This is a genomic window from Leucobacter sp. USCH14 (assembly GCF_037619215.1).
In the GTDB taxonomy this organism is placed as follows: domain Bacteria; phylum Actinomycetota; class Actinomycetes; order Actinomycetales; family Microbacteriaceae; genus Leucobacter.
The window spans coordinates 1-55,355 of sequence record NZ_JAQPZP010000012.1 but is presented as its reverse complement, the minus strand read 5'-3'; the positions used below and the strand labels follow the sequence as shown (position 1 = coordinate 55,355).

Below are 55,355 nucleotides of genomic sequence, written 5' to 3'. Positions count from 1 at the left end.
AAGACTCTGCTCATGAACTCCGGCGCCGAAGCCGTCGAGAACGGGGTGAAGATCGCCCGCAAGTTCACCGGCCGACCCGGCGTCGCCGTGCTCGAGCACGCTTACCACGGCCGCACGCTCCTCACGAGCAGCATGAATCACAAGGCCGCACCATACGCGCTCGGGTACGGCCCGCGCGTCGGCGACATCTACAAGGCGCCGAACTCCTACCCGCTGCACGATGGTCTCTCGGGCCCGGAGGCGGCTGCGCGCACGATCGCGTACCTCGAGAAGCAGGCCGGCGCGGCGGACCTCGCCTGCCTCGTCGTCGAACCCATTCAGGGCGAAGGCGGGTTCATCGTGCCCGCCGACGGCTTCCTCCCCGCGCTCGCCGAGTGGTGCCGCGCGAACGGAGTGGTATTCATCGCCGACGAGGTGCAGGCGGGCATGGCCCGCACCGGTACCGTCTTCTCGATCGAGCAGTTCGGCGTCGTTCCCGACATCGTGCTCTCCGCCAAGGGGATCGCGGGAGGCCTGCCGCTCGCCGGCATCACCGGCCGGGCCGACATCATGGACCAGTCGCAGCCCGGTGGCCTCGGAGGCACCTTCGGCGGCAATCCCGTCTCGTGCGCCGCCGCGGTCGCCGTGTTCGAGCAGATCGACGCACTCGGGCTGCTCGACGAGGCACGACGGATCGAAGCCTCGTTCGGGAGCGGCCTGCGTGCGCTGCAGGAGCGCTTCCCCGCGATCGCCGAGGTCCGCGGCCGAGGGGCGATGCTCGCCATCGAGATCACGAAGCCGGGCACTCTCGAACCGGATGCCGACCTCGTCGCCCGCGTGATCGATGCAGCGGCGCAGCGCGGCGTGCTGCTCCTGAGCAGCGGCGTGCACAATCAGGCGATCCGCTTCCTGCCGTCGCTGAAGATGAGCGACGAGATGATCGCCGATGTGATGAGCGTGCTCGACGAGTCGTTCGCCGCGGCCGGAGAGTAGGCTGAGGGGGCTTCGGCGCCGCCGAGGCCCCCTCAGCCGCGCTCGGGGCGCGACGTGCTGGGTGCGTCGGGCAGGATCACGGGCTCGATGCCGCCGAAGTCGGTTTCGCCGAACGATTGCTCGCCGTCGCTTCCCGCCAAATCCTGATCGACCGACGGGTTGAGGCCCTCCCGCGACTCCGCGGAGCGCGGCGGTGCCGTCGTTACGACGGACGGCGTTCGACTCCGATCGGCCTCCGAGCACGAGCTCCCCGGAACCTCGCCGAGATCGATGCCGGATCCCTCGAGACTGCCGGTGTCGACGACGTCTCCGACCGCGTGCACGTCGATCACCACGACGGTGACATTGTCACGACCGGCATTCTCGAGCGCGTGATGCACGAGGGAGCGCGCGGCGGACTCGGCAGTGGCCTCCGTTGCCAGGAAGTGCTGGATTCCCACATCGGTGAGCTCCTTGGTGAGGCCATCGGAGCAGATCAGGATGCGCTGGCCCGGGATGAGCGCGAGCGACGTGTAATCCGGAATGGGCGCCTCGTTGAATCCGACCGCTCGCGTGATCACGTTCGCGTGCGGATGCACTTCCGCTTCTTCCTCGGTGATCGCACCCGTGTCGATGAGGTGCTGCACGACCGAGTGATCGACGGTGATCTGACTCAGTGCGCCCTTGAAGTACTGATAGACGCGGGAGTCTCCGATGTTGAAGACCTTCCACGTCGGCTCCGCATCCGTGCCGAGCACGACTCCGGTGACCGTCGTCCCGGCGCCGAGCTCCGTATCCCCGGCATCGAGCTCGATATCGTCGACGGCGTCGCTCAACGTGCCGTCGATGTCCTGCTCGCTGACGAGATCCTTGCCGCCGAGTTCGGCGAGGCGCCGCACCACCGCAGCGGACGCGATCTCCCCGGCCGAGTGGCCGCCCATGCCGTCCGCGATCGCGAACACGGGCGGGATCGTCACGTAACTGTCCTGGTTGCTGTCACGGCGTCGTCCTACGTCCGTCACCGCGAACCACGAGAGCTCGAGCTCCAGCTCGCCCCCGGCACGGTAGTTCAGGCGTCGCCGAACTCCGTTCTCTCCGCGAGCCGTCACAGCTTCCCTCTCATCGACACCCGAGCCATATTACCCTGCATCCGTCTCGCGCGATGTCGCCCGTCCCGGAGCCCCGAGGTCGGTGACGAGCGTGAGCAGGCGATCGTCCGGGTCGGCATGCAGCTCGAGCCCAGCACCCTCACCCCACTGCAGCAGCGCGTCGACATCATCGATCGCGGCCTGCGATTGCGCCAGGCGACGTACCAGGTCTCCCTTCGCCGCCTTGTTGAAGTGGTTGAGCGCACGCACCTCGCCGTCGTCACTGCGCTGCGCGACGTGCACGAACCAGCCGGCTCCGGCGGGGAGCGGGGCCAGAGCGCCGTAATCCTGTGAGCGGAGATCGAGCACGATTCCCGGAGCGTCCGACCAGGCGACGTCGGAGTGGGCGCCCGCCCAGAGGCGCTTCAACGGCACTCCGAGCGCGGGCAGGCGGGAGCTCGCCGAGAGGCGATAGGCCGGGATCTCGTCGCCTGCGCCGATGATCCCGAAGAGCGCCGATTGCACGGCGACGTGGTCATCGAGCCAGGCGCGAGAACGCTCATCGAGCGTGGCGACGTCGAGCGCGTCGTACAGCACGCCCGTGTATCGCTCGATCGCCGGGAGCACGCCGCTGTCGCCGAGACGCAGATTGTGCCCGAGCTCACCCCGATTCTTGACGCCGAGCTTGAGCGCCTTCGCAGCGGACTCCTCGTCCGCGCTGAGCGCCTCCAGCGCACTGCGCACGCGGCTTCTGCTCTCGTCGAGTTCGTCTGCGAAACGCAGACGCGAGGGATCGAAGACGCCGGTGCCGCCCGAGCGCTTGGTCTCCGAGGGTGGGAGCAGGAGGAGCATGCGTGCCTTTCGTGCTGGGCAGACGAAAGGCCGATCGCCGCTCCCGAAGGAGCGCGACCGGCCTGTCGTCGGTGCTGCGGATTACGCTACGGTTGCGCGACCCGCGACGATGGTAATGGTGTCGTGGTCGACGGACAGGAACCCGTCCTCCGCCTCGACGGCGACCTTCTCGCCGCCCGCCGTCGTGACGCGGACCTCGCCCTTCGCAAGAAGCGCGAGCAGGGGCTCGTGACCGCTGAGAATGCCGATCTCGCCCTCGACCGTCTTGGCGATGACCTGGGCGGCTTCACCCGACCAGACCTGCCGCTCGGCCGAGACGACGCTCACGTTCAGCGCCATCGCTTAGGCCAGATCCTTCTGCATCTTCGCCCAGTTCTCCTCGACGTCGCTGATGCCGCCGACGTTGAAGAACGCCTGCTCTGCGACGTGGTCGAACTCGCCCTTGGTGATCGCGTCGAACGACTCGATCGTCTCCTTGAGCGGAACCGTCGATCCCTCGACACCCGTGAACTTCTTCGCCATGTAGGTATTCTGCGAGAGGAACTGCTGGATGCGACGTGCGCGCGACACGGTGATCTTGTCCTCTTCGGAGAGCTCGTCGACACCGAGGATCGCGATGATCTCCTGGAGCTCCTTGTTCTTCTGCAGAATCGCCTTGACCGTGGTCGCCACGCGGTAGTGGTCCTCGCCCAAGTAGCGCGGATCGAGGATGCGCGAGGTCGACGTCAGCGGATCGATCGCGGGGTACAGACCCTTCGAAGCGATCTCGCGCGACAGCTCGGTCGTCGCGTCGAGGTGCGCGAACGTCGTGGCCGGTGCGGGGTCGGTGTAGTCGTCCGCGGGGACGTAGATCGCCTGGAGCGAGGTGATCGAGTGGCCGCGCGTCGAGGTGATGCGCTCCTGGAGCACGCCCATCTCATCGGCGAGGTTCGGCTGGTAGCCCACGGCGGAGGGCATGCGGCCGAGCAGCGTCGACACCTCGGACCCCGCCTGCGTGAAGCGGAAGATGTTGTCGATGAAGAGCAGCACGTCCTGCTTCTGCACATCGCGGAAGTACTCCGCCATGGTCAGTGCCGAGAGCGCGACGCGGAGACGGGTTCCCGGCGGCTCGTCCATCTGGCCGAAGACGAGTGCGGTCTTGTCGAAGACGCCCGCCTCCTCCATCTCGTGGATGAGGTCGTTGCCCTCACGGGTGCGCTCACCGACGCCCGCGAATACGGACACGCCGCCGTGATCCTGCGCGACTCGCTGGATCATCTCCTGGATCAGCACGGTCTTGCCCACGCCGGCGCCGCCGAACAGACCGATCTTGCCGCCCTGAACGTACGGCGTCAGGAGGTCGATCGACTTGATGCCGGTTTCGAAGAGCTCGGTCTTCGACTCGAGCTGATCGAACGACGGGGGCGTGCGGTGGATTCCCCAGCGCTCGGCGACCTCGATGGTCTCGCCCTCGGGGAGGTTGAGCACGTTGCCCGCGACGTCGAAGACCTTGCCCTTGGTGATGTCGCCGACGGGAACGCTGATCGGCCCGTTGGTGTCGAACACTTCCTGGCCGCGGACGAGACCGTCGGTCGGCTTCAGGGCGATGGCGCGGACGAGGTTGTCGCCGAGGTGCTGCGCAACCTCGAGGACGAGCTTCGAAGACTCGGTGCCATCGCCGAAGTCGACGCTCGTCTCGAGCGCGTTGTAGACGTCGGGAATCGCATCGTGGGGGAACTCGATGTCGACGACGGGGCCGGTGACTCGAGCGATCCGCCCGACAACCTTGGTGGCCTCAGTCGCCACTGCGGCGGTTTCGGTCATGATTCTCTCTCTTCGTGCTGAATTAACCGGACAGCGCGTCAGCGCCGCCCACGATCTCGGAAATCTGCTGGGTGATCTCCGCCTGGCGCGCGTTGTTCGCGAGGCGGGTGTAATCCCGGATCAGCGAATCGGCGTTGTCGCTTGCGGACTTCATCGCCTTCTGCGTCGCGGCGTGCTTCGCCGCTGCCGACTCGAGCATCGCGTTGTACACGCGGGACTCGATGTACGCCGGAAGCAGTCGGTCGAGCACGGTATCGGCGTCCGGCTCGAACTCGTACAGCGACTCCGGCGCGTCGGTCGCCTCGGCGACGCCCTCGACGATCTGCAGAGGAAGCAGACGATGCACCTGCGGCAGCTGGCTGACCATGCTGATCAGCCGGTTGTAGACGAGGTGGATCTCCTGCGCGCCGCCCTCAGCAGCGGGACGCCCGAAGATCTCGAGCAGAGCCTCTGCGACTTCGCTGCCGGTCTCGAACGTCGGGTTCTCGGTGTCGCCCGTCCAGACGCGCTCGGAGGCGCGGCGTCGGAACGAGAAGTACCCCTGCGCCTTGCGGCCGATGAGGTAGTACACCACGTCCTTGCCCTCGCTGCGGAGCAGCTCGGTGAGCTCCTCGGCTTCGCGGAGCACCTGCGAGTTGAAGGCGCCGGCGAGGCCGCGGTCCGACGTGAAGATGACGACGGCAGCGCGCTCCACCTTCTCGGCCTCGGTGAGCAGCGGGTGATCGGAATTCGAGTGCGTGGCGACGGCCGAAACCGCGCGGGTGATCGCGGTCGTGTACGGCGTCGAGGCTTCGACGCGCGCCTTCGCCTTCTGGATGCGAGATGCCGCGATCAGCTCCATCGCACGGGTGATCTTCTTGGTCGTCTGGGCAGAACGAATCTTCTGCCGGTAGACCCGAAGTTGCGCTCCCATGTCTCTCCTGTAGTGGTTGGGGCTGGCTCGTGATCAAGGTTCGGGGTGAGCGGGGGCGGCGCCCCCGCTCACTGATCCCTACTTCTTGTTGACGACCAGCTGCTCCTGCTGAATCTCGGCTTCGTCGATCGCGTCGAACTGCTCGCTCAGCGACTGGCCGCTGGACGTGCGGAACTCGCCGGTGAACTTGCCGATCTGGCTCTCGAGCTCGGAGATGATCGCGTCATCGAGGACGTTGGTCTCGCGGAGCGTGCTCAGCACCGCCGAGTTGCGCCCGAGGTAGTCGAGGAACTCGCGCTCGAAGCGGAGGATGTCCTCGACGGGCACGTCGTCCATGAAGCCCTTGGTGCCGGCCCAGATCGATACCGTCTGCTCCTCCACCGGGTACGGCGTGTACTGCGGCTGCTTGAGCAACTCGGTGAGGCGCGCACCGCGAGCGAGCTGCTTGCGGCTGGTGGCATCGAGATCCGAGGCGAACATCGCGAAGGCTTCGAGCGCGCGGTACTGGGCGAGCTCCAGCTTCAACGTGCCCGAGACCTTCTTGATCGACTTCACCTGCGCATCGCCGCCGACGCGGGACACCGAGATGCCCACGTCGACCGCAGGGCGCTGGTTGGAGTTGAAGAGGTCCGACTGCAGGAAGATCTGGCCGTCGGTGATGGAGATCACGTTGGTCGGGATGTACGCCGACACGTCGTTCGCCTTGGTCTCGATGATCGGGAGACCGGTCATCGAACCCGCACCGAGCTCATCCGAGAGCTTCGCGCACCGCTCGAGCAGACGGGAGTGCAGGTAGAAGACATCGCCCGGGTACGCCTCGCGCCCCGGCGGGCGGCGCAGCAGCAGCGACACGGCGCGGTACGCCTCGGCCTGCTTCGACAGATCGTCGAAGATCACGAGCACGTGCTTGCCCGCGTACATCCAGTGCTGGCCGATGGCCGAGCCGGTGTAGGGGGCGAGGTACTTGTAGCCCGCGGGATCCGATGCCGGCGAGGCGACGATGGTCGTGTACTCCATCGCACCCGCGTCCTCGAGCGCGCCCTTCACGGAAGCGATGGTCGAGCCCTTCTGACCGATGGCCACGTAGATGCAGCGCACCTGCTTCGTGACGTCGCCCGACTCCCAGTTCGCCTTCTGGTTGATGATCGTATCGATCGCGATCGCGGTCTTGCCCGTCTGGCGGTCGCCGATGATGAGCTGGCGCTGGCCGCGGCCGACGGGGATCATGGCGTCGATCGCCTTGATACCGGTCTGCAGGGGCTCGTGCACCGACTTGCGCTGCATCACGCCGGGAGCCTGGAGCTCGAGGGCGCGGCGGCCTTCGACCGCCGTGATCTCGCCGAGGCCGTCGATCGGCTTGCCGAGGGGGTCGACCACGCGGCCGAGGTAGCCCTCGCCGACGGGGACCGAGAGGACCTCGCCGGTGCGGGTGACCTGCTGGCCCTCTTCGATACCGGTGAACTCGCCGAGCACGACGACACCGATCTCGTTCTCCTCGAGGTTCTGCGCGAGGCCCAGGGTGCCGTCTTCGAAGCGAATCAGTTCGTTCGCCATGACGCCCGGGAGCCCCTCGACGTGCGCGATGCCGTCAGCGGCGTCGACCACCGTGCCGACCTCGGTCTTGCCAGCCTCGGTGGGTTCGTACGACGCTGCGAAGTCCTTCAGCGCGTTACGGATCTCGTCCGGGCTGATTGAGAGTTCTGCCATTTCGTTTCCTCTGTCTGTTCCGGAAGCGCCGCCCCCGGGGGTGAAAAGTTGTCGCTATGCAGCGAGCTGCTGTCGGAGATCGTCGAGCCGCGCGCGAACGCTGCCGTCGATGACGTCATCGGCGATCTGCACCCGGATCCCGCCGACGAGGGCCGGATCGACGACGGTCGTGATGCGCACGGGGCGCCCCGCCGACCGCTCGAGTGCGCGTGCCAGACGCTGCTGCTGCTCCGCCGTGAGCGGTGCCGCAACGGTGACCGTTGCGAGTTCGCTTCCGGCCTCATCCGCCGCGAGGCATGCCGCCAGACGCAGCGTGGCGTCGAGACGCCGGCCGCGCGGGCTTGCGACGAGATGCGAGAGGACTGTCAGGGCCGAAGCCGAGGTCTTCCCCTGGAAGAGGCGCTGCACGAGGGCGAGCTTGCCGGCAGGGTCTGCCAGCTTGCTGCCGAGACTGAGTTGCAGTTCATGGTTGCGGTCGATCACATCGACCACGGCGAGGAGCTCGTCGGAGAGCGCCGGGTTCGCGGCGCCTTCCGCGCGAATGCCGAGCTCTTCGACTCCCGAGACGAACTCGGCGACATTCGACCACCGCGCCTGCACGGCCGCGGTGAGTACGGAGCGCGCGCCAGCGGAGAGACCGCTGAAGAGTCGCTCGACCAGCTGCGACTTCGCCTCGGCCGGGGCCGATGCGTCGCCGAGCGCCGCTGCGAGCGCGGGGCTCTCAGCAACCCGGCTCGCCGCCTGCAGCAGCTCACCGCCGACGTTCGTGTCGAGACCCGACCCCAGCGCGGTGCGCGCCTGGGCCAGTGCTTCGCGTGACGCGCTTCCCATTACTGAGCCGCCTTCTCGGATGCTTCGAGGTCGGCCAGGAAGCGGTCGACGAGCGCCGAGGCCTTCTGGTCGTCGGTGAGCGATTCGCCGACGACGCTCGAGGCGAGGTCGACGGCGAGGGAACCCACGTCCTTGCGGAGCGACACGACGGCGCTCTGACGCTCGGCCTCGATCTGCGCCTGCGCGGCCTGGGTGATGCGCGCCTGCTCGGTCACCGCATCCTCCTTGGCCTTCGCGACGATCTTGTTCGCGTCCAGACGAGCCGACTCGCGGATCTCACCGGCTTCCTGACGGGCGCTGGCGAGCTGAGCGGTGTACTCCTGAAGTGCGGCCTCGGCCTTCGCCTGAGCCTCGTCGGCCTTGGCGATGTTGCCCTCGATCGCCTCTGCACGCGCATCGAGCATCGTCTGCATCTTGGGAAGGAAGACCTTCCAGAACGCGACGAGGATGATGGCGAAGACGACCGCAGACCACACGATGTCGTACGTTGCGGGGAGAAGCGGATTGAGGTTCGCGCCCTCCTCCGCTGCAACGAAGACTGCGTTATTCATCGAGCCTCCCTTTCGAGACTAGGGAAAGGTGAAAGCGGCTTACGCAGCGAAGATGAACGGCGTCGCGATTGCGATGAACGCGAGCGCCTCGGTGAATGCGATACCGATCCACATGAGGACCTGGAGGCGGCCGGCGAGCTCGGGCTGGCGGGCGACACCCTCGATGGTCTTGCCGACGACGATACCCACGCCGATGGCGGGTCCGATGGCGGCGAGGCCGTAACCGACGGTTGCGATGTTGCCCGAGATTTCAGCGAGAACAGACACGGTATGTGTTTCCTTCCGTATGTGAGCGCGGCGGTTGCCGAACCCGATTGGTTAGTGCTCTTCAGCCAGCGCGAGCTGGATGTAGACGGCGGTGAGAAGTGCGAAGACGTAGGCCTGCAGAATGGCGACGAGGATCTCGAAGAGCGTGAACGCCGCACCGAACGCGAACGTGCCGACGCCGAACAGCTTGAAGAAGCCCTCGCCCGAGAACAGGAAGAACTGCGTCGCTGCGAAGAGGAGCACGAGCAGGAGGTGCCCCACCAGCATGTTCATCAGCAGACGGAGGGTGAGCGTCACGGGGCGGATCACGAACGTCGACACGAACTCGATCGGCGTCACGATGATGTAGATCGCCTTCGGCACACCCGACGGGAAGAGCGCGTTCTTGAAGAAGTTGCCCGGGCTCTTCTTGATTCCGGCGTAGATGAAGGTGACGTACGAGACGACCGCGAGCGTCAGCGGGAAGCCGATCACCGAGCTCGCCGCGATGTTGAGGCCCGGAATGATACCCGTGATGTTGAAGGCCAGCACCGTGAAGAAGATCGCGGTGAGGATGGGGAGGAAGCGGCGTCCGTCCTTCTTCCCGAGCAGATCCTCCGCGATGTTGACGCGCACGAAGTCGAGCGCCATCTCGGCCAGGGACTGCCCGCGCGTCGGGATGACCCGCATCCGGCGCGTGCCGAGCCAGAAGAGGAGCAGCAGCACGACCATCATGAGAACACGGATCAGCATGATCCGGTTCATCGCGAACGGCGTACCTTCGAAGAGCACGATGTCGGGGAAGAACTCGGCCATCGTCGGCGCGTGGAATTCACCCTCTTCGGCCGCGAAAAGAACGGGGGCCACGAGGTGCATAGCGTTAGCGAACAGCGCCATTCTCCTGACTTCGGTGCGGCATCAGCCTGCACGGTGTCGAACGGTGGTCGTGCCCCCGGGGCGGCGGTGGCACAGCGCAACCAGCCCAGCAGGGAACATATTTGAGTGTATCAACCTTTCCGCCCCAGAAGAAACTCGGAGCGGCGTGATCACAGGTTCAGGAACGCGGTGAATCCGAGAGGATCGGAATGCGGGAACGGGAGATCACGATCACGTCGAGCACGAGGGAGGCGAACACGCTCGCGATGACTCCGAAGAACATGACCCGTGTGTCGAGCCAGTCGGCGTCTCGGAGCAGTACGACGGCGACGATGAAGACGATGAACTTGAGGACCCAGCTTCCGAGCACGATGCCGAAGAACGCCGTGATGTAGAAGTCGCGCTCGATGAAGCGATTCGCGAACGCGATGCTTCCGACGGTCATCATGAGGAAGAGCCCGCCCAGAGCCGTGCCCAGCATGCCGCCCCACAGGCCCGGCTGACCCGAGACGAGGTATCCGATCACCGCGAAGATCGCGATCAGGGCCGCGGTGACGATGAGGCCCCACTTCAGCGCGCGCAGAAGCACGGGCTGGGATGCGGGCATCGGTCGAGGGTCGGTCTCGTTCGACTGCGCGAGATCACTCACTCTGGGGTCCTTTCGGCGGCGCGGACTGGGCCAGCGGATCGACGCCGGCGGCGTCGGCTCGGGTGCGCCGTCGCGTCAACGGTACCAAGCCCCGCCGTGCCGCGGCTGCACGCACCCGCCGGGCCGGGAGCATGAGGAGCGCGAACGTCGCCGCTCCCCCGAGCACCAGCACCACGATGGGAAGCACGAAGCTCTGCGTCGTGAAGACGAGCAGCACCGCGACCGAGAGGACCGCGGTGCCCGCGTAGAAGATGCAGACCGCCTGAAGCGGCGAATGCCCCATGTCGAGGAGGCGATGATGCAGGTGGAGTCGGTCCGCGGTGAACGGGCTCTTCCCGGCGCGCAATCGGCGGGCGACCGCGAGCGAGAAATCCGCGAGCGGCAGCGCCATGACCGCGATCGGCAGGATGATCGGAATATAGCTCGCGAGCACGAGCTTCTGATCCAGGGCGGCCGGGTTCAGCTGCCCGGTGACCGATACCGTCGACGTGGCCATCAGCAACCCGACGAGCAGCGCGCCCGTGTCGCCCATGAACATGCGCGCGCGGTGCCAGTTGAACGGCAGGAACCCCGCGCAGATGGCGACGATGACGCTGGCGATGAGACTCGCGAGGACGACGGAGTCGACCCGTCCGATCTGATCGGTGAGCAGACGCGTGTAGATGAAGAACAGCGAGTTCGCGATGATCGCGACTCCCGCGACGAGCCCGTCGAGTCCGTCGACGAAGTTGACGGCGTTCATCACGAGCGTCATCAGGAAGACGGTGAGGACGAAGTTCACGATCGGGGATCCGATGACGAGCGTGTCTCCGAACGGCAGGGAGACGATCTGAATGCCGCTCCACGCGAGTACTCCCGAGGCGACGAGCTGGGCGGCGAGCTTGATCATCCAGTCGAGGTCCAGCAGGTCGTCGAGCACTCCCACCACGGCGATGATGCCGCAGGCGGCGAGCAATGCCCATATCTGGCCCCGCTGCGCGAAGAGGGACGCGAACTCGTCCTGCGTTGCCGCCGCTGCGAACGCCGCGAGGATCCCGATGCACATGGCGACCCCGCCGAGCCGCGGCGTCGGCGCACTGTGCACGTCCCGTGCGCGCACCTCGGGCGCCCACCGGTAGCGCCGACTGAGACGCAGCACTCCCCAGGAGGCGACCGCAGTGACGAGAGCCGCGACCGCGACCACCGTCACGTAGGCGAGCACGCTACTCCCCGAACACGACCTGAGGGAGGAGCTCCGCGATGAGTTCCCGCGAAACGCCGCCCTCGCGTAGGATACGGATCTCTCCGCCCTCCTCCGTCAGGCGGGTGGCGTCGACGATGGTCGATGCCACCCCGTCACCGGCAGCGGGGCCCGCCTCGAGGTACACCGCGACGGAGTCGCCGAGCATCTCCTGCGCTTCAGCCGCGGTGCGCGCCGCCGGCCTGCCCGTGAGGTTCGCCGAGGAGACGGCGAGCGGACCGGTCTCGCGCAGCAGTTCGAGCGCCAGCGGCTGGTGCGGGATCCGGAGCGCCACGGTGCCCCCCGTCTCGCCGAGGTCCCAGCTGAGCAGCGGGTTGGACTGGGTGATGATGGTCAACGCGCCGGGCCAGAACGCGTCGGCGAGTGCGCGCACCGGGGCGACGACCTCCGCTGCGAGAGCGCCGAGCGTGTCGGTGTTCGGAATCAGCACGGGCGGAGGCGACTGGCGACCGCGCCCCTTCGCGTCGAGCAGACGCTGCACCGCTTCGGGGGTGAACGCATCCGCCGCGACGCCGTACACGGTGTCCGTCGGAAGGACGACGAGTTCGCCGCGGCCGATCGCCTGCCTCGCGGTGCGCGTGCCGGCGAGCAGTTGCGAACTGTCGGAGCAATCGAAGAACTCGGCCATAGCTCGCCAGTCTACCCCTGTCGGGGTGCTCACCGACGGGATCAGACCGATCCGGTCATCAGCTCAGCGCGGTCGTCGCCCGATCGCGGCCGGTGAGGTCCGGATGGGTGGCGGCCGCCCGCCATCCGTCCGCGAGCAGCAGTTCCCTGATCGCACGCCCCTGCGTCTCCGCGTGCTCGATCACCAGTGTGCCGCCGGGAACGAGGAGCCCGCGCGCTGATCGGCTGATGCTCCGCACGACGTCGAGGCCGTCCGCTCCCCCGTAGAGGGCGAGCTGCGGGTCGTGATCGCGCACTTCGGGATCGCGCGGCACCATTCCGCTCGGCACGTACGGCGGATTTGTCACCAGCACGTGCACGCGACCGGTGAGCGGAGCGAGCTCCGCAATCGTCGGGAGCGCGGTCGCGTCCCCCCGAACCAGCGTCACTCGACCGTCGCCCCACTCGGCGACGTTCCGCTCCGCCCACGCGTGCGCCTCGGGGCTCAGCTCCACGGCCCAGACGCGCGCCCCCGGCACCTCGTGCGCCAGCGCGAGCGCGAGGGCTCCGCTCCCGGTGCAGAGATCCACGGCGATGGGCTCGGGATCCGGAATCGATTGCAGCGCATCAATCGCGAACTGAGCGACGATCTCGGTCTCCGGCCTGGGCACGAACACCCCCGGACCGACCGCGAGCTCGATCGAACGGAACGGTGCGCGGCCCGTGAGGTGCTGCAACGGGATCCGCCGCGCGCGCTCCTCGGCGAGGTCTTGCGCCGCAGTCGCGGCGCCGGGGGCGATCTCCGCGCGCATCACAGCGAGCGCCTGCACGCGGCCGCGCGTCTCGCCGAGCACATGGGCGAGGATGAGCTCGGCATCGGCTGAGGGATCCTCGATCCCACCCGCGCGCATCCCCTGCTGCATCGTCGCCAGCAGCACATCGGCCCGCGCGGCTCCCGTCGGCGCAGCGCCGTGTTCGTCATGCATGCCTCAACCTTTCCACACCTGTCGCACCGCGTCTTACTGCATAACGTCTGCGAACGCGACAGATAACTGATCGATATAGTTGAGGAGGCCTCGACTACCCGCGGGCGCGCAACGATTCGATCCCAGGAGGATGCAGCACCATGGCACGGACCTACGACAACATCACCCAGGCATTCGGCAACACCCCCCTCGTCCGGCTCAACCGCGTCACCGAGAACGCGGAAGCCGAGGTGCTCGCGAAGCTCGAGTTCTACAACCCGGCCGGCTCCGTGAAGGATCGCATCGGCATCGCCATCATCGACGCCGCTGAGCAGTCGGGCGATCTGCAGCCCGGCGGAACGATCGTCGAAGGCACGAGCGGCAACACCGGCATCGCCCTCGCGTTCGTCGGAGCCGCACGCGGATACCGCGTGATCCTGACCATGCCCGAGACGATGAGCATCGAGCGCCGCAAGATGCTGCGCGCGTACGGCGCGGAGATCGTGCTCACCGAGGGCCCGCTCGGCATGAAGGGCGCGGTCGCGAAGGCCGAGGAGATCGCGGCGAGCACTCCCGGAGCCGTGCTCGCCAAGCAGTTCGCGAACCCGGCGAACCCGGCGATCCACCGCGCCACCACCGGCCCCGAGGTCTGGAACGATACGGACGGCGCGATCGACATCTTCGTCGCGGGCATCGGCACCGGAGGCACCATCACCGGCGCCGGCGGCTACCTCAAGGAGCAGAACCCGGACATCCAGGTGATCGCGGTCGAGCCCATCGACTCGCCGCTGCTCACCGAGGGCAACGCGGGGCCGCACAAGATCCAGGGACTCGGCGCGAACTTCGTCCCCCCGATCCTCGACCGCGAGGTGTACGACGAGGTCATCGACGTCACCCTCGCCGATTCCATCGCGAAGGCGCGCGCGCTCGCGACGGATGAGGGAATCCTCGCCGGCATCTCGGGCGGCTCCGCCGTGTGGGCGGCGACGCAGGTGGCCAAGCGCCCCGAGAACGCCGGCAAGAAGATCGTCGTCGTGGTGCCCGATTTCGGCGAGCGCTACTTCTCGACCGTGCTCTTCGAAGACCTCGCCTCCTGAGGTCGCGCGGTTTCGAGGTCGCCGATCCCGCTTCGAGATGAGTCTGCTCTCCCGCATCCGCGAAGACATCTCCGCCGCACGCGCGCATGATCCTGCAGCGCGCAGTGCCGCGGAGGTGTTCTTCGTGTATTCAGGCCTCCACGCGGTGTGGTGGCATCGCCTCTCCCACGCGCTGTGGAAGCGCGGTCTGCGATTCCTGCCGCGCGCCGTCTCGCAGATCTCGCGCTTCTGCTCGGGCATCGAGATCCATCCCGGTGCCACCATCGGACGGCGCCTGTTCATCGATCACGGCATGGGGGTCGTCATCGGCGAGACCGCCGTCGTCGGCGACGACGTGCTCATCTACCACGGGGTCACGCTCGGCGGCACGGGTCACGATCGCGGAAAGCGGCACCCCACCGTGGGTAACCGCGTGATCATCGGGGCCGGCGCCCAGTTGCTCGGCAGCATCGAGATCGGGCACGACAGCGCGATCGGCGCGAACGCCGTCGTCGTGCGATCCGCTCCGCCGTGGACCACGCTCACCGGAATCCCCGCGCAGGGCCGGCCGCGGCGAGGAGCCCCGATCGAGCAGCCCGACATGGCCGACTTCTACGTGATCTGACCGGCTCCGCCTCAGCGCAGCGTGCGCCCGTTGTCCTCCATCCAGCGCTTCGTGCGGCGCTGCTCGACGATGATCATCACGATGCCGAGCACCCAGAACGGGATCTGCACCGCGAACGCCACCTGGAATGCGTGCAGCGAGTAGTCCTCCGGTGATCCGGCCCCCTGCAGGTCGAGCACCAGGCCGATCAGCAGGATCACCAGCAGGGACGCCGTGAAGCCGCCCGTGTTGACGAGACCCGTGCCGAACCCCGCGTAACTGCGCGGAGTGTGCGAGCGCGCCACCTCGAACGCGATCATCGATGCCGGGCCTCCGAGCGGCAGGATCAGCAGCAGCACCAGCACCAGAGCGAGCGGCGGCTCACCCGGCCAGACGATGACCGACGTCCACACCACCGCGATCGCGATGGTGATGCCGAGATTGAACCAGACGCGTCGCTCGATGAAGCGGGAGCTCAGCGGACCGAGCACGACGCTCGCGACCATCGACGAGATCACGGTGAGGCTCAGGAGCCCGCGCGCCGCAGGCTCGTCGAGCCCCAGCCCGCCGACGAGGAACGGCGTGCCCCAGAGCAGCAGGAAGACGTTCGCGGCGAACGGCGACGCGAAGTGCACCCAATAGGCGAGGCGCACACCGGGCAATCGGAGCAACCGGCGCGCGCGGTTCCAGAATCCCAGACCGCGCACGCGCACTTCCGAGATCACCGGAATCATCTCGGTGGCCGGAGGCTGTACGGCGGCCATCGCGGCGGTGCGCGTATCGGCGAAGGATCGAGCGTTCTCCGTGATGCGGCCGCGCCTGCCGAGCACGCGTTCGAGCAGCGTTCCCTCCCCCGGTGCGTCGCGCAGCACCACCACTCCGAGGATCACCACCAGCAGCCCGACGGCGGCGAGACCGAGGAAGCCGCCCGTCCATCCCGCAACGCCGACGAGCACTGCGAGCGGCACGACCGACACGAGTTGGCCGGACTGCCCGATCAGGCCGGTGACCTGGCTGATCGTCGGCAACTGCCGCAGCGAGAACCACTCGGGGAGCATCCGCATCACGCTGATGAAGGTGCAGGCATCCCCGGCCCCCACGAGCACGCGAGCCACGATCGCGAGCGACACCTCGGGCACTGTCGCCATGGCCGCCTGCCCGATGATCATCAGGGCGCCGCCGATGAGGATCATCGCGCGCGAGCCGATCCGGTCGAGCAGCACTCCCACCGGGATCTGCAGCCCGGCGTACACGACGAGCTGGATCACCGGGAACGCCGCGAGCGTGGTGGCGTCGATCGCGAAGTGCTCCTGCGCAGCGGGGCCGAGGGCCGACAGCGATGAGCGATTGATGATGGCGATCGCGTACGAGAGGGCCGCGATCCCCCAGACCACCCAGGGAAGGACTGGACGGGCGGCGCGCATGAAGCCATGCTACCGCCGCGGCCGAACCTCAGCCGCGCCCGCGCCTCAGTCGCGCGGAGGCAGCGGCGGGCCGTCGGGGAAGTCGGAGCGGGTCAGATCGAGGAACACGGCGTCCTCGAGTGCGCCGCCGGGGCGCACCTGATAGTCGCGAAGCACGCCGATGCGCTTGAAGCCCAGGCGCTCGTAACTGCGGATCGCACCATCGTTGTTGGCGTTCGGGTCGAGCGTCACGCGCGTGATCCCCGCCGCGAACTCCGAGCGGATCGCGAGCGCCAGCGCCTCCTCGCCGATGCGGCGTCCCCGGAACGCGGTACCGATGAAGAGGTGCATCACCGTCGTCGGGTATTCGGGGTCCTCCCCGCGCAGCACGAACATGGCGCCCGCCACGCGGCCCTCGACCTCGATGATCCGTGCCGTCTCGGGGGCGTCCAGGAACTCCGCCTGCACGCGCTGCGGGCTGTACCCCACCCACCAGAGGGACACCTCGGGCTCATCGAAAATGGCGACGAGCGGATCGAGGTCCTCGGGCGCCGGAGCGCGGAGGGTGACGAGGGGGCCCACGAGCGGCAGTGCGGCATCAGACATGGACTCAGCGTAGCGGGTCCGCACCCGCCTGCGCCCTACTGCCCGAGCTCGGCCAGGCGAGCCTCCTCGTCGGCCCGGATGCACGACTCGATGACGGCGTCGAGCGATCCGTTCATCACCTGATCGAGGTTGTACGCCTTGTACCCGGTGCGGTGATCGGCGATCCGGTTCTCCGGGAAGTTGTAGGTGCGAATGCGCTCGGAGCGATCCATCGTACGGATCTGGCTCGACCGGTGCGCGCTCGCCTCGGCCGCGGCCTCCTCCTGCTGCCGCGCGAGGAGCCGCGCACGCAGCACGCGCATCGCCGCCTCGCGGTTCTGCAGCTGGCTCTTCTCGTTCTGCATCGCGACGACGATGCCCGTCGGGAGGTGGGTGATGCGCACCGCCGAGTCGGTCGTGTTGACGGACTGGCCGCCGGGACCCGAGGAGCGGTACACGTCGATCTTCAAGTCGTTCTGATTGATGCCGACCTCTTCGGGCTCGTCGACCTCCGGGTACACCAGCACGCCGGTCGTCGACGTGTGGATGCGCCCCTGCGACTCGGTCACGGGGACGCGCTGCACGCGATGCACGCCGCCCTCGTACTTGAGGTGCGCCCATGCGCCCTGCGACGGGTCGGAGGCGTTCGCCTTGATGGCGATCTGCACATTCTTGTAGCCGCCGAGATCACTCTCGTCGGCTTCGATCATCTCGGTCTTCCAGCCCTTGGACTCCGCGTAGTGCATGTACATCCGCAGCAGATCGGCACCGAAGAGGGCCGACTCGGCGCCGCCCTCACCGCCCTTGATCTCGAGGATCACGTCGCGGGCGTCGTCGGGGTCGCGCGGGATGAGCAATCGCCGCACGCGCTCCTGCGCTTCGGCGAGACCGGCCTCGAGCACGGGTACCTCTTCGGCGAACGCCTCATCCTCCTTCGCGAGCTCGCGCGCAGCCTCGAGATCGTCGCCGATCTGCTGCCAGTGCTCGTGCGCCGACTTGATCTTGCTGAGTTCCGCGTAGCGTCGGTTGACCTTCTTCGCACGCGAGGCATCGGCATGCAGTGCAGGATCCGCGAGCTCGTTCTGCAGCTGCGCGTGCTCCGCGATCAGCCCTTCGACCTGTTCGAACATGTATCTTCCTTACGTCTCGCGGCCGCACCGGTGTCGCCGCTCCCCAATCTACCGCCGTGCGCGGCGACGACTGAGCCCGCCCCGGAACACCGGGGCGGGCTCGTACGCGCTAGGACAGACCGCCGGAGCGCTGCACCTCTGCGAGAAGCGCGACGTTCGTCGCCGTCGAGCGCAGTCGTTCGCGCAGCCGCTCGTCGGCGTCGTCCTCGTGCAGCGCCGCGCGGAGCGTTGCCAGCGCTGCGGTCTCATCTGCCCCGAGCATGGACTCCGGATTGCGCGTGCGAGATGCCACGAGGTCGACGCTCGCGCGCAGGCCCGGCGCCGACTTCTCGAAGCGCACTTCGCTGTTGACCACGGCGAGCACCTCGCGCAGCAGCAGCTTGTCGGCCGCGAGACCGGTCTTCGACTGCACCGTCGCGAGCACGGTCAGCGAGCCGCCGTTCTCGACGTTGCGGGCCGACGCCAGCAGACGCTTGATCTGCGCGAGCGCGAGCTCGTCGATCTCATCGAGCGCGGGCCGGCTCTGCGCGTGCTGAGCCTGCGCGTATGCCCGGGCGAACCGGTTCAGCGAGTCGACGAGCACGACGACGTCGTGTCCGAGCTCGACGAGGCGCTTCGCACGGTCGATGGCGAGCTCGGCGATGATCGCCTGATCCTCAGCGGCTCGATCGAAGCTCGCGGCGACGACCTCGCCGCGCACGGAGCGCTGCAGGCGGGTGATCTCCTCGGGCTGCGCGTTCGCGAGCAGCAGCACGAGATGCGCATCGGGCCGGTTCGCACTGATCGCCTCGGCGAGTTCGCCGAGCACTGCGGTGCCGGCGATGTGAGCGGGAAGCACGAGGGCCGTGCGCTGGCCGAGGCCCGCCGGAGCGACGAGGTCGATCGCCCGTCCCAGCACGCCCTGCTGGTCGGTCTCGAAGCGCAGCCGCTCCTCGGGGTAGATCGCGGTGAGGTCGGCGATGTCGACGCGGGCTTCCGACTGCTCGTCCACCGGCCGGCCGTTCACGGTGTCGATCTTGACGATCGCGTTGTACTTCTGACGGCTCGCACCGTCGTTCTCGCGCGGCTGCCGGATCGCCCCGACGATCGCGTCCCCGCGTCTCAGGCCGTACTTCTTGACCTGCCCCAGCGACACGTAGACATCGCTCGTGCCGGGAAGGTAGCCGCTCGTACGCACGAACGCGTAGTTGTCGAGCACGTCGAGGATGCCGGCGATGGGCAGCAGCACATCGTCCTCGGTGATCTCGGGCTCGATGTCGTCGCCCTGGCCGCGGCGCTTGCGGTCGCGCTGACGCGTGCGGCTGGAGCGATTCGAGTTCTCCCCGTTCTTCGCCTCGCCGCTCTTCTGGCCGTTCTGCGACCCGTTCCCGTTCTGCCCGCGCTGCTTGCCCTCGTCCTCCGCGGATGCGGCTGCGGCGGCGTCTGTCTGCTCGGTCGACTCCGAGTTCTCGTTCTTCTGACCGCGGCCGCGACCGCGGCGATTGCGGCCCGAACGCTCCCCTTCGGCGTTCTCCGTCTTATCCGACTTCTCGGGACGCTCCGACTTCTCGGCCTTGTCGGACTTCTCGGAGCTGTCCGACTTCTGCGCGTCGCCCTGCGCGGCGTCCTCACCGGATGCGGTTGCATCGGTCTGCGCAGCGTCCGCTGCGCCATCGGCGGCGTCGGTCTGCGGCGCTGCCGCAGCCGCGGATGCCCGACGGCTGCGGGTGCGCTTCGCCGGCGCTTCCTGCGCGGGCGCATCGGTGGCGGGCGCTTCGGCGGCTGGCTCGCCCGACTGCGCCGGGGCGGCATCGGTCTCGGCTGCGACGGTGTCGCTCGAGCCCTCGGTCTCCTCTGCCGATGCGGCGGCGGGCTCGGCCGGAGCCTCGGCCTTCTTCCGGCTCCGCGTGGCGCGCTTCTTCGGCGCAGCGGGCTTCTCGTCGGCCGCTGCATCCGCGCCCGTGGCCGACTCCGCAGCCGGCGCTTCGCCCGTCGCTTCCTCAGCAGCGGGCGCGTCGGCCTTCTTGCGGCTGCGGGTCGCGCGCTTCTTCGGCGCAGCAGCAGCGGGCTCCTCCCCCGCAGATGCCTCCGATGCCGGGGCCTCCGATGCCGGAGCTTCAGGCGCCGGGGCCTCAGCGGCCGGAGCCGCCGCTCCTGCGGCCGCGCTCACGCGACGCGAGGCGCGGCGACGCGGCGGCGCGGCGGCTTCCTCTGCGACGGGAGTGGTGTTGTCTTCAACGTTGGATTCCACGTTCTTCCTCTCGGAACGCCGTCAGGCCTGCGCGCGCAGATGGGCGCGCATTCCCGCGGTCATGCACGTTCGTGCTTCGGGATCACCGTGCGATGTGTTCACGGTGCGAAAACGACCCACGGTCCCGCATGAGCGGACATCGACGGGCGAGACTAGAGCGTCGCACCCGCAGGGGTCGTCTCCACTGTAGCACCCTTGGTATCGACTGCCAGGGTGAGCACGCGCCACTCCGGATGATCGGCGGCGACGAAGTCGGCCGCCTGCATGCGATCCAGGGGTCCGTTCGAGAGCACGAGCACCGACGGCCCTGCACCGGAGACCACCGCGGCGTGCCCGGCGGATCGCAGCTCCTCGATCAGATCGCGCGTCGCAGGCATTGCGGCGCCCCGGTAGTTCTGGTGCAGACGATCCTCGGTCGCTTCGAGCAGCAGTTCGGGGCTCTGCGTGAGGGCGGCGACGAGCAGCGCCGAGCGCGAGACGTTGAACACCGCGTCCTCGTGCGGAACCTGCTTCGGCTGCAGGCTGCGGGCGAGTTCGGTCGACATGGTGAAGCTCGGGACGAGCACGAGCGGCGCGACGCCGCGGTGCACCATGAGCCGTTTGAATCGCGGCCCCTGCGCGGTCGTCCACGCGATGGTCAGCCCCCCGAAGAGCGCGGGCGCCACATTGTCGGGGTGGCCCTCGAGCTCCGTTGCGAACGCGAGCAGCTGCTCCTCGGTCAGGTCGATGGGCGCCTCGGGGTCGCTCTGCAGCAGACCGGCCGCGATCATCACGCCGGCGACGATGGCGGACCCCGAGGACCCCATGCCGCGCCCGTGGGGAATGCGGTTCGTCGCGTCGACGTCGATGCCGGGCATCTCGCGCCCCAGCTGCGCGAACACGTGGGCGGCGGAGCGCACGACGAGGTTCGTCTCATCGGTGGGCACCTCGCCCGCGCCGACGCCGGTGACGTTCACCGTCGCGCCCGGCGCGTCGCGGACGACGACCGTCAGTTCGTCTCCGTACGCGAGGGCGATTCCGAGCGTGTCGAAGCCCGGCCCCAGGTTCGCACTGGTCGCGGGCACGCGCACCTTGACGGTGCGGCCGACGCCGCTTCCGACCGCGCTCACGCCTGGCCCTCGAGCCGCAGCACGCTCGTCACGGCCGTGACGACCTCGGCCTCGCGCAGGGCCTCGACCGTGGCCGCCAGGTCGGCCTCACGGGCGCGATGGGTGCCGATGACGAGCGCTGCGCGCGGCTCCTCGCCCGCGGCTCCGCCGGCGACCGTCTGCTCGACGCTGGCCGCCGACACGCCGCGCTCCGCGAGGATGCCCGCGATACTCGCGAGCACTCCCGGCTGGTCCCGCACCTCGAGCATGATCTGGTAGGCCGTGGTCACCTCGCCCACGGGCAGGATCGGCAGTTCTGCGTGGAGGGATCCGGGAATGCCCGGGCCGCCCGCAACATGCCTGCGGGCCGCGGAGACGAGATCGCCGAGCACCGCGGAAGCGGTTTCCGCACCACCTGCGCCGGCGCCGTAGAACATCAGCTCGCCGGCGGCCTCCGCCTCGACGAACACGGCGTTCTTCCCCTCGTGCACCGCGGCGAGGGGGTGGTCGCGGCGGATCAGCGCGGGGTACACGCGGGCCGACACGCCATCGGTGCCGTCGGCGGCCTGCAGGCGTTCCGCGATCGCGAGCAGCTTGATGACGTACCCGGCGCTCTTCGCCGCGTCGATCTGCTCGGCGGTGATCTGCGTGATGCCCTCGCGATGCACGGCGTCGACGGGCACCTCGGTGTGGAAGGCGATGCTCGCGAGAATCGTCGCCTTCTGCGCGGCGTCGTACCCCTCGACGTCGAGCGTCGGGTCGGCTTCGAGGAACCCGAGCTCGCTCGCCACGCGCGACGCGTCTTCGGCGCTGTCGCCGAAGCGGTCCATGCGATCCAGGATGTAGTTGGTCGACCCGTTCACGATGCCGAGCACGCGGGTGATGTGGTCGCCGGCGAGGCTCTCGCGGAGCGGACGGAGAATCGGGATGGCCGCCGCCACGGCGGCCTCGTACGAGAGCTGCGCACCGACCTGCTCCGCGGCCTCGGAGAGCTCCGGGCCGTGCGCCGCGATGAGCGCCTTGTTAGCGGTGACGACGTCGGCGCCGCCCTGCAGCGCCTGTGTGATCAGGGTACGCGCGGGCTCGATGCCGCCCATGAGCTCGATGACGATGTCCGAGCCCTGCACGAGGCGCTCCGCGTCGGCGGTGAACAGCTCGCGCGGCAGCTCGACGTCGCGCGGCGCGTCGACATCGCGAACGGCGATGCCGGCGAGCGTAAGGCGCGCTCCGATGCGCGCGGCGAGCTCGTCTCCGTGTTCCAGGATCAGCCGTGCCACCTGTGCACCGACCGAGCCGCAGCCCAGCAGCCCGATGCGGAGGTCGCGGTATCCATTCATGTTCGTCTCCTTGATCATGCGTCGTGTTCGATTCGCCGAGAACGGCGAGAAGTTCAGGGGCCGGCGATCCTCAGCCCTCGTGCGCCGGGGCCACCGGCGCCGGAATCACGGACTTCGCGAGCAGCTCGTCCTCCGACTCGCCCCGAACGATCACACGGGACGACCCGTTCGACACGGCGACGACCGGCGGCCTGGGCACGTAGTTGTAGTTGCTCGAGAGCGACCAGCAGTAGGCTCCGGTGACGGCGACGGCGAGCGTGTCTCCCGGCCGCACATCGCTCGGAAGCACATCGCGCTGCACCACGATGTCCCCTGATTCGCAGTGCTTGCCCACCACGCGCACCAGGGCGGGATCGGCATCGCTCTCGCGGTTGGCGATGCGCACCTGATAGTCCGCACCGTACAGCGCCGGCCTCGCGTTGTCGCTCATCCCGCCGTCGACGCTCACGTACAGGCGTTCTGCGAAGCCGAGATCGGCGGGGTCGGCCGCCGCATCCGAGCCCGCGAGCTGCACCGGCTTCGTCGTGCCCACGGTGTACAGCGTCACGCCCGCCTGACCGATGACGGCGCGCCCCGGCTCGAAGGCGAGCTGCGGCACGGCGACATCGGCTTCGGCGCAGGTGTCGGCGACGATGTCGGCGAGCTCGCGCGCGATGACAGCGACGTCGGGCGCATCGTCCGCCTGCGCCGACGTGTAGGCGATGCCGAAGCCGCCGCCGAGGTTCAGCTCGGGGATCGGCCTGCCCGCGATCCGCTCGAGCTCGGAGTACACGCCCAGCAGGCGCCGAGCGGACTCCCGGAAGCCGTCGGTCGCGAAGATCTGCGACCCGATGTGGCAGTGCAGGCCGACGAAGTCGAGGCTGTCGTGCGCGAGGATCGCCGCGACGAGACGCGGCGATTCGTTCAGCGGCTGGCCGAACTTCTGATCCTCGTGCGAGGTCGCGAGGAAGTCGTGCGTCGAGGCGTGCACGCCGCTGTTGACGCGCAGACGCACGCGCTGGCGACGACCGGCGGCCGACGCGGCCCGGGCGATGCGCTCCGTCTCGAGCTCGCTGTCGATGATGATCGTGCCGACTCCGGCCTCGACCGCACGGGTGATCTCGCGTTCCGACTTGTTGTTGCCGTGGAAGCCGATGCGCGACGGCTCCACGCCGGCGGCGAGCGCCACCGCGAGCTCTCCCCCGCTCGCGACGTCGATGGCGAGCCCCTCCTCGGCCATCCACTGAGCCACCTCGACGCACAGGAACGCCTTCCCGGCGTAGTACACGGTGGCGCTCGACCCGATGCGGGCGGCCTCCGACTCGAGGGCTGCACGGACCTCCCGCGCCCGACCGCGTGCAGCCTGCTCGTCGACCACGTACAGCGGCGAACCGTACTGCTCGACCAGGTCCGTCGCACGCACGCCGCCGAGCTTCAGCTCCCCGCATCGACTGCCGCGCCGGGCCGACGGGGGGAAGACGCGGGGGTCGATCTCGTTCGGGTCGGCCGCGGGGGTCGCCTGTGCCATCATCGCTCCTGGGATCGGTCTGCCTGGTGTCCGTCGTGCCCGCAGGCCGCGAACGGGCGACCGATGGCGAGCGGACCCGGATTGGCCCCTGAAGCCGTGCGAACGGAGATGCGCTCTCTGAACGAACCCGACCAGCTTACCGGGTGGCCCGCCTAGCCGACGCCCTCGAGCATGTCGGTGTGCGTATTGCCGATCCGCTGCAGCACGTCGGGGCGCTTCGCGCGCAACCACCAGAAGCGGATGAAGGCGAGCAGCATCGTCGCGGCGAACAGGTAGGGCAGGATGTTGATCGGGAACGCCGGCACGGGCCACACGTTCGCGAGGAACACGTACGCCATCGCGATCACGGCGACCACCGCGGTCGCGGTGATCATGCCGCTCTTCATTCCGCGTCGGCGGGTGTAGACGATGCCGGCGACGGCGACGAGCGCGTAGGCGACCATGTACCCGTACGTCGCATAGGTGTCGACCCACACCACGATGTCCATCGGGTGCGTTCCCGCGATGATCAGGATCACGTCGAGCACGATCGCGGCGGGGCCTGCGACGAGCAGCACGCGGTGCGGGGTGAGGTGGGTGTCGTGCGTGCGCCCGAAGCGCTCGGGCACGACGCCCTCCTTGCCCATGACGTACACGATGCGTCCGACCACGTTCAACGGCGCGACGACCACCGCGAAGAACGATGCCGCGACGCCGAACACCAGCACGGGGGCGAACCACGCCGGCATGCCGATGCGCTCATCGATGGCCTGCAGCGGGCTCGCCACCTCGCCGAGCTCATCGCCGAGCACGGCGATCTGCGTGTAGGCGGCGAAAACGTAGAGAACGCCGACCGCGACGGCGCTCCACATGATCGCGCGCGGAATGGCCGTGTGCGGGTTCCGGGCCTCGCGCCCGAGCGCATCCGCCGATGAGAACCCGACGAAGCCGAGAATGCCGAGCACCATGCCCGCGGCGACGCCCTGGAACGGAACGCCCTCGAAGGAGAACTGCGCAGGATCCCACGCCGCCGGCCCGAGCCAGACGAGTGCGGCGACCAGCAGCACGAGGATGATGAAGACGGACACGAGCTCGAGCACGAGCGACACCCGTGCCGAGATGCGGATGCCGCGGATCGTGAAGAACGTGGCGAGCCCGCCGATGACGACGGCCAGCACCACGAGCCACACCGTACCGGTCGCGGGAACGCCGAAGATCTGCAGCAGGTCAGACGTGTACGAAACGGCGCCGCCGAGGGAACCGGCCGCGATTCCCCAGGAGCCGATGAGCAGCGCGACGCCTGCGGCGAAGGCGCCGGTCGGGCCGAGCCCCTTCGCCACGTAGGTGTAGAGGGATCCCGCCGAGGCGTGCTGGCGCGCGAACATCGAGACGATGTACCCGACGCACAGGATGACGATGGTGGCGAGCACGAAGGCGAAGACCGTGCCGTTGCCGGCCCCGAGGTAGATGGAGGCCGCCGTGAAGGCGATGACGGCGCTCGGGGCGATGCTGGCGATGGCCTGAGCGGCGAGCTCGGGCCCCGACATCACTCCTTCTCTGAGGCCGGCGTCGGCCGTGCGTGTTGCTGTCTGAGTCATGATTGCTTTCCTGGGGAGATGCGGCGCGGGCGCTTACGGGATGAGGAGGGTGCGGAGCACGCCGCCGGTCTCGAGATCGTCGAGCGCTTCCGCCGCCTCGGCGAGCGGGCGGCGGCCCGAGATCAGCGGGTCCAGCTTCAGCTGACCGTCCATGTACCGGTCGACGAGGGCCGGGATGTCGATGGAGGGCCGCACCGAGCCGTAGTTGGAGCCGAGGATGCGCTGATCGGCTTCTGCGAGCACGAGCGGCTCGAAGGAGGCCCGGGCACCGGTCGGGGGCAGCCCCACGATGACTGCGGCGCCGCCGAGGCCGAGCATGCGGATCGCCTGCTCCGTCGTCGAGGTGCGCCCGATGGCATCGAAGACGTAGTCGGCTCCGTCGGGGATGAGTTCGAAGAGCTGCTCGACCGCGTCGCGCTCGGACGCGTCGATGCGATCCGTCGCGCCGAACTGGAGCGCCATCGCGGTCTTGTCGGCGACGACGTCGATCGCGACGATGCGTTCTGCGCCCGCCAGCTTCGCGCCCTGCACCACGTTCAGCCCGACGCCCCCGCAGCCGATGACCGCGACCGTCGCGCCGGGCTCGACGCCGGCCGTGTTGAGCACCGCGCCGACGCCCGTGGCCACCGCGCACCCGACGACGGCGATGACATCCAGCGGCGCATCGTCGCGCACCTTGATCGCGCCCGAGACCGGGACGACGACTTCTTCGGCGAACGAGGAGACGCTCAGGTAGTGGCGCAGCGGCTCCCCGTCTGCCGTGCGGCTGAGGCGGGAGGTGCCGTCGAACAGCGAGCCGTGCGCGTTGTTCACCTCGACCACCTTCTGGCACCGAGCTTCGTGCCCCTGCAGGCAGTAGCGGCACTCGCCGCACGGAGGCACCCAGCTCAGCACGACGTGATCCCCCACCGCGAGCGAGGTGACCCCCTCGCCGAGCTCGACGACCGTGCCGGCACCCTCGTGCCCCATCACCATCGGGGCGGGGGCGTCCCACTCCCCGCGCTTCACGTGGAGATCGGAGTGGCACACTCCGGCAGCGGCGATCTTCACACGCACCTCGCCCGCCCGCGGCTTCGCGAGGGTCACGTCCATGACCTCTGCGCGGGTATCGGGGTTTCGGAACACGACAGCCTGCATGCTGCACTCCTTCGTTCGTTCGCTTCGTCGGACCGCCAGCACGCAGTGGCGCGTACGACCACACTGGCGACGTCAGAATGCTACGGATTCCTCCCCCGCCCTGTCTCTGCGCAGCAGGTCGAAACTGATCGTTCGAGATCGACACTTGGTACACTTCGGCCGTGGCCCTCGATCTCTCAGCAGTGGCGCGCGCAGTCGGCGGCGTCTGCAGCGTCTCACGGCTTCCCGAGCGCACGCCCGTCGACGGAGTCGCCGCGGTCGCGGAATTCGTCGTGATCGGCAACCCGGAGTACGCGACGCTCGTAACGGGCCCTGCCGATGACCTGCTCGACGCGCTCTCGACACCGGGCACGACGGGCGATGCGCTGCTCGGGGCCGTGTTCGTCTCCGCTGAGGACGGGCCGCTGCTGCGCTCGCGGCTGGCGCACCACGGCATGACCGCGATCCTCGGCGCGCGCCTGACCGGCCCGGCACTTCATGCGTCCCTGCTCGCGCTGATCGCCGACGATCGCGCGGCCGCCGATCGGCTCGTCACAGCCGGGATGAACGTGCTGACCCAGGTCGCGCGCCGCGGGGGCGTGACCGCCGTCATCGCCGAGCTCGCACGACGCATCGACGGCTGGGCCGTGCTCCTCGACGCGCACGGCCAGGTGATCGCGAGCGCCGGCGCAGGGCGGTTGCACGTGTCGGATGCCGCCGCCTTCGCACTCGGACGCCCGGTGCGCGTACGGCACGACGGGCTTCAGCTCCACCGGGTGGGTTCGGAGCAGGATCTTGCGGGGTCGCTCGTGATCGCCACGCGTTCGAGCCGCACGAGCCACGCCCGCGACCTCTCCTCGCTCGCCGCGGCGCTCTTCGATCTCCTCCTGCGCAGCCACGACCCCTCGCTGACCGAGCACCTGGGCCGTGGGGCCCTCCTCGACATCCTCGTCGAGGGTGGGGCGCGGGCCGATACGCTGCTGCACCGTTGGGGCGTGCACGAGCGCACGCTCACGGCGTTCGAGGTCGGCACCCGCACGCGCACGATCGACCTCGAACGCCTGCTGCGCCGCTGGTTCGACGAACTCGGCGCGGAGCACGTATTCGCCGCCGATCACGGGCACATCCGGGGCTTCGTGCGCGATGATCTCGCGACCGGGCTCATCGAGCACGTGACGGCGTTCGCCCCGGTCGCGGGGCTGCGGGTGCACATCGGCGTGGGTGATCCAGCCCCGACACGCTCGCTCTCGCGCACCGCGACGCAGGCCCACCAGGCCCTCGACGCGGCACTCGACGACGGGCGGCCCTCAGTCCGCTACGCCGAGCTGCCGTCGGTGAAGCTCGTGCTCTCCGCGCTCGAATCGGCCACCGATGCGCGTCTCGCCGGCCTGCTCGATCCTCTGCGAGACGCGCACGGAGGGCACGGCGATCTCGCGCGCACGCTCCACGTGTTCCTCTCGGAGAACGGGGCGCACCGTGCGAGTGCGGAGCGGTTGGGCATTCACCGGCAGACGCTCGTCGCCCGCATCCGTCGCGTCGAAGCGCTCACCGGGCTCGTGCTGGATCGCGCAGACGATCGCGCTGCCGCCTGGCTCGCACTGCGCGCCAACGGATTCTGACTCAGCCGCAGGTGCCCTTCGCGCGCTGCTCGGGATCCGACAGAATGCCCGGAGCGAGATCGGCGCGAATGGTCACCGACCCCGTGCTCGAGAGCACGATATCGGTGAGGGTCACGCCGGCGGGGAGCTGATCGGCGATGCACACGGTCTGGGGCTGCAGAATGGGGTCGAGCAGCGATCCCGTGGCCTGGGCGAGCTGCTCCGCCGAGAAGTCGAACCCCGCGGCCTGCAACCCGAGCGGGTTGATCTCGACGGCGCCGTCGACGGCTTGCACCCCGAGCCGCGCGGAGATGTTCACCTGCTGACCGAACGCCTCGAGCGCGCGCCCCACCACGAGCTCGCCGTCTCGCACCTCGCCCGATTGGGCCACACCCTGCGTCACCGTCGCGATCACCGGACCGAGCTGCTCCTCGTCGAGGTGCAACTCGACCACGCCATCCGAGATCTCGCCCGAGGTCGGGTTGAAGGGCACGAGGTCGGCGCGCAGCGAGGCATCCGCCTGCACCCCCTCGACGAGCGGCGCATCGGGAACGTCGACCGTCACATCGCCGACACCGCCGCGGAACGCATTCAGCAGTGCGGATCCTCCCAGCGCGACATCGACCGGATGGTCGTCGGTGAGATCCAACTGCGAACGCACCGCACCGGCGACGACGCCCGGGATGATCAGCCGCAGCGCCAGCTCAGCCGCGCCCGCGAGCAGCCCGACGATCACCACCACGATGATCAGCTTGGTCCACCAGCGCGACCCGCTTCGCTCTGCACTCATGAGCAGCCCGCAGCCGTCAGAGCCGCTCGGGGGCGGAGACGCCCAGGAGATCGAGTCCGTTGCGGAGCACCTGACCGGCCGCATCGTTCAGCCACAGACGCGTGCGATGCAGGTCTTCGACCGGCTCCTCCCCCAGCGGGATGACGCGGCAGTTGTCGTACCAGCGGTGATACGCGGCGGCGAGCTCCTCGAGGAAACGCGCGACGCGGTGCGGTTCGCGCAGCTCGGCCGCTCCGGCGACGATGCCCGGGTACTGCTGAAGCTTGCCCAGCAGCTCCGTCTCGGTCGCGTGCGTCAGCAGCTCCGGTGCGAACGCGCTGCGATCGATGCCCGCCGCCTCGGCGTTCCGATCCACCGCGCACGTACGGGCATGGGCGTACTGCACGTAGAACACCGGGTTGTCGTTCGTGCGGCTGCGCACCTTCTCGCCGTCGAGCGACAACGGCGAATCGGCCGGGTAGCGCGCGAGCCAGTAGCGGAGCGCGTCCGATCCGAGCCACTCGAGCAGGTCGTCGAGCTCGATGATGTTACCCGCGCGCTTCGAGAGGCGTGCACCGTTGAGGTTCACGAGCTGGCCGATGAGCACCGAGATATCGGTCTCGATGTTGTCGCCGGCGGCACCCGCGATCGCGGTCAGGCGGCCGATGTAGCCGTGATGGTCAGCTCCGAGCAGGTAGATCTTCTCCCCGAAGCCGCGGTCCATCTTCGACAGGTAGTAGGCGGCATCTGCGGCGAAGTAGGTGTAGATTCCGTTGCCGCGCGTGAAGACGCGGTCCTTGTCGTCTCCGAACGCGGTCGTGCGCACCCAGATCGCGTCGTCCTCCTCGAACACGTAGCCCTGCTCGCGCAGGCGGTCGATGGCCGAGGAGATGGGGCTCGGCGATCCGTCGGCCCCTTCCTCGTGCAGCGAGCGCTCGGAGAAGTAGACGTCGAAGTGCACGTTGAAGCGCTCGAGCGAGTCTTTGATCTCGGCGAGCTGGGTCTGGTAGGCCGCCTCCTGCACCTCCTCCAGCGCACGCTCGCGGTCACTCGCGGCGAGCTCCACCACGTGAGGCAGCTGCTCGCGCACCTTGCGCCCGAGCTCCTGGATGTACTCGCCCGGGTACGCGTCTGCGGGAGCGTCTTCGCCGAGCACTGCCGCGAGCACGGATCGGCCGAACTTGTTCATCTGCGACCCGGCGTCGTTGATGTAGTACTCGCTCGTGACCTGCGCCCCGGCGGCGCGCAGCACGCGCGCGGTCGAATCGCCGAGCGCCGCCCAGCGAGTGTGCCCCATGTGCAGCGGGCCCGTCGGATTCGCGGAGACGAACTCGAGGTTGATGTTCTGCCCGGCGAGCACGTCGGTGCGTCCGTAGTTCTCCCCCTGCTCGACGACGCGTCGTGCAGTCTCCCCCGCACTCGCCGCGTCGAGCGTCAGGTTGATGAACCCCGGCCCCGCGACCTCGGCCTGTGCGATGCCGTCGATCTGCAGCGCTCGGGCGACGATTTCCTCAGCGAGCTCGCGCGGGTTAGCCCCGACGCGCTTCGCGAACTTCATCGCGGCGTTCGACGCCCAGTCCCCGTGATCGCGATTCTTGGGTCGCTCCACCTGCGTGTCCTGCTCGGTGACCTCGACGTCGGATCCGCGAGCGGCGACCAGGTCGGCGAGAATGGCGGCGAGAGCTTGGGAGAGTTCTTGTGGCGTCACGAGGATCGATTCTACTCGGCGCATCAGCACGGCCCGTGCACCGCCCGCGTGCGGAGCGACTCGAGAATTGCGCTAGTCTGGTGGGGTTGCACATGCTCGCCTCCGTAGCTCAGGGGATAGAGCGCCGGTTTCCGGTACCGTAGGTCGGGGGTTCGATTCCCTCCGGGGGCACTGCAGCACTGGCTTCCATCGCTTCGGCGATGGGAGCCTTCTTCTTTGCCCGCGCCTCTCACCAACCGGGGCTACGCTGGACAGTGCGATCCACATGGGCGAACACAGTCACGCCAACCGATGCGCAGACGGTCCGTGGATCGAAACGCAGAGGAGCAACGAATGGCATTTGCAGACAAGGTTGCGATCGTCACGGGCGGCGGATCCGGCATCGGAGAAGCCACCGCGAAGGAACTCGCGGCGCACGGCGTGAAGGTCGTCGTCACCGATATCAAGCTCGAAGCGGCTCAGCGCGTGGTCGATGAGATCACCGCCGCTGATGGAGAAGCCGTCGCCATCCAGGGCGACACCGCGCAGGCGGAGGACAGCCGGAAGGCCGTCGAGTTCGCCGTCGAGACGTACGGCAAGCTCAACTACGCCTTCAACAACGCAGGTATCGGCGGCCCGTCGGCTCCGACCGGCGAGCTCGACCTCGACGGGTGGAACACCGTCGTCGGCATCAACCTGAACGGCGTCGCGTACGGCCTGCGATACCAGATTCCGGCCATTATCGAGGCGGGAGCTGGAGAGGGCGCGATCGTCAACATGGCCTCGATTCACGGCACCGTTGCAGCGCTCGGCAACTCCGCGTACACCGCGACGAAGCACGCCGTCGTGGGACTCACGAAGAACGCCGCGGCCGAGTACGGCCCCGCCGGCCTCCGCATCAACGCGGTCGGTCCCGGTTACATCGATACGCCGCTGCTCGCGGGAGCCCCGGCCGAGATGAAGGAGGGCTTGATCGCCAAGCACCCGCTGGGCCGCCTCGGGCGCCCCGACGAAATCGCGAAGGTCGTGCGATTCCTGCTCTCGGACGACGCTTCGTTCGTCTCGGGCGCCTACTACCTGATCGACGGCGGATACACGGCCGTGTGACTTCCGCGCGGGGGCCTTCCAGTCACCTGGGAGGCCCCCGCTTTCCGGTCACGTCGAACACGTTTCGCTTCCCGCCGGTTCATTCGCTCCGTAGGATTTCGGACCATGGTGATCTAGATGGAGAATGTGGGCATCGCTGTGCGCGACCTCGATGCGGCGATCTCGTTCTTCACCGATCTCGGGCTCGAACTCGTCGGGCGGGATGAGGTCAGTGGCGAGTGGGCGAGCACTGCAGTCGGCCTCGACGGCAATCACGCGCGGATCGCGCTCCTCGAGACGCCGAACGGTCAGGGTCAGCTCGAGCTCTTCGAGTACCTGCATCCCGATGCGATTGAGACCGAGCCCACCCGCCCGAATGAGATCGGGATGCACCGGGTCGCATTCTCCGTAGACGACATCGATGAGGCGCTCGAAACCGCGGCTCGGCACGGATGCCATCCGCTGCGAGGCGTCGCCACCTATCGCGATCTGTACAAGCTAACGTATCTCCGCGGCCCCAGCGGCATCGTTGTCATGCTCGCCCAGGAATTACAGAGCACGCCGCCCGAGCCGACGGCGTAAGCGCTCTACGACTCGCGGCCGAAGCGCTCCCCTGAGCTCACCTGCTGCGCGGAGCCGAGGGGGCGGCCGTGACTACGCGAGCAGTGTCTCTCCGATGTACCCGCCCTCGCGGCACCCCGGCGGGATCGCGAACACGGCGGAGCCGATCGGCGTCGTCCACTCGTTGAGCAGGTCGAGCTCATCGAGCCGGCGTTGAATCGGCAGGAATTGCTTCGACACGTCGGCCTGGAATGACACGAACAGCAACCCGCTGTCGGAGATCTCAGCGCCTGCCGGTGCGTGATCGTAGTTGTAGGCGCGCCGAAAGATGCGCTCATCCGTATGTTCCGAGCGCGCCCGACGAATGTGCGAGAACTCCGGGATCACTGGGAACCCGACGCTCGTCGTCGCTTCGAAATCGGGCTCGTCGTGCTCGTCGACACCCGTGAGCGGCGCACCGTTCGAGAGCGTGCGGCCGACAGACTGCTCGCGACCGCCGCGATCGAGCCGATCCCACTTGTCGAGATCCATGTGCGTGCGACGCAGCACGAAGCTCGTGCCACCCGCCAGCCACCCCTCGGTCGCCCAGACGAGCTGGGCGAAATCCGCATCGTCCGGTGACGGGTTCGTCGTGCCGTCGACCTGCCCGAAGAGGTTGCGCATCGTGGTGCCGGGCTTCTCCGAGCCGTGAGCGCGCCGGAAGCCGGTCTGCGTCCAGCGAACGGACGCGAAGCTCCGCGCATCCTTCAGAAGCATGCGCGTGGCGTGTGCGACGGTGAACGCGTCGTCCGATGCGATCTGCAGCAGCAGGTCCCCGTCGTTCCACGCGGGGTCGAGTCGGTCGATCGTGAACGGCGGCAGGGGTCCGAGCCACTCGGGAAGGGCCGCCGATCCTGCCGCTCGAATGACGAATTCCGGGCCGAAGCCGAATGTGACCGTGAGCCGCGCGGGCACGGTCCCCAGTTCGGGCTCCGAGTCCGCGAGTGCCGGCTCACCCTGGGTGAGACGCGCTGCATCCTCCGTGAGAATCTGCATCATGCGTCGCAGCGCGTCGCGATCGGTCTCGTCGAGCAGGTCCAACGCGATAAAGGTGGCGTGCGCCTGCGGCGTCGTGGCGATCCCCGCCTGGTGCGCGCCGAAGAACTCGACGGTGTCGCCTCCGTGAAGCGCCGCCGCAGCCTCGCTCCCAGCCCCGTTCGCAGAAGCACCCGCCGAACGATTGAGCAGAACGTCCGCGCCCACCGCAGCGGCGGCACCGAGACCGGCGACGGCTCCTCCGAAGAGAAGCCCTCGCCGGCTGACGCCAGACCGGGCGGAATCGCTGGCCTGATCGGAGGTCATTCCGAGTGACCGCCCATCTCAGTGTGGTCACCCGTCTCCATGCCGTCCATGTGCGCGTCGTCGCCGCCCTCGTAGTTCTCGTTCGCTCCCGCGTAGTCCTTCGCGGGAACCGTGAACTCGTACGTCGAATCGTCGGAGAACGTCAGTGTGAACGTCACCTCATCGCCCGCTTGAATCGGGTTCGTCAGATCCATGAGCATGAGGTGATTCCCGCCGGGTTCGAGCGACAGGCTTTCGCCCGCTGCAATGGTGAACCCGTCGGTCTTCTCGCGCATGATCATCTCGCCCGCCTCGTTCTCGACCGTCTCGTGCAACTCGAGTGCGCTCGATGCCTCCGTGCTCGCCGACATCACGGTGATGTCATCCGACCCCGTGTTCTCGAGTTCCCCGAACGCGGCCGACATGCCGCTCTCGGCGGCTTTGACCCAGCCGTTCTCCATCGTCACGTTCTCGGCGGCCGGCGCAGCGGAGCCTTCGGAAGCATCGGAGGCCGGGGCGCTGCACCCCGTGAGCGCGATGAGCGCCGCAGCGGAGAGGGCGAGCAGAGAGGTCTGAGTGGTACGTGCATGCATGATGATGCCTTTCAAGTGTTCGAAATAGTCAGTTCAGATGCGGATCGTCACGAGGACTGATCCGATGATGTGCGCCTGCTGCGCTTGACGAGCACCCACGCGGCGAAGATCAGGAGGGCTCCACCGGCGCCCGCGGCACCGATCGCCACGGTCCGCCACACGTTCGCGGACTCGCCCGACCCCGGGGCTGCTGCCGATGCCTGCACGGGTGCCTCCACGGTGGCAGTCCCCTCGGAACCCGAGGTGCTTGCGGACGAACGCTCGGGTTCTTCCTCCAGCGTTTCTCCCACGGCTACCGCATCGCCGACGGTGAAGGGAACGATGCCGCTGATCGGGTGGCCATCCGACGAGACCACGCGCCACCGCACTTCATACGCCCCGTCTGGGAGCTCGCCGTCGATCGGCGCGCTCACCACGGGACCGTCGAGCACGGGCTCACCGGCGGTCCAGTCCGTACCGTCTTGATCCACGAGCAGTATGACCGCACCGACGGTCAGCACGCTGTTCGAGAACTCGAGCGTGACCTCGGTGGGCGAGGCGGTCAACTCTGCAGCTTCGGCCGGCTCGCTCGAGAGCAGCTGGTCATGCGCGAACGCAGGAGTCGCGGTGCCGAGCACCATCGCTGATACGGCGAGCACGATCGCGGTGATGCGAGCGCGCAGGCCGCGAGCTGATCGGTGCGGGTGCGATGCAGAGGTACGGGTGGACGCGGTGTGGGACATAGCTGGGCCTCATCGGGTGCGTGCAGCGGTCATCGATGGAGACGAGCCGACGCGGCGCACCGCAGTGCGGTGGCGACGGAAGCGTCTCCAGAAGCGCGCGCATCAGCACTGTTCCTCCAACACGCGAGTATGCGGACGAGGCGACAGCGCAGCGGGTGCGCGGAGTGAATTAGCAGGCGGCGAGCACAGGAGGACCGCGGTGCGCGGTCACCGTGGGGTACACCCCGAGAGGCAGGAGGATCGCCCCGTCATCGCGCATGGCCCCCGGCATGGGCGCGGCGGCTCCGAGCGCCCGGGGCGCCGGAAGCATTGGAAGCAGTCGAGACAGGATCAGCTGCTTGAGCACCACGGCGTAGGAGAGAACGGACTCGGCGCAGTACAGCGCAGCGACTGTCAGCACTGCCGCCAGCGCATGCGCGATCCACATCCCCGCCCCGGCGTGCGCGAGGTGAGCACTCGGCATCACCGGCGCTTCGAGGCCCGGCGAAAGCGCGTGAGCGTGATGCGGCATCGCGTCGGCCGCGGGAGCTGCGCTGCGTGTCGTGCCGAGCACGAAGAGCGCATGGAACAGAAACTGGCTCGCGGCGACCGAGAGCGTGAGACGCACCAGCGACAGGGTGCGCCCGGCGAGCGCCACGCACACGAGTGTCGAGAGCACGAGCGGCGCGACGATCCCGATCATTCCCGGCACCTCGCCGCCTCCCGCAACGTGGGAGAGCAGTGCTACGAACGTCGACAGCGCAGCTGCGGCAGCACCGCGCGCGGCGATGCTGGAGCGCGTTGTCGACATGATCCGATTCTCTCAGATCGGACGGCGGGAGCAGAAACCTCGGGCAACTTCAGTTTTGAGTACAGTTGTACTCGAAAACACGAACGAAGGCACACGATGGGAGCCGACGAATGATCCTGACCGCAATCGTGATCTGCGAGGTCGCCTTCTGGGTGGCGATCCTGGCCGGCTTATCCGCGCGATATCTGCTCAATCGGAAGCGGCTCGGCGCACTGCTCCTGATCCTCGCGCCAGTGATCGACGCGCTGCTCCTCGCGCTCGTCACCATCGATCTTCTCGGCGGAGGAACCGCGTCGTGGCAGCACGGCCTCGCGGCGATCTACATCGGGATCTCCGTGGCGTACGGTTCCCGTATGGTCGCGTGGGCCGATGCGCGCTTCGCGCATCGATTCGCGGGCGGGCCCGCGCCGGTGAAGATGACCGGTGTACGGTACACGGTGAAGTGCTGGAAGGACGTGCTGGTGACTGCCTGCGCTGTCGCCATCGCAGCCGCAATTCTGGGGGCGATCATCGCGCTCGTCGACGACCCGGCGCGCACCGAAGCGCTCACCGGATTCTTCGGAATTCTCGGCGTCGTCCTCGCCATCGATGTCGTATGGGCACTGAGCTACACGTTCTGGCCGAAACCGGCGCCCGCGCAAGGTTCTTCGCTACCCTCGTAGCCGTGCCGCGAAGAATCGATACCGAGGCCCGAACGGCGCAGATCGCCGAGGCTGCACTGCGCATCCTGGAGCGAGACGGTCTCGCTCGCCTGTCGGTACGGGGAGTCGCTGCCGAGACCGGAATCGCACCGGCTTCTCTGCGCCGCATCTTCCCGACACAGCAGGCGCTTCGGGAGTACTGCCTCGAACTCATCGAGGAGCGCGCGACAGCCCGGATCGCGTCACTCGATCTCGCGGGCCGGGAACTCGCCGAGGCCGTGCTCGAGCAGCTCCTCCCTCTCGACGACGAACGTCGTCTCGAGATCGTGGCGCAGATGCAACTCGGCGTTCTCGCACTCACCGACCATTCCCTGCGCCCGGCTGCGCAGTGCCTCAGCGACGGAGTCGACCGAGCATGTCGTGCCGTCATCGCGGTCCTCGTAGATTCAGGACACTGCGACCCGCGCCGCGATGCGACGTACGAGGCGGATCGGATGCGCGCGCTCCTCGACGGGATCGCACTGCACGGGCTGTGGCGGGGCGACCCGGAGGCTCCGACGAACGCGCTCACGACGCTGACGCGTCACCTCGACGAGCTCGCATTTCCTCCACCGGCTCCTGGCTCTCCCCCGCCGGCACCAGCTCCGCGATGAGCGCTTCCACACGCGCGAGGATCTCGTCGCGTATCGGGCGCACCGCCTCCACTCCCCGCCCGGCGGGATCGTCGAGTTCCCAATCCTCATAGCGCTTGCCGGGGAAGATCGGGCACGTGTCGCCGCACCCCATGGTGATCACCACGTCGGATTCCTGCACGGCTTCGGGAGTCAGCACCTTGGGGATCTCGGCGGACATGTCGATTCCCACCTCTCGCATCGCGGCGACCGCTGCGGGGTTGATCGACTCCGCAGGTGCCGATCCCGCGGATCGCACCTCGATCCGGCCGCCCATGAGGTGCGTCACGAACGCCGCGGCCATTTGGGAACGGCCCGCATTGTGCACGCACACGAACAGCACTGACGGCTTGGCACCAACGGCTTTCATGAGGAACCTCCCGAGGCGGTGACTGCGCCCCGCACGATTTCGAGGATACTGCAGCGAACGGGCGAGAGACACGATAATTCGTTGCAGCGCGAACGCTCCTCATGGTCGATTCTTTGAGACACTTATCGGGCTCCCGCGGCCGCCGGAAGGTCGCGAGCTGAAAGGACGAGGAAATCATGGGATCGATTCGATACGACGGTCTTACGACGCACTTCGATGATCGGCTGCTCGCGCACCTGCAGATCGTGATCGTGCAAAAGCTCATGCGCGAGGAGTCGTTCCTCATGTCATGGAAGGACAGCATGAGTGCCGGCGACGGGCGCACGGCGATCTGGATCTCTCCCGATGCGCGGCTGACATTCAAGTTCCTCGGAAGCCGCGTGCCGGAGATCAACAAGGAATGGCTGCAGCGGCTGGGAGAGTCGGCGAATTCGACGACCGGCTTGATCGTGACGAGAGAGGACGGGAAGCTGGCCGTGGCAGAGGCGACGGGCAACGACTACCCCGGCAACCTTCGTCTCGACAAGAGCGCGTGATTCTCGTGCAATATCGATAAGCGGCCGAGAAGTCAACCCCTATCGGGCATTGTTTGGACTGCCAGACTCCTCCATATGGGGAACTTAATACACGGGGGACGCGAGTACGAGTTCGAGGATCGATTGCTCGCACATTTGCAGTTCGTGATCGGGCAGAAGCTCAAGAAGCAGGAGTGCTTCTTTCTCAGCTGGCACAAGCCGCATGATCAGGGGGATGGACGTCTATCGCTCTGGCTGTCGCCCTATGCGACGGTGGCCTTCCGATTCTCCGGCAGCCGCGAGCCGGAGCTCAGCAAGGCGTGGGTGCGCGCGCTCAACGCGCTCGCCCACACCCCGCGAGGGCTGATCGCGATCACCGAGGAGGAAGCGGAGCGCTACGTGAAGAAGAATCCGGATCTCATCTGAGGGCACGGCATACTCGAGGAATGAACGGCATCCGCGACGCCCGCTCCTACGATCTCGACGCACTGCGGGAGCGCGTGCTGCCCGAGACGTCCGGAAGCGTCACCGAGAGCATCCCGCAACTCGCCGACGCGGACCCTGCGCAGTGCGGCATCGCGATCGTCACGGTGGACGGCGAGGTGCGCAGAAGCCGCGAGGCTGATGCGGTGTTCAGCATCCAGTCGGCGGTGAAGCCCTTCGTCTTCGCACTCGCACTGCAGGACACGGATCGTGCCGCCCTCGAGCGGGTCGGCATCGAACCGACGGGTGAAGCCTTCGACGCGATCAAGCTCGAGAGCGGAACGGGTCGGCCTCCGAACCCGATGGTGAATGCGGGAGCACTCCTGACGAGTTCGATCGTGGAAGGGCGGAACTCCGATGAGCGAGCCGAGCGCATCGCGGCGGGTCTTTCCGCATTCGCGGGCCGCCGCCTGCACGTCGACGAGGACATCGCGTCCGCCGAGCAGCGTCTGGGTGATCGCAATCGCGCCCTGGCGCACCTCATGAGATCCGAAGGCACGCTCCGTGTCGATGCGGACGACGCGATCGGCGTGTACGGAAGGGCCTGCGCGACGATCGTCGACGCTGAAGCGCTCGCGGTCATGGGGGCGACGCTCGCGTCGGGCGGCGTGAATCCGTGCACGGGCGAACACGTGGTCTCCCGGGAGGTCGCTCGCGATGTGATCTCCGTGATGGCGACCTGCGGCGTCTACGACGGCTCCGGTCGGTGGATGCGCGAGGTGGGCGTGCCCGCGAAGTCGAGCGTCTCGGGTGCCATCGTCCTCTCGGTTCCCGGTGCACTGGGTGCGGCTGTCTTCAGCCCCCCGCTCGACGAGCAGGGGACGAGCGTGCGCGGTCATCGCGCGAGCGCGATTCTCAGCGATGATCTCTCGCTGCACTCCTTCGGGGTCCCGCGATAGCACTCATCGCGCGTACGGCACGCTTCTCGTGATTGCAACCCCGTCGTAGCTCGGCCAGGACGGGTGTGCACTGGGCCTCATCGTCGGTCGCAGCAGTGCCGAACCGCGGCCCTCCGACTGGCGACGGAGAGGAATCGCACGATGTATTTTCACCGGCAAGAACTCCAGCACAAGGCCACTCCCGACAAGCCCGATGCGGTGTACGCCCGCAAGCTGCAGGAGGTCCTCGGCGGCCAGTACGGGGAGATCACTGTCGCCCTGCAGTACCAGTTCCAGGCCTGGAACATGCACATTCCCGGGAAGTACCGCGATCTGGTCTTCGGCATCGGAGCCGAGGAGATGGGACACGTCGAGATGCTCGCCGTGATGATCGCGCAGCTGCTCGAGAAATCGCCGCTCGGCATCACCGACGAAGCCGTGCAGAACGACCCGACGGTTGCTGCGGTGATCGGCGGGACCGACGTGCAGCAGGGCATCGTCGCGGGCGCCGGCGCGCGCCCCGTCGACAGCAACGGCAATCCGTGGATGGGCAGTTACATCACGAGCAGCGGCAACCTCCTCGCCGACTTCCAGGCGAACGCGAACGCCGAGATGCAGGGACGCGTGCAGGTCGCTCGGCTCTATCACATGACCGACGATCACGGCGTGCGCGATCTCCTCGGGTTCCTGCTCGCGCGCGACACGATGCATCAGAATCAGTGGCTCGCCGCGGCCGCGGAGTTGCAGGCCGAGGGCGTCGAATCGCTTCCGGTACCGAGCAACTTCCCGATCAAGAAGGAGGAGCGGGACGTGTCGTACCAGTACATCAACTTCTCGGACGGGGCGGCAGCGAGCGAGGGAAGCTGGGCTTCGGGCCCGACGCCCGACGGCTTGGGCGAGTTCAGCTATCACGAGGCGCCCGAGGGCGGCGTGCCGATGCCGCCTCCCACGCATCCGGACGCGCGCTTCTACGGCACGACCGACGTGCCGAACCTCGCGGAGAAGATCGCGGGTCGCGCTCAGGACGCGCTGAAGAAGGAATGAGGCGCGGGATCGAGTGGCTGGGCCTCAGGAGCGCCTGCGCGTCCTGCGGCTCAGCCGCACGATCAGCGCGTCGGCCCCGATGATGACAGCCGCGATCGCGCACATGTACAGCGCGACCGCCCCGTAGCCGCCCGGCTGCGAAGGATTCATGAACGGATAGGGGTACCACCCGAAAAGTGCGCCGCGCACCACTGTGTATGCGCCCCACGCGAGGGGGAAGAGCGCCACGAGACCGAGGTGGTTCCACGGCAATGCGATCCGCCCCGGCGCGAACCACCAGAGCACGGCGACGAGGATCGGGCCGAACAGGTGCAGCACCTCGTTCGACCAGCCGAGTGTCGCCTCCTGGTCGAGAGAGATGCCTCGCAGCAGCGCGTTGTACACGACCCCCGTCGTCACCATATAGGTGGTCGACGCACCGAGGACTCCCCAGAACCACGCGGGGGCGTCTCCGCGACCCACGATGAACCACGTCGCGAGAGCGAGCGCCACCGCAGCGACGACGTTCGAGAGGATCGTGAAGAAGCTGAAGAAGTTCGTGAAGAAGAAGCCGAGATCATCTGGCGAGAAGCTCAGACTGAACACGAGCTGACCGATCACCGCGGCGAAGATGAGCAGGGCTGCCACCACGGAGAGAGCAGCGAAGCCGCGGCGGTAGAGCTGAGAGCTCGCCGTGATGCGCGCGGTCGCCGTCACGCAGCGCTGCTTCGACGAGCGTTCCAGCGTGCGAGCAGGTGCAGCAGCACACCGACCGCCATGAGCGCCGCGCCGAAGAGCCATACCGTTCCGCTCTGCTGCGTCATCAGCACGATGCACGAGATGATGCCGAGCACGGGTACGAACGTCCAGACCTTGAAGTGCTTGTGCTCGACGCGGTCGCGTCGCAGCACGAGCACCGACACATTCGCGCTGAGGAACACGAAGAGGAGCAGCAGTACCACTGTCTCTGCGAGCGTCGCCAGGTCGCCGACGAGAGTGAGAAGCGCGGCCACGAGCGTCGTCGCCATGATGGCGACCCAGGGGGTCCTGCGCTTCGGCAGCACCCGTCCGAGTTGCGCGGGGAGCAGCCCCTGCTCCGCCATCCCGAAGGTGAGCCGACTCGTCATGATCATGGTCAGCAGCGCACCGTTCGCGACAGCGATGAGGGCGATCGCGCTGAACACCCACGATGGAATATGCGCACCCGATGCTTCGACCACGGCGAGGAGCGGGCCGCTCGATCCGGCGAGTTCATCGGCGGGCAGCGCGATCGCGCTCGCGAGCCCGACCAGCACGTACACGATTCCCGCGACCGCGAGGGAGGCGAACAGGGCTCGCGGATAAGTGCGCGTCGGGTTGCGCACCTCTTCGATCATGTTCGCCGACGTCTCGAAGCCGACGAACGAGTAAAACGCGATGATCGCGCCCCCGAGCACCGCGACCGCTGTTCCCACCCCCTCCGGCCCTTCGACCACTCGGGAGAGGTCCCCTCCCCCGGATCCGATCAGGAGACCCACTACGACCACGACAATCACGAGACCGCTCACTTCGATGGCCGTCATCACCAGGTTGGCCCCCAGCGACTCGCGGATGCCTCGGGCGTTGAGCAGCGCCACGACGACGAGGAAGAGGATCGCCACGAGCGTCGTCGGCAACTGCACGAAGGTCTGGAGGTACTCGCCTGCAAAAGCGATGGCCAGCCCGGCTGCGCTCGTCACGCCGGCGGCGAGCATGCAGAACCCGACGAGGAACGAGATCACCGGCTTCTTGAATGCACGCTCTGCGAAGACCGCTGCCCCGCCGGCTCTCGGGTACTTCGTGACCAGTTCCGCGTACGATCCTGCGGTAAGGAGAGCGAGCGACAGTGCGAGAAGGAGCGGCGCCCAGAGCATCCCGCCCACTTCTTCGGAGAGCACCCCCATCAAGGCGTAGATGCCTGCGCCGAGCACGTCGCCCAAGATGAAGGCGAACAACAGCAGGCCTGAGACCGAGCGGCGCAGTTTCGTGTCGGTGGGCGGCGAGGCCGCATCGGTGTCGTGCGTCATCGCGCCAGGCTATCGTTCAGCTGAGCGTTTCGACCCGCCCCTTGACACCGCTGTACGGTGTTGTCTACGGCGCGTGCTCCGTCTCGTCGCCCGATGCGTCCACGATCTGCACCGTGCCGAGCGCGTCATTGCCCGCCGCTCCGAAGACCGCCTGTGCCAGCGCATCCCGATCGGACTCCGCGAGATCCCCCTCGACGACCACTCGAACCGTATCCGCCGACACGTTCTCGTACTCGTCGATGCGCTCAAGCAGGGCTGCCTCCTCCGAGGTCACCCCTTCATCGTCGCCCACTGCCAGCCGGTCGTCGATCTGCTCCTCGACTTCATCACCGAGGCCGTTCGGCGCATCGTGCTGATCTCGAACCTCACCGGACCCCTCAGTGGGCGCCACCCCTCCGCATCCAGTGGCTCCTCCGAGGAGCGCAAGCGAAATGACACCGGTGGCGACGAGTTTGAGCTTGTTCACTGACATGGGTCGAGCCTAAGAAATGGGAGGAATCGCGACGAGGGGGTTGCGCTTCTCAGGAACCGGTCCCGTGCAGCTTGCGATGCATGCCGACGGCATCTGCGCTGGTGAAGCCCAACGACTCGTACACGCCGACCGCGGCATCGCTCGCGAAGAGGCCGACGAACAGCTCGACATCTCCCTCGGGCCGGAGCAGCGAAATGAGACGGTCCACCATCTGCGTCGCGATCCCCTCCCCCTCGTGCGCGGGGTCGACGATCACGTCCTGCACATACGCGTACTGCAGCCCGTCACCGACCGCCCGCGCCATCCCGACGACGACATCGCGGTCGTCGACGCAGACCACTCCCGCGAGCGAGGCGTTCAGCGATGCCGCTCGCACCTCATCGTCGAAGTGGGATTGCCACCCCACCGAGGCGGCGAGCGCGGCGTGTTCAGCGGTGGTCGGGACGCGGTCGAGGATGCGGTGGGTCATGCGACTACGATACGTTCCGCTAGCCTCGACCCATGGACGATCGACTGCAATCCGCGGCTCGCAGGGCCGAGAGCGCGCGGGTGTTTCGCGCGTTCGCGCGCGGAGGGTATGCGGCGAGCGGTCTCGTTCACGGCCTTATCGGAGCACTCGCGATCGTTCTCGTCGTGCGCCATGGCCGCGCGGAGGCCGATCAGGTGGGCGCGCTCACGTCCATCGCCGAGGCTCCGTTCGGGCTCGCCGCATTGTGCGCGGTCGCGCTGCTCCTCTTCGCGCTCGGCGTCTTCCACGTCGTGCACGGCTTCGCGCTCGAGCGCGACTCCCGCACCCGGCGTTGGGGGCGCCGGCTCGCCGAGTGGGGGCAGGGCGTCGCATTCTGCGTCATGGGCGGGATCGCGACGGCGGTCGCCGTCGGCGCGCGCCCCGACCCCGACCGGACGACCCGCGATGCGAGCCGCGGCCTGCTCACGCTCCCAGGGGGCACGGTGCTGCTGATCCTCGTGGGAATCGGCGTCGCCGGAGTCGGGGCGGCCTGGATCTGGATGGGGGTCTCCCGCAGCTTCCGGAAGCAGATGAACATTCCCGTCGGCACCAGGGGTCACGCGATCGCCGCACTCGGCGCGATAGGGTTCGTCGCGAAAGGCGGGGCGCTCCTCGTCATCGCCGTGCTCCTCGGCGCGGCGGGCTTCCAGGGAGACTCGAGTTCCGCCGGTGCCCTCGACTCCGCGATCACCGCGCTCTACGACGTGCCCGGAGGCCCCGCCTGCATCGTGTGCATCGGTCTCGGCTTCTCAGCGTACGGGGTGTTCTGCCTCTTCCGTGCGCGTCTCGCCGACTTCTAGCGCACCTCGGCGGCGACGTTCGCGTCGGCTGCAGGGTCGAGCACGACCTTGATGCACCCGTCCTGCTTCTTCTGGAAGATCTCGTACATCTCGGGAGCGCGCTCGAGAGGCACACGGTGCGTCGTGAGGTCGGCGGTGCCGAGCGGATCGCCCTCCTGTTCGACGAGTGGCAGGAGATCCTCGATCCACCGCTTCACATTGCACTGACCCATCTTGAGCGTGACCTGCTTGTCAAAGAGCGTCTTCATCGGGAGCGGATCCGCGTTCCCCACGTAGACGCCGCTGATCGAGACCGTGCCGCCGCGGCGCACGAGGTCGATCCCCTGCAGGAGCGCCGCCGTCCGATCGATGCCCGCGTGCTCCATCATCGGGCGGGCAAGCGCGTCGGGCAGTGCACCGATCGCCGTGTGCGCGGCGTGCACGCCCGGGCTGCCGTGCGCCTCCATGCCCACGGCGTCGATCACAGCATCCGGTCCGCGTCCGTCTGAGAACCCCAGCGCCGCATCCTCCACGTCGCCCGGCTCGCACACGGCGATGCCGTGCCGCGCCGCCATCTCCCGACGCTCGGCGACCGGGTCGACCGCGAGCACTCGGGCGCCGCGATGCGCAGCGAGTCGCGCCGCGAACTGCCCGACCGGCCCGAGGCCGAGCACGAGCGCCGTATCGCCCCGACCCACGCCGGCGTATGCGACGCCCTGCGCCGCAGTCGGAAGGATGTCGCTGAGGAAGAGATAGCGCTCGTCGGCGAGCTCCTTCCCGACGGCGATCGTGTTGTAATCGGCGATGGGCACTCTGAGCAGTTCGGCCTGCCCGCCCGGCACCTGGCCGTAGAGTTTCGTGTAGCCGAAGAGTGCTGCGCCCGAACCGTACTCGGTCACCTGAGTGCTCTCGCACTGGGACTGCAGCCCGCGCCTGCACATCCAGCACGTGCCGCACGCGATGTTGAACGGGACGACCACGCGCTGGCCGACCGTGAGCGACGCGACCCCGGGGCCGACCTCCTCGACCACGCCCATCGTCTCGTGTCCGAGGATGTCACCGGCATCGAGGAATGGCCCGAACAGTTCATACAGATGGAGGTCGGATCCGCAGATCGCTGTCGACGTGACCCGGATGATCGCGTCACCGGGTTCTTGAATCACGGGATCCGGAACCCGATCGACCGAGATCTTCCGCTTGCCCTGCCAGGTCACTGCACGCATGCTGCTCTCCTTCTGCTCTTGTCTACGGTTGTGATGGATCGACGGCTGATCAGGTCAGCCGCCAGGCGATACACGGGTGAGCACGGCCTCCAACGCCTGCTCGACGGTCTGCTGCATGACCTCGATCGGGTCTCCCGAGAACGAGAGGTGCTCCACCTGCGTCGGTCGCCCGCCTCCGGTCACGGCGAGCACGACCGTGCCCGCCGGTTTGCCCTCGTCGGGGTCGGGACCTCCCACGCCCGTCACGGCCACTGCGACGTCGGCGAGCAGCAGTCGAGCCGCGGACTCGGCCATCGCCACTGCGGTCGGCTCGGTCACCACGGGCCCGCGTGGAGCGCCGAGGAGCTCGTACTTCACCTCCGGGTGGTAGGCGATGATGCCCCCGCGGAACCACTCACCGGAGTCGGGAGCCGCAGCCAGGGCAGCCCCGAGCTGCCCTCCCGTCAACGACTCGGCGACCGCGACCGATGCACCCGCCTTCGCCGCCTGCTCGGCGATCCGCTCGACCAGCCGATCGACGCGACCTTCGAGTGCAGATTCAACCATGGAAACCCTTCTCCTTCCGTACCCGCCCGATCGATGAGGACGTGGCCGACACTACGGGTGCGCGATTCGCGGCGCAGGGGCCTTGACGCGTCAGCACGCGGCACGCAACCCCCTGGGAATGTCGACCGCCACGCGGCACGGTAGGGATACGAGCGAATCGAGGAGGACAGCAATGCCTGAACGACCCCAGTCTCACACCGCAGCATCCGGCATCGAGCGCGACGGACTGCGCGTGGCCGTCGTCGGAGCGACCGGCAATGCGGGAACCGCGCTGCTCCGCTCGCTCGTCGCCGCTCCAGAGGTCGACTCGGTGCTCGGCATCGCGCGACGCATGCCCGACGTCACGGTCGACCCGTACGCCTCGTGCGAGTGGGAGTCCATCGATATCGCCGCGGCATCTTCCGAGGAGGCGGCTGCGGAGGCGCTGCGAGAGGCATTCTCAGGCGTCGACACCGTCGTGCACCTCGCCTGGCTCATCCAACCGATCGCCGAGCGCGAGCTGCTGCGCCGGGTGAACGTCGAGGGGACGCGCCGCGTGCTCCGGGCAGCGGCCGAGGCCGGCGTCGGCCACGTCGTCATCGCATCCTCGGTGGGCGTCTACGCAGCCGACCCGTCTCGCGCGCTGCGCACGGAGGATTGGGAGCGGGGCGGGATCGAGTCATCGCAGTACAGCGTCGACAAGGTGGCGCAGGAGAAGGTGCTGGATGACTTCGCGAGCGAACACCCGGACGTGACCGTGACGCGCATGCGACCGGCGCTCATCTTCCAGGGCGACGCCGCGTCGTCGATCCAGCGCTACTTCCTCGGAAGTGCGGTGCCGGTGCAGGCCCTCGGTCGCGCCAAGCCGCCGGTGCTCCCGCTGCCGAAGGGACTCCGCGGGGTGCAGGCAGTGCATTCCGATGACGCGGCGGATGCGTACGTCGCCGCGATCGTGCGGCGCGCGTCCGGCGCCTTCAACATCTGCGCCGATGATGTGCTGGGGGCGCAGGACCTGGCGGACGTCATCGATCATGGCCGGTACTTCGAACTTCCCACCGCCGTCGTCAGAGGATTCGTCACGGCGGCGCACCGAGCGGGCATCGTCTCGGTCGACGCCGGGTGGTTCGATCTCGGCCTCGGAGCGCCGCACATGGACAACGCTCGCGCCAAACGCGAACTCGGCTGGGAGCCGAAGCACTCCGCGAAGAGCGCGCTGCGCGAACTGCTGCAGGGCATGATCGACGGTCGCGGAACCGGATCGCTGCCGCTTCGCGCACGAGACGTCGACGATGCGCGGCTCTCATCGCTCGACGGCCGCGTGGGAGAGGGCGTCGACGCGGCGTCGACCAGCACCGGGTCCTCGCCGACCGCCGACAGCCCCACCGAGGGGCTGACCGACGGGGCGGGCGAGCTCGACTGGGAGCTGCTCGGCCTCTACCTCTCCGATCATCTCACCGGGGCCACTGCCGGGGCCGAACGCATGGAGCGGATGTCGGCCGCCTATATCGACACGCCCGTGTATGCCGGTCTCTCGGAGCTGGCCGAGGAGCTCCGTCTCGAGCGCGCCTTCCTCGCGCACCTGATCGACGATCTCGAGGTGCGCCGCCGCTTCTACCGTCAGGCGGCCTCCTGGGTCGGTGAACGCGTCGGTCGGCTGAAGCTGAACGGGCGCACATTCACCCGCTCACCGCTCTCCCTGATCTTGGAGCTCGAGCTCCTGCGCAGCGCGGTGATCGGCAAGCTCGGCCTCTGGCAGGTGCTGAGCGAGCACGCCGCGGACCTCGACCTCGACGCCTCGGTGTTCGACGAGCTCGGCGAACGCGCGCTCGCTCAGGCGGAGATGCTCGGTGCGGCCCACGCGTTCGCGCGCAGTCGCGCATTCCGTGAGGATCGCGATGTCTTCGGCTCCGACAGCGATTCCGTGGCCGCGGTTCCTTCGGGAGCGGAGCCGCTGGGTGCCGACGCCGACGCCGGAGCGGGGACGGTGGACGAGACGCCAGCGATCCCCGCCGATCCGGAGCCGGCGGCGGATACCGGAAGCGACGCCGCAACGAAGCGCGGCGGCGACGCCGCGACGCCCCCTTCCGATACGAAGCGACGCGCGCGCGGAGAGCATGACGACGCGCTCGCCGATGAATGGGGCGAGGAATCGTTCCCGGGGAGTGATCCGCCCGCCAACTACTGAGGCGTACGCGTGAACGTCACGTGCGTCACGCCGCTCGCGGTCGTCTCCGAGACGACCGCGTAGTCGCGGTCCCAGTCCTCGAGTCCGTGCCAGAGGTGGGACCCGCGACCGAGCAGGATCGGCACCTGCACCACGTGGAGTAGATCCACCAGCCCCTCGGCCATGAATTCGCGCACGGTCGCGGGCCCGCCGCCGATCCTCACGTCGAGGCCCTGAGCCGCGTCGAACGCGGCATGCAGGGCCTCACGCGGTGGCGCACTGATGAAGTGGAACGTGGTCTCGCCCAGGCGCAGGGGCGGTCGCGGCGCATGCGTCAGCACGAAGACCGGCGAGTGGAACGGGGGCTCATCTCCCCACCAGCCCTGCCAGTTCTCGTCCTGCTGCCAGCCGGGCGGTCCGAACTTGCCGGCGCCCATGATCTCAGCGCCGATGCCCTCGAACGATCGACGCGCGTGGCGATCATCCGCCTCGGTCTCTGGATCGGTCTCCCCTCGCTCCCGATCACCCGTCTGCGCCTGGAACGTGGCGGTCGGGATGAACCACTCCATGAGCCGCATGCCCGCGTGACCGAAGGGCGCTTCCCGTGAGGGGTCTGCTCCGGCGCCGAAGCCGTCGAGCGAGACCGCGAGGTTGTGGACGCGTGCGAGCGGCATGATGGCTCCTTCCCAATGGGTGGGAGCCAGTCTAGGCTCGCGCGGCCGCCGAGTCTGCCGACGTCGCGTCATGATCCAGGGTGGCGCCACGCGCTCTCGAGCGCATTCCCGCCTCGTCGTCCAGCCAGTTCGAGCTCTTGTTCTTCAGCACGAAGATGTAGACGAGCAGAGACACGGCGATGACAGCGGTGACGTACACGATGAACCAGGTGACCCGATCCGCCTCGCCCGCGGCCTGATACAGCAGCGGCGCCGTACCGCCGAACGCGGAGTTCGCGAGCGCGTACCCGAAACCGACGCCCAGAGCGCGGATGTGGGTCGGGAAGAGCTCGGCCTTCACGACGGCGTTGATGGAGGTGTAGCCGGTCAGGATCACGAAGCCGACCACGAGGATCGTGAACGCGATGATGGGGTTCTGCTGCTGCGGCAGCTGCGTGAGGAGCACCCACGTGTAGAGCACGCCGCCGACGCCGAAGAACACGAGCAGTGACTTGCGTCCGACTCGGTCCGAGATCCAGCCGCCGAGCGGCTGGAGCAGCATGAGGATCGTGAGCGCAATGAGGTTGATCACCGTGCTCGCGACGACGTCGCTGCCGGCGAACGCGCCCTTCACGATCGACGGGCCCGTGACCGAGTAGGTGTAGAACGCCACCGTGCCGCCGGCGGTGACGAGGAAGCAGGTGAGGAGCGGACGCCACTGGCGCACGAGCAGCTCGCGCATCGATCCCGATTCGCGGGACTGCCCCGATCGCACGGCCTGCAGGGTCGCGGTTTCCAGCGTCTCGTCCATCGTTCGACGCAACCAGATGACCACCAGCGCGCCCGCACCGCCGATCAGGAACGCGACGCGCCAGCCCCACGAGGCGATCGCCTCTTCGGGCAGGGTGAGCACCATGATCAGCAGTGTCGTCTGCGCGAGCACGTGACCGCCGACGAGCGTCACGTAGTGGAACGACGACAGGAACCCGCGATGGCCGGAGATCGCCGTCTCCGACATGTAGGTCGCGCTGGTGCCGTACTCGCCGCCGGTCGCGAAACCCTGCAGGAGTCGGGCGAAGACGAGGATCACCACAGCGCCGGCCCCGATGGCCTCCGCCGTGGGTGAGAGCGCGATCAGGATCGAGCACGCGGCCATGAGCGAGACCGAGACGGTGAGCGACAGTCGGCGCCCATGCCGATCGGCGAATCTGCCGAAGAACCACGAGCCGATCGGGCGCATGAGGAAGGTGACCGCGAAGATCGCCCAGATGTAGATCGACGAGTTCTTCTCGTCGGACGCGAAGAACTGCGACTCGAAGTAGGTGGCGAACACGGAGTAGACGTAGACGTCGTACCACTCGACGAGATTGCCCGCCGAGCCTTTCAGAGTGTTCGAAACCGACCGGCGCAGGGTCGGCGAGGTCGCCGTCGACGTTGACATTGACAGTCCAATCATCAGGGGTGGGTGCAGGGGCGGCTCCGCAGAGCAGCAGACCCCATTCTGCGAGTCCGGGAAGCACGACGGACGAAACTCTTAACACTCCCTTAACACTCGCGACTCGCAGGAGCGACGGCATACTGGAGGGCATGCGTGTACTGGTGACCGAGGACGATGCGTCGGTCTCCGCCGCGCTCGCTGCCGCACTCACGCGCGCGGGCCACACCTGCGACCGTGTGGCGAGCGGCGGCGCACTGCTGCAGCAGCACCGCGACGCGGATCTCGTGCTGCTGGATCTCGGCCTCGAAGACATGGACGGGCTCACGGCGCTCGAACAGCTGCGCGAAGTGAGCGAGATTCCCGTCATCGTCGTCACCGCCCGGGGCGACGAGCGCTCCACGGTACGGGCGCTGCGGCTCGGAGCCGACGACTACCTCGTGAAGCCGGTGCGCTTGCACGAACTCCTCGCTCGTCTCGCCGCTGTCGCGCGGCGATACACCGGGCTCGTCAGCGATCGCATCGAACTCGGCGACGTCGTCATCGACGAGACCGAGCGACTGGTGCGGTATCGGGGAGCGAGCATCGGGCTCACTCCGACCGAATGCTCGTTGCTCGCAGTGCTCGGCCGGCATGCTGGAAACGTCGTCAGCCGCCAGCATCTTCTCGATGCCGTATGGGGCGAGACCTATTCGGCGACGTCTCGAGCGTTCGACGTGCATCTCGCCGGCTTGCGGCAGAAGGTGCCGATGCTGAGCATCACGACGATTCGCGGCCGTGGGTTCCGCTTGGAACGGCCTCGATGAGATTCCGCGTGCTGCTCCCGCTCTTCCTCTTCGGCGTGCTCGCGGTCACCGCGATCCTCATTCCCATCGGCTCGGCGATCGCGCAATCCCGCACCCAGGAACTCCAGCTGCAACGCAGCGCAGCCCTGCAGCAGATCGTGCAGCGCGCCTCCTCGGCGCTGGCACTCGGCGACGTTCGAGAGCTCGATCACTACTTGAGCCGATTCTCCGAGACCTTCGGCGAAGCCGTCGTCGTCGTGGATGGGGCCGGGGCGCGCATCACCGCGTCGGGTGCTCCGCTCGACGATGCTGAGGTCTCCGGTGTCATCTCCAGCGCTCTTCGCGGAGTGCCGCAACAGGATCTCGACACCGTAACGCCGTGGAGCGCGGGAACCGCAATCGTCGGTGCGCCCGTCACCCTCGACGGCCGCACTCCGGAGGGGGCCGTCGCCCTTCGCATCGATCAGGAAGCGGCGCAGCGCGACATCGCGGCCGGCTGGGCGACGATCGTCTCCATCGGCGCTGCACTCCTGTTCGCGGTGCTGCTCGCGTCCGTCTTCTGGACACGCTGGGTACTGCGACCCGTTTCCGCACTCGATACCGCAGCGAACGCGCTCGCGGAGAACCGTGCCTTCGCGCTCGACGCGGACGCGGGGCCACCCGAGCTGCGGCGCCTGTCGCGCTCCTTCGCCCGCATGGCTCGCACCGTCGAACTCGCGCTCGACCAGCAGCACGGCCTTGTCGCCGACGCGTCGCATCAGCTGAGAAACCCGCTCGCGGCGATCCGTCTCCGCATCGACGGTCTCCCGCGCGGCTCCGGGGTGGACGACGCGGGGAGAGACGAGGAGATCGAGGCGATCGAGCACGATCTCGATCGCCTCGAGCACACGGTGGCCCGCATGCTCTCGCTCGCGAACGCCGAGCATCGTGCGGCGGCCGCTGTGAGCGGGCACGGTGCGGCCGCCAGCGAGGCTTCGCCCCGGGCGAGCCACGACGAGGTGACATCCGTTTCCGCGGCTCGCCTCATCGCGCCCCACCGGGCCCGCCTCGCCGAGGCGCAGATCACCATCGTCGCGGCCGAGCACCCGCACACCATCAGGTTCCGCAGACACGACCTCGACGACGTCGTGGAAATCGTCGCAGACAACGTCGCCAAGTACGCTCCCGGCTCGGAGTTCCGGGTCGACATGTCGCAGCACGACGGTGCCGGACGTCGCACCGCTCTCGTCATGAGCGATTCAGGGCCGGGGCTCGCGACCGCGGAGATCGAGCTCGCCGGGCGGCGCTTCTGGCGGGCCTCCGCGCACGCGCAACTGCCGGGAAGCGGCCTCGGCCTCGCGATCGTCGAGCAGCTCGCGCGCGCCAACGACGCCGATGTCTCGATCGATCGCGCGCCCGAGGGCGGCCTGCGCATCACCATCACCGCTGGAGCGGCGTGATGCGCGCGCACGCAGCGACTCCACGGCCGGGCGCGGTGAGCCGACGGAGCGTTCTGCTGGCTGGGTCAGCAGCCTTAACGCTGGCGCTTGCGGGGTGCGCTCCGGCGCGCACCCGTCGGCTCGCACTCGCGTGCGGCGAACCCGGCGGGGCGTACCTGCAATTCGGGGAACTGCTCGGGGCCGCGCTCGAGGCTCGGTCGGGGATGCCGCTTGATCTGCGAGTCACGCACGGCAGCGCGGACAACATCGAAATGCTCGCGAACGGCGAGGTCGATCTCGCGCTCTCGCTCGCGGACTCCGCCAACGAGAGCTCGGAACTGCACGATCTCACCGCGATCGGGCGCGTGTACCAGAACTACCTGCAGTGCCTCGTGCGCGCCTCGAGCGATATCGCCTCGTTCGAGGATCTCGCCGGGCGCCGTGTCTCGATCGGTGCGCCCGGCTCGGGCAGTTCCCGGACCACACGACGCTTGCTCGAGTCCGTGGGACGAGGGTCGGGCGCCGACGCTCCGGTGACGATGGAACTCGAGCTCTCCGCGGCGCTCCGCGCCCTCGCAGGCGGGAGCATCGAGGCGCTCTTCTGGTCGGGCGGCATCCCGACGCCCGAGATCACCGACGCTGCGGCCACCACTCCCCTGCGGGTGATCGACCTCGGCGATGTCGTCGCCCCGCTTCGCGCCGCCCACCCCCAGGAATACCTCGATACCCGCATCCCTGCCGGGGTGTACGGGACGGCGCGGTCGACTGCGACCATCGGCATCTCGAACCTCCTGCTGTCGCGGGCCGACCTCGACCCCGACGTGGCGCGCGCACTCGTCGATGTGCTCGTCGTCGACGCCACGCGCCTCGTTCCGACCGGTTCGGTCGGGCTGCAGTATCTCGCGCTCGACACTCTGATCGACACGGGCGAGGTTCCGCTGCACCCGGCCGCGACGGACCGGTATCGCGAGCGGTATCGGTGACCGGCGAGACGGGCGTCGCCCGTCAGCGGTCGTCGAGCGCCGCGCCCTTGCGATCGACGAGCCCCCACGCGGCCCCCGCCGCCACGATGAAGAAGATCGCGAACACCGAGAACGTGAGTCCGGCTCCGCCTGCGGCGAGCAGCACGGGCACGAGGAGCGGGGCGACGATCGAGGCGATTCGCCCCACGCCCGCCGCCCAGCCGGCTCCCGTTGCCCGCGAGGAGGTCGGGTAGATCTCGGGCGTGACCGCGTACAGCGCGCCCCAGGCCCCCAGGTTGAAGAACGAGAGTGCCATGCCGGAGGCGATGATGGCCGCTTCCGTGTGCACGGTGCCGAACACGATCGCCGACGCTGCAGAACCGAGGAGGAATACGGAGAGCGTCAAGCGGCGCCCCCACACTTCGATGAGCCACGCCGCGACCGCGTACCCCGGCAATTGCGCGAGGGTGATGATGAGCGTGAAGCCGAACGAGCGCACGAGGCTGAAGCCCGCGTCGACGAGGATGCTCGGGATCCAGATGAAGGCCCCGTAGTACGCGAAATTGACGCAGAACCAGACGATCCAGATCGAGAGGGTGCGGCCGCGGAACTCCGACGACCAGAGCGTTGCGAGCCTTCCGCCCGTCGAGGTGGCGACCGGCGGCGCAGCTTCGGGCGCAGCTTCGGGCGCAGAAGGTGAAGCGGGGGCCGATGCAGGCGCAGGGGCGGATGCGCGCACAGGCTGCTCGGCGGCGCGCGATCCGGCAGCGCTTTCGAACGATGCGACGATCGCCTCCGCCTGCTCGGTACGGCCCCTCCCTGCGAGCCACCGCGGCGATTCGGGGAGCCCCCATCGCACGGCGAGCGCGTACACCGCGGGGATCGCTCCGAGCGCGAACGCCCAGCGCCACCCGTTCTCCGATGCCGGCACCACGAAGTATCCGATGACCGCCGCGGCCGTCCAGCCGACTGCCCAGAAGGCCTCGAGGATCACGATGATGCGCCCGCGGATTCGCGCCGGCGCGAACTCGCTCACGTACGTGGATGCGACGGGCAGCTCCGCGCCCAGACCGAGACCCACGAAGAAGCGCAGCACCAGCAGCAGGCCCACGCCGCTGACGAGGGCGCTCGCGCCGGTCGCGACACCGTAGACGAGAAGTGTGACGGCGAACACCTGTCGTCGGCCGAATCGGTCGGCGAGCAGCCCGCCGAGACTCGCACCGATCGCCATGCCGGCGAACCCGATCGACGCGATGAGCCCGCTCTGACCCTTGTCGATGCCCCACTGCTGCGCGAGTGCCGCGATGATGAAGGAGATCAGCCCGACGTCCATCGCATCGAGCGCCCAGCCGATCCCGGAACCGCCGAGCACCTTGCCGTGCTTACGGGTGAAGGGCAGCGCGTCGAGCCGTTGCGCGAGCGAGCGCCGCTCGATCGTCGGAGTTCCGTTCATGGAATCATCGTAGGGGCACGGCGCAGCATCCCGCACCGTCTCTACGGGGTACGATCACTGCGCGTCTGTGGAGCACGCACGTTATGGGTGGAGCGGATCGCCGACCGTCAGAAGGGGTGCCGTGCGTCGTCAGGGCTGCTCCGCGCGGCCGCGAGGCTCGGGCCGGGAGCCGCAGCGGGTGACGGGTCGGGAGGCGGGTCGGGGTCGGGAGGCGGGTCCGCGTCTGGCGGTCTGATCTGCGTGAACCTCACTCGGCTCGGTGGTCGGTCGATGCGGGTGCGCCCGGTCGGGCTCG

Annotated in this window: 57 protein-coding genes and 1 tRNA gene (1 of these 58 running past the window's edge); 18 read left to right on the top strand and 40 right to left on the bottom strand. The window is 68.2% G+C overall.

Annotation, left to right across the window (positions count from 1 at the left end; genetic code table 11):
- On the top strand, positions 1-972 hold the 3' portion of the coding sequence (locus tag PQI23_RS11870; RefSeq protein ID WP_339974781.1) for an aminotransferase class III-fold pyridoxal phosphate-dependent enzyme. 399 nt of this gene lie to the left of the window's left edge; only the last 972 of its 1,371 coding nucleotides appear in the window; its start codon lies beyond the left edge, outside the window; it ends in the stop codon at positions 970-972.
- A gap of 32 nt (positions 973-1,004) precedes the next feature.
- Here the strand turns inward: PQI23_RS11870 and PQI23_RS11865 are convergent, their stop codons facing one another.
- The 14 genes from PQI23_RS11865 to prmC all read right to left on the bottom strand — a co-directional run bounded on the left by PQI23_RS11865 (position 1,005) and on the right by prmC (position 13,299).
- Positions 1,005-2,060 (bottom strand): PP2C family protein-serine/threonine phosphatase, encoded by a 1,056-nt coding sequence (locus PQI23_RS11865; RefSeq protein ID WP_339974779.1) that lies wholly within the window; start codon positions 2,058-2,060, stop codon positions 1,005-1,007.
- 30 nt (positions 2,061-2,090) lie between these two features.
- A complete protein-coding gene (locus PQI23_RS11860) occupies positions 2,091-2,891 on the bottom strand; it encodes a YaaA family protein (RefSeq protein ID WP_339974777.1) in 801 nt (266 codons plus the stop codon).
- Positions 2,892-2,972: 81 nt separating this feature from the next.
- A complete protein-coding gene (locus PQI23_RS11855) occupies positions 2,973-3,230 on the bottom strand; it encodes a F0F1 ATP synthase subunit epsilon (RefSeq protein WP_339974775.1) in 258 nt (85 codons plus the stop codon).
- A gap of 3 nt (positions 3,231-3,233) precedes the next feature.
- Positions 3,234-4,694: a F0F1 ATP synthase subunit beta gene (atpD, locus tag PQI23_RS11850; protein WP_339974774.1), complete on the bottom strand. Its 1,461-nt coding sequence runs from the start codon at positions 4,692-4,694 to the stop codon at positions 3,234-3,236.
- 22 nt (positions 4,695-4,716) lie between these two features.
- Entirely contained in the window at positions 4,717-5,607 is an 891-nt protein-coding gene (locus PQI23_RS11845; RefSeq protein ID WP_339974772.1) for a F0F1 ATP synthase subunit gamma, read from the bottom strand.
- Between the two features lie 78 nt (positions 5,608-5,685).
- Positions 5,686-7,314: a F0F1 ATP synthase subunit alpha gene (atpA, locus tag PQI23_RS11840; protein WP_339974770.1), complete on the bottom strand. Its 1,629-nt coding sequence runs from the start codon at positions 7,312-7,314 to the stop codon at positions 5,686-5,688.
- Between the two features lie 54 nt (positions 7,315-7,368).
- The gene (locus PQI23_RS11835; RefSeq protein ID WP_339974768.1) at positions 7,369-8,145 is read right to left on the bottom strand and encodes a F0F1 ATP synthase subunit delta; all 777 of its coding nucleotides are present in this window, start codon (positions 8,143-8,145) and stop codon (positions 7,369-7,371) included.
- Positions 8,145-8,696, bottom strand: coding sequence for a F0F1 ATP synthase subunit B (locus PQI23_RS11830; protein ID WP_339974766.1), 552 nt, complete (start codon positions 8,694-8,696; stop codon positions 8,145-8,147). The genes PQI23_RS11835 and PQI23_RS11830 overlap by 1 nt, the downstream gene beginning before the upstream one ends.
- Before the next feature lie 39 nt (positions 8,697-8,735).
- Positions 8,736-8,963 carry an ATP synthase F0 subunit C gene (gene atpE, locus PQI23_RS11825; protein ID WP_010157574.1) on the bottom strand — a complete coding sequence of 76 codons (228 nt, stop codon included), beginning with the start codon at positions 8,961-8,963 and terminating at the stop codon, positions 8,736-8,738.
- Between the two features lie 51 nt (positions 8,964-9,014).
- Positions 9,015-9,818, bottom strand: a complete 804-nt coding sequence (gene atpB, locus PQI23_RS11820) for a F0F1 ATP synthase subunit A (RefSeq protein WP_339974760.1) — start codon at positions 9,816-9,818, stop codon at positions 9,015-9,017.
- A 178-nt stretch (positions 9,819-9,996) separates the two neighbouring features.
- Complete coding sequence (locus tag PQI23_RS11815) at positions 9,997-10,425, bottom strand: 3-oxoacyl-ACP reductase (RefSeq protein ID WP_339974758.1); 429 nt, start codon at positions 10,423-10,425, stop codon at positions 9,997-9,999.
- Between the two features lie 34 nt (positions 10,426-10,459).
- Positions 10,460-11,668 carry an MraY family glycosyltransferase gene (locus PQI23_RS11810; protein ID WP_339974756.1) on the bottom strand — a complete coding sequence of 403 codons (1,209 nt, stop codon included), beginning with the start codon at positions 11,666-11,668 and terminating at the stop codon, positions 10,460-10,462.
- Position 11,669: 1 nt separating this feature from the next.
- Positions 11,670-12,335, bottom strand: a complete 666-nt coding sequence (locus PQI23_RS11805; RefSeq protein WP_339974754.1) for an L-threonylcarbamoyladenylate synthase — start codon at positions 12,333-12,335, stop codon at positions 11,670-11,672.
- A gap of 58 nt (positions 12,336-12,393) precedes the next feature.
- Complete coding sequence (gene prmC, locus PQI23_RS11800; RefSeq protein ID WP_445238431.1) at positions 12,394-13,299, bottom strand: peptide chain release factor N(5)-glutamine methyltransferase; 906 nt, start codon at positions 13,297-13,299, stop codon at positions 12,394-12,396.
- Positions 13,300-13,439: 140 nt separating this feature from the next.
- On the opposite strand from prmC, the gene cysK reads away from it, so the two are divergent.
- Both cysK and epsC read left to right on the top strand, forming a co-directional pair.
- Positions 13,440-14,375 carry a cysteine synthase A gene (gene cysK / locus PQI23_RS11795; protein WP_339974753.1) on the top strand — a complete coding sequence of 312 codons (936 nt, stop codon included), beginning with the start codon at positions 13,440-13,442 and terminating at the stop codon, positions 14,373-14,375.
- A 37-nt stretch (positions 14,376-14,412) separates the two neighbouring features.
- Entirely contained in the window at positions 14,413-14,979 is a 567-nt protein-coding gene (gene epsC, locus PQI23_RS11790; RefSeq protein WP_339974751.1) for a serine O-acetyltransferase EpsC, read from the top strand.
- Between the two features lie 11 nt (positions 14,980-14,990).
- On the opposite strand, the gene PQI23_RS11785 is transcribed toward epsC, so the two are convergent.
- The 9 genes from PQI23_RS11785 to PQI23_RS11745 form a co-directional block, all read right to left on the bottom strand.
- Positions 14,991-16,382 (bottom strand): MFS transporter, encoded by a 1,392-nt coding sequence (locus PQI23_RS11785; RefSeq protein ID WP_339974749.1) that lies wholly within the window; start codon positions 16,380-16,382, stop codon positions 14,991-14,993.
- A gap of 45 nt (positions 16,383-16,427) precedes the next feature.
- Positions 16,428-16,967 carry a GNAT family N-acetyltransferase gene (locus tag PQI23_RS11780; RefSeq protein WP_339974747.1) on the bottom strand — a complete coding sequence of 180 codons (540 nt, stop codon included), beginning with the start codon at positions 16,965-16,967 and terminating at the stop codon, positions 16,428-16,430.
- A gap of 35 nt (positions 16,968-17,002) precedes the next feature.
- Positions 17,003-18,076: a peptide chain release factor 1 gene (prfA, locus tag PQI23_RS11775; protein WP_339974745.1), complete on the bottom strand. Its 1,074-nt coding sequence runs from the start codon at positions 18,074-18,076 to the stop codon at positions 17,003-17,005.
- A 109-nt stretch (positions 18,077-18,185) separates the two neighbouring features.
- Entirely contained in the window at positions 18,186-20,306 is a 2,121-nt protein-coding gene (locus PQI23_RS11770; protein WP_339974743.1) for a hypothetical protein, read from the bottom strand.
- Positions 20,307-20,458: 152 nt separating this feature from the next.
- Positions 20,459-21,415, bottom strand: a complete 957-nt coding sequence (gene thrB, locus PQI23_RS11765; protein WP_339974742.1) for a homoserine kinase — start codon at positions 21,413-21,415, stop codon at positions 20,459-20,461.
- Complete coding sequence (locus PQI23_RS11760; protein WP_339974740.1) at positions 21,412-22,731, bottom strand: homoserine dehydrogenase; 1,320 nt, start codon at positions 22,729-22,731, stop codon at positions 21,412-21,414. The genes thrB and PQI23_RS11760 overlap by 4 nt, the downstream gene beginning before the upstream one ends.
- A gap of 70 nt (positions 22,732-22,801) precedes the next feature.
- A complete protein-coding gene (gene lysA, locus PQI23_RS11755; RefSeq protein WP_339974738.1) occupies positions 22,802-24,238 on the bottom strand; it encodes a diaminopimelate decarboxylase in 1,437 nt (478 codons plus the stop codon).
- Positions 24,239-24,390: 152 nt separating this feature from the next.
- Positions 24,391-25,815, bottom strand: coding sequence for an APC family permease (locus PQI23_RS11750; protein WP_339974736.1), 1,425 nt, complete (start codon positions 25,813-25,815; stop codon positions 24,391-24,393).
- A 33-nt stretch (positions 25,816-25,848) separates the two neighbouring features.
- Positions 25,849-26,952 carry a Zn-dependent alcohol dehydrogenase gene (locus PQI23_RS11745; protein WP_339974734.1) on the bottom strand — a complete coding sequence of 368 codons (1,104 nt, stop codon included), beginning with the start codon at positions 26,950-26,952 and terminating at the stop codon, positions 25,849-25,851.
- Between the two features lie 161 nt (positions 26,953-27,113).
- Between PQI23_RS11745 and PQI23_RS11740 the strand changes: the two genes are divergently transcribed.
- On the top strand, positions 27,114-28,550 hold the full coding sequence (locus PQI23_RS11740) for a PucR family transcriptional regulator (RefSeq protein WP_339974733.1): 1,437 nt from the start codon (positions 27,114-27,116) through the stop codon (positions 28,548-28,550).
- A gap of 1 nt (position 28,551) precedes the next feature.
- Here PQI23_RS11740 and PQI23_RS11735 read toward each other — a convergent pair whose 3' ends face one another.
- The gene (locus tag PQI23_RS11735) at positions 28,552-29,319 is read right to left on the bottom strand and encodes a hypothetical protein (protein ID WP_339974731.1); all 768 of its coding nucleotides are present in this window, start codon (positions 29,317-29,319) and stop codon (positions 28,552-28,554) included.
- Positions 29,320-29,335: 16 nt separating this feature from the next.
- Positions 29,336-31,006, bottom strand: a complete 1,671-nt coding sequence (gene argS, locus PQI23_RS11730; RefSeq protein WP_339974729.1) for an arginine--tRNA ligase — start codon at positions 31,004-31,006, stop codon at positions 29,336-29,338.
- Between the two features lie 98 nt (positions 31,007-31,104).
- Here argS and PQI23_RS11725 point away from each other — a divergent pair.
- The 3 genes from PQI23_RS11725 (at position 31,105) to PQI23_RS11715 (ending at position 32,653) form a co-directional block, all read left to right on the top strand.
- Positions 31,105-31,177, top strand: a tRNA-Arg gene (locus PQI23_RS11725).
- A 162-nt stretch (positions 31,178-31,339) separates the two neighbouring features.
- Entirely contained in the window at positions 31,340-32,092 is a 753-nt protein-coding gene (locus tag PQI23_RS11720; RefSeq protein WP_339974727.1) for an SDR family NAD(P)-dependent oxidoreductase, read from the top strand.
- Positions 32,093-32,209: 117 nt separating this feature from the next.
- Positions 32,210-32,653 (top strand): VOC family protein, encoded by a 444-nt coding sequence (locus tag PQI23_RS11715; protein ID WP_339974725.1) that lies wholly within the window; start codon positions 32,210-32,212, stop codon positions 32,651-32,653.
- 72 nt (positions 32,654-32,725) lie between these two features.
- On the opposite strand, the gene PQI23_RS11710 is transcribed toward PQI23_RS11715, so the two are convergent.
- The 4 genes from PQI23_RS11710 to PQI23_RS11695 all read right to left on the bottom strand — a co-directional run bounded on the left by PQI23_RS11710 (position 32,726) and on the right by PQI23_RS11695 (position 36,057).
- A complete protein-coding gene (locus tag PQI23_RS11710) occupies positions 32,726-33,973 on the bottom strand; it encodes a Dyp-type peroxidase (RefSeq protein WP_339974724.1) in 1,248 nt (415 codons plus the stop codon).
- The gene (locus tag PQI23_RS11705; RefSeq protein WP_339974722.1) at positions 33,970-34,545 is read right to left on the bottom strand and encodes a copper chaperone PCu(A)C; all 576 of its coding nucleotides are present in this window, start codon (positions 34,543-34,545) and stop codon (positions 33,970-33,972) included. Before PQI23_RS11705 ends, PQI23_RS11710 begins: the two co-directional genes overlap by 4 nt.
- Before the next feature lie 47 nt (positions 34,546-34,592).
- Positions 34,593-35,267 (bottom strand): copper resistance CopC family protein, encoded by a 675-nt coding sequence (locus tag PQI23_RS11700; RefSeq protein WP_339974720.1) that lies wholly within the window; start codon positions 35,265-35,267, stop codon positions 34,593-34,595.
- Positions 35,268-35,436: 169 nt separating this feature from the next.
- A complete protein-coding gene (locus PQI23_RS11695) occupies positions 35,437-36,057 on the bottom strand; it encodes a hypothetical protein (RefSeq protein WP_339974718.1) in 621 nt (206 codons plus the stop codon).
- A gap of 110 nt (positions 36,058-36,167) precedes the next feature.
- Between PQI23_RS11695 and PQI23_RS11690 the strand changes: the two genes are divergently transcribed.
- The gene (locus PQI23_RS11690; protein WP_339974716.1) at positions 36,168-36,719 is read left to right on the top strand and encodes a hypothetical protein; all 552 of its coding nucleotides are present in this window, start codon (positions 36,168-36,170) and stop codon (positions 36,717-36,719) included.
- A gap of 2 nt (positions 36,720-36,721) precedes the next feature.
- Positions 36,722-37,351, top strand: a complete 630-nt coding sequence (locus PQI23_RS11685; RefSeq protein ID WP_339974714.1) for a TetR/AcrR family transcriptional regulator — start codon at positions 36,722-36,724, stop codon at positions 37,349-37,351.
- Here the strand turns inward: PQI23_RS11685 and PQI23_RS11680 are convergent.
- Positions 37,266-37,739 (bottom strand): arsenate reductase ArsC, encoded by a 474-nt coding sequence (locus PQI23_RS11680; RefSeq protein WP_339974712.1) that lies wholly within the window; start codon positions 37,737-37,739, stop codon positions 37,266-37,268. The two genes, PQI23_RS11685 and PQI23_RS11680, sit on opposite strands and share 86 nt — an antisense overlap.
- Before the next feature lie 176 nt (positions 37,740-37,915).
- On the opposite strand from PQI23_RS11680, the gene PQI23_RS11675 reads away from it, so the two are divergent.
- The 4 genes from PQI23_RS11675 to PQI23_RS11660 all read left to right on the top strand — a co-directional run bounded on the left by PQI23_RS11675 (position 37,916) and on the right by PQI23_RS11660 (position 40,659).
- Entirely contained in the window at positions 37,916-38,275 is a 360-nt protein-coding gene (locus PQI23_RS11675; protein ID WP_339974710.1) for a DUF7882 family protein, read from the top strand.
- Between the two features lie 75 nt (positions 38,276-38,350).
- Positions 38,351-38,680: a DUF7882 family protein gene (locus PQI23_RS11670; RefSeq protein ID WP_339974708.1), complete on the top strand. Its 330-nt coding sequence runs from the start codon at positions 38,351-38,353 to the stop codon at positions 38,678-38,680.
- Between the two features lie 20 nt (positions 38,681-38,700).
- Positions 38,701-39,636: a glutaminase A gene (glsA, locus tag PQI23_RS11665; protein WP_339974707.1), complete on the top strand. Its 936-nt coding sequence runs from the start codon at positions 38,701-38,703 to the stop codon at positions 39,634-39,636.
- A gap of 141 nt (positions 39,637-39,777) precedes the next feature.
- Positions 39,778-40,659, top strand: a complete 882-nt coding sequence (locus PQI23_RS11660; RefSeq protein WP_339974705.1) for a manganese catalase family protein — start codon at positions 39,778-39,780, stop codon at positions 40,657-40,659.
- A gap of 24 nt (positions 40,660-40,683) precedes the next feature.
- Here PQI23_RS11660 and PQI23_RS11655 read toward each other — a convergent pair whose 3' ends face one another.
- From PQI23_RS11655 to PQI23_RS11640, 4 genes are all read right to left on the bottom strand, one after another.
- Entirely contained in the window at positions 40,684-41,355 is a 672-nt protein-coding gene (locus PQI23_RS11655; RefSeq protein ID WP_339974703.1) for a Pr6Pr family membrane protein, read from the bottom strand.
- Positions 41,352-42,683 (bottom strand): APC family permease, encoded by a 1,332-nt coding sequence (locus PQI23_RS11650; RefSeq protein WP_339974702.1) that lies wholly within the window; start codon positions 42,681-42,683, stop codon positions 41,352-41,354. The genes PQI23_RS11655 and PQI23_RS11650 overlap by 4 nt, the downstream gene beginning before the upstream one ends.
- Before the next feature lie 64 nt (positions 42,684-42,747).
- Positions 42,748-43,155 (bottom strand): hypothetical protein, encoded by a 408-nt coding sequence (locus PQI23_RS11645; protein WP_339974700.1) that lies wholly within the window; start codon positions 43,153-43,155, stop codon positions 42,748-42,750.
- A 49-nt stretch (positions 43,156-43,204) separates the two neighbouring features.
- Complete coding sequence (locus PQI23_RS11640; protein ID WP_339974698.1) at positions 43,205-43,624, bottom strand: GNAT family N-acetyltransferase; 420 nt, start codon at positions 43,622-43,624, stop codon at positions 43,205-43,207.
- A 32-nt stretch (positions 43,625-43,656) separates the two neighbouring features.
- Between PQI23_RS11640 and PQI23_RS11635 the strand changes: the two genes are divergently transcribed.
- The gene (locus PQI23_RS11635; RefSeq protein ID WP_339974696.1) at positions 43,657-44,463 is read left to right on the top strand and encodes a DUF1206 domain-containing protein; all 807 of its coding nucleotides are present in this window, start codon (positions 43,657-43,659) and stop codon (positions 44,461-44,463) included.
- Here PQI23_RS11635 and PQI23_RS11630 read toward each other — a convergent pair.
- Both PQI23_RS11630 and PQI23_RS11625 read right to left on the bottom strand, forming a co-directional pair.
- The gene (locus tag PQI23_RS11630; protein WP_339974694.1) at positions 44,460-45,665 is read right to left on the bottom strand and encodes an alcohol dehydrogenase catalytic domain-containing protein; all 1,206 of its coding nucleotides are present in this window, start codon (positions 45,663-45,665) and stop codon (positions 44,460-44,462) included. The genes PQI23_RS11635 and PQI23_RS11630 overlap by 4 nt on opposite strands.
- 54 nt (positions 45,666-45,719) lie before the next feature.
- Positions 45,720-46,211: a CinA family protein gene (locus PQI23_RS11625; protein ID WP_339974692.1), complete on the bottom strand. Its 492-nt coding sequence runs from the start codon at positions 46,209-46,211 to the stop codon at positions 45,720-45,722.
- Positions 46,212-46,383: 172 nt separating this feature from the next.
- Between PQI23_RS11625 and PQI23_RS11620 the strand changes: the two genes are divergently transcribed.
- A complete protein-coding gene (locus PQI23_RS11620) occupies positions 46,384-48,375 on the top strand; it encodes an NAD-dependent epimerase/dehydratase family protein (RefSeq protein ID WP_339974690.1) in 1,992 nt (663 codons plus the stop codon).
- On the opposite strand, the gene PQI23_RS11615 is transcribed toward PQI23_RS11620, so the two are convergent.
- Positions 48,369-49,028, bottom strand: coding sequence for a dihydrofolate reductase family protein (locus PQI23_RS11615; RefSeq protein ID WP_339974689.1), 660 nt, complete (start codon positions 49,026-49,028; stop codon positions 48,369-48,371). The genes PQI23_RS11620 and PQI23_RS11615 overlap by 7 nt on opposite strands.
- Positions 49,029-49,059: 31 nt before the next feature.
- Positions 49,060-50,448, bottom strand: a complete 1,389-nt coding sequence (locus PQI23_RS11610) for an MFS transporter (protein WP_339974687.1) — start codon at positions 50,446-50,448, stop codon at positions 49,060-49,062.
- A gap of 146 nt (positions 50,449-50,594) precedes the next feature.
- Here PQI23_RS11610 and PQI23_RS11605 point away from each other — a divergent pair, with 146 nt between their 5' ends.
- The 3 genes from PQI23_RS11605 to PQI23_RS11595 are packed head-to-tail and all read left to right on the top strand — an operon-like array spanning position 50,595 to position 53,628.
- On the top strand, positions 50,595-51,248 hold the full coding sequence (locus tag PQI23_RS11605) for a response regulator transcription factor (protein ID WP_339974685.1): 654 nt from the start codon (positions 50,595-50,597) through the stop codon (positions 51,246-51,248).
- Entirely contained in the window at positions 51,245-52,666 is a 1,422-nt protein-coding gene (locus PQI23_RS11600; protein ID WP_339974683.1) for a sensor histidine kinase, read from the top strand. The genes PQI23_RS11605 and PQI23_RS11600 overlap by 4 nt, the downstream gene beginning before the upstream one ends.
- Complete coding sequence (locus tag PQI23_RS11595) at positions 52,666-53,628, top strand: TAXI family TRAP transporter solute-binding subunit (protein WP_339974681.1); 963 nt, start codon at positions 52,666-52,668, stop codon at positions 53,626-53,628. Before PQI23_RS11600 ends, PQI23_RS11595 begins: the two co-directional genes overlap by 1 nt.
- A 22-nt stretch (positions 53,629-53,650) precedes the next feature.
- Here PQI23_RS11595 and PQI23_RS11590 read toward each other — a convergent pair whose 3' ends face one another.
- The gene (locus tag PQI23_RS11590) at positions 53,651-55,060 is read right to left on the bottom strand and encodes an MFS transporter (RefSeq protein WP_339974679.1); all 1,410 of its coding nucleotides are present in this window, start codon (positions 55,058-55,060) and stop codon (positions 53,651-53,653) included.
- A gap of 107 nt (positions 55,061-55,167) precedes the next feature.
- Positions 55,168-55,355: hypothetical protein (locus PQI23_RS11585; protein WP_339974677.1), on the bottom strand; the 188-nt coding region annotated here is incomplete at its 5' end.

Coding starts and splice junctions, on each gene's coding strand:
- PQI23_RS11860 (WP_339974777.1), bottom strand. CDS start 2,891: ATGCTCCTCCTGCTCCCACCCTCGGAGACCAAGCGCTCGGGCGGCACC.
- PQI23_RS11855 (WP_339974775.1), bottom strand. CDS start 3,230: ATGGCGCTGAACGTGAGCGTCGTCTCGGCCGAGCGGCAGGTCTGGTCG.
- atpD (WP_339974774.1), bottom strand. CDS start 4,694: ATGACCGAAACCGCCGCAGTGGCGACTGAGGCCACCAAGGTTGTCGGG.
- PQI23_RS11845 (WP_339974772.1), bottom strand. CDS start 5,607: ATGGGAGCGCAACTTCGGGTCTACCGGCAGAAGATTCGTTCTGCCCAG.
- atpA (WP_339974770.1), bottom strand. CDS start 7,314: ATGGCAGAACTCTCAATCAGCCCGGACGAGATCCGTAACGCGCTGAAG.
- PQI23_RS11835 (WP_339974768.1), bottom strand. CDS start 8,145: ATGGGAAGCGCGTCACGCGAAGCACTGGCCCAGGCGCGCACCGCGCTG.
- PQI23_RS11830 (WP_339974766.1), bottom strand. CDS start 8,696: ATGAATAACGCAGTCTTCGTTGCAGCGGAGGAGGGCGCGAACCTCAAT.
- atpB (WP_339974760.1), bottom strand. CDS start 9,818: ATGCACCTCGTGGCCCCCGTTCTTTTCGCGGCCGAAGAGGGTGAATTC.
- PQI23_RS11815 (WP_339974758.1), bottom strand. CDS start 10,425: ATGCCCGCATCCCAGCCCGTGCTTCTGCGCGCGCTGAAGTGGGGCCTC.
- PQI23_RS11805 (WP_339974754.1), bottom strand. CDS start 12,335: ATGGCCGAGTTCTTCGATTGCTCCGACAGTTCGCAACTGCTCGCCGGC.
- prmC (WP_445238431.1), bottom strand. CDS start 13,299: ATGCATGACGAACACGGCGCTGCGCCGACGGGAGCCGCGCGGGCCGAT.
- cysK (WP_339974753.1), top strand. CDS start 13,440: ATGGCACGGACCTACGACAACATCACCCAGGCATTCGGCAACACCCCC.
- epsC (WP_339974751.1), top strand. CDS start 14,413: ATGAGTCTGCTCTCCCGCATCCGCGAAGACATCTCCGCCGCACGCGCG.
- PQI23_RS11785 (WP_339974749.1), bottom strand. CDS start 16,382: ATGCGCGCCGCCCGTCCAGTCCTTCCCTGGGTGGTCTGGGGGATCGCG.
- PQI23_RS11780 (WP_339974747.1), bottom strand. CDS start 16,967: ATGTCTGATGCCGCACTGCCGCTCGTGGGCCCCCTCGTCACCCTCCGC.
- prfA (WP_339974745.1), bottom strand. CDS start 18,076: ATGTTCGAACAGGTCGAAGGGCTGATCGCGGAGCACGCGCAGCTGCAG.
- PQI23_RS11760 (WP_339974740.1), bottom strand. CDS start 22,731: ATGAATGGATACCGCGACCTCCGCATCGGGCTGCTGGGCTGCGGCTCG.
- lysA (WP_339974738.1), bottom strand. CDS start 24,238: ATGGCACAGGCGACCCCCGCGGCCGACCCGAACGAGATCGACCCCCGC.
- PQI23_RS11750 (WP_339974736.1), bottom strand. CDS start 25,815: ATGACTCAGACAGCAACACGCACGGCCGACGCCGGCCTCAGAGAAGGA.
- PQI23_RS11745 (WP_339974734.1), bottom strand. CDS start 26,952: ATGCAGGCTGTCGTGTTCCGAAACCCCGATACCCGCGCAGAGGTCATG.
- PQI23_RS11735 (WP_339974731.1), bottom strand. CDS start 29,319: ATGAGTGCAGAGCGAAGCGGGTCGCGCTGGTGGACCAAGCTGATCATC.
- PQI23_RS11720 (WP_339974727.1), top strand. CDS start 31,340: ATGGCATTTGCAGACAAGGTTGCGATCGTCACGGGCGGCGGATCCGGC.
- PQI23_RS11715 (WP_339974725.1), top strand. CDS start 32,210: ATGGAGAATGTGGGCATCGCTGTGCGCGACCTCGATGCGGCGATCTCG.
- PQI23_RS11710 (WP_339974724.1), bottom strand. CDS start 33,973: ATGACCTCCGATCAGGCCAGCGATTCCGCCCGGTCTGGCGTCAGCCGG.
- PQI23_RS11705 (WP_339974722.1), bottom strand. CDS start 34,545: ATGCATGCACGTACCACTCAGACCTCTCTGCTCGCCCTCTCCGCTGCG.
- PQI23_RS11700 (WP_339974720.1), bottom strand. CDS start 35,267: ATGTCCCACACCGCGTCCACCCGTACCTCTGCATCGCACCCGCACCGA.
- PQI23_RS11695 (WP_339974718.1), bottom strand. CDS start 36,057: ATGTCGACAACGCGCTCCAGCATCGCCGCGCGCGGTGCTGCCGCAGCT.
- PQI23_RS11690 (WP_339974716.1), top strand. CDS start 36,168: ATGATCCTGACCGCAATCGTGATCTGCGAGGTCGCCTTCTGGGTGGCG.
- PQI23_RS11680 (WP_339974712.1), bottom strand. CDS start 37,739: ATGAAAGCCGTTGGTGCCAAGCCGTCAGTGCTGTTCGTGTGCGTGCAC.
- PQI23_RS11675 (WP_339974710.1), top strand. CDS start 37,916: ATGGGATCGATTCGATACGACGGTCTTACGACGCACTTCGATGATCGG.
- PQI23_RS11670 (WP_339974708.1), top strand. CDS start 38,351: ATGGGGAACTTAATACACGGGGGACGCGAGTACGAGTTCGAGGATCGA.
- glsA (WP_339974707.1), top strand. CDS start 38,701: ATGAACGGCATCCGCGACGCCCGCTCCTACGATCTCGACGCACTGCGG.
- PQI23_RS11660 (WP_339974705.1), top strand. CDS start 39,778: ATGTATTTTCACCGGCAAGAACTCCAGCACAAGGCCACTCCCGACAAG.
- PQI23_RS11650 (WP_339974702.1), bottom strand. CDS start 42,683: ATGACGCACGACACCGATGCGGCCTCGCCGCCCACCGACACGAAACTG.
- PQI23_RS11645 (WP_339974700.1), bottom strand. CDS start 43,155: ATGTCAGTGAACAAGCTCAAACTCGTCGCCACCGGTGTCATTTCGCTT.
- PQI23_RS11640 (WP_339974698.1), bottom strand. CDS start 43,624: ATGACCCACCGCATCCTCGACCGCGTCCCGACCACCGCTGAACACGCC.
- PQI23_RS11635 (WP_339974696.1), top strand. CDS start 43,657: ATGGACGATCGACTGCAATCCGCGGCTCGCAGGGCCGAGAGCGCGCGG.
- PQI23_RS11630 (WP_339974694.1), bottom strand. CDS start 45,665: ATGCGTGCAGTGACCTGGCAGGGCAAGCGGAAGATCTCGGTCGATCGG.
- PQI23_RS11625 (WP_339974692.1), bottom strand. CDS start 46,211: ATGGTTGAATCTGCACTCGAAGGTCGCGTCGATCGGCTGGTCGAGCGG.
- PQI23_RS11620 (WP_339974690.1), top strand. CDS start 46,384: ATGCCTGAACGACCCCAGTCTCACACCGCAGCATCCGGCATCGAGCGC.
- PQI23_RS11615 (WP_339974689.1), bottom strand. CDS start 49,028: ATGCCGCTCGCACGCGTCCACAACCTCGCGGTCTCGCTCGACGGCTTC.
- PQI23_RS11610 (WP_339974687.1), bottom strand. CDS start 50,448: ATGTCAACGTCGACGGCGACCTCGCCGACCCTGCGCCGGTCGGTTTCG.
- PQI23_RS11605 (WP_339974685.1), top strand. CDS start 50,595: ATGCGTGTACTGGTGACCGAGGACGATGCGTCGGTCTCCGCCGCGCTC.
- PQI23_RS11600 (WP_339974683.1), top strand. CDS start 51,245: ATGAGATTCCGCGTGCTGCTCCCGCTCTTCCTCTTCGGCGTGCTCGCG.
- PQI23_RS11595 (WP_339974681.1), top strand. CDS start 52,666: ATGCGCGCGCACGCAGCGACTCCACGGCCGGGCGCGGTGAGCCGACGG.
- PQI23_RS11590 (WP_339974679.1), bottom strand. CDS start 55,060: ATGAACGGAACTCCGACGATCGAGCGGCGCTCGCTCGCGCAACGGCTC.